This window comes from Pseudonocardia humida (assembly GCF_023898865.1).
In the GTDB taxonomy this organism is placed as follows: domain Bacteria; phylum Actinomycetota; class Actinomycetes; order Mycobacteriales; family Pseudonocardiaceae; genus Pseudonocardia; species Pseudonocardia humida.
Genome location: NZ_JAGSOV010000009.1, coordinates 223,490 through 279,447 on the forward strand (window position 1 = coordinate 223,490; position 55,958 = coordinate 279,447).

Here is a 55,958-nt window from a genome sequence, read left to right on the forward strand (position 1 = left end):
ACTACCGGCTGGTCGAGGGCGACGAGAAGTTCTACTACGACACCACCGGCACCGGGAACAGCCTCAACGTCCGCCACCACGAGTCGCTGCGACTGATCATGGACTCGCTGCGGTACTGGGTGACCGAGATGCACGTCGACGGGTTCCGCTTCGACCTCGCGTCGTCGCTGGCCCGGGAGTTCCACGAGGTCGACCGGCTGGCCGCGTTCTTCGACCTGGTCAACCAGGACCCGGTGGTCTCCCAGGTCAAGCTCATCGCCGAGCCGTGGGACGTCGGCGAAGGCGGCTACCAGGTCGGCGGCTTCCCTCCCCTGTGGACCGAGTGGAACGGCAAGTACCGCGACACGGTGCGCGACTTCTGGCGCGGCGAGCCCGCCAGCCTCGGCGAGTTCGCCTCCCGCTTCACCGGCTCATCGGACCTCTACGAGACCGACAACCGCCGACCCATCGCCTCGATCAACTTCGTCACCGCGCACGACGGCTTCACCCTGCGCGACCTCGTCTCCTACAACGAGAAGCACAACGAGGCCAACGGCGAGGACAACCGCGACGGGGAGAGCCACAACCGCTCGTGGAACTGCGGGGTGGAAGGCGAGACCGACGACCCGGGGATCCGCGAGCTGCGCGAGCGCCAGACCCGCAACATCCTCGCCACCCTGCTGCTGTCCCAGGGCGTGCCGATGATCGCGCACGGCGACGAGCTGGGCCGCACCCAGGGCGGCAACAACAACGTCTACTGCCAGGACAACGAGCTCAGCTGGGTCGACTGGGACGCCGCGGCCGAGCGGGGCACGCTCACCGCCTTCACCGCGCGGCTGGCCCGGCTGCGCGCCGAGCACCCGATCTTCCGCAGGCAGCGGTTCTTCGAGGGCCGCCCCCTCCGCGGCGACGGCATCGACGACATCGCCTGGCTGCGCCCCGACGGTCAACCGATGACCGACCAGGACTGGGACGCCAACCACACCCAGACCCTGGCGATCTACCTCAACGGGCGCGGGATCCCCGACCGCGACGACCTCGGCCTGCAGGTCGTGGACGACTCGTTCCTGCTGCTCGTCAACGCCCACCACGAGCCGCAGACCTTCACCCTGCCCGGCGCCGACTACGGCAAGGACTGGCGGCGAGCCCTCGACACCGCCGACCCGTCCGCCGACGGCAGCGAACACATCGACGGCGTCGCGGTCGACGTGCCGGCGCGCACGATGGTGGTGCTGCAGGGGCAGGGGTAGGCGACGGGTGGCCGCCCGAGCGCGCCACTCGCTCACCCGGGCTGGACGAGAGTGACTCTCGTCCACCTGGCTGGGCGAAAGTGACTCTCGCCCGACAAGGTTGGGCAAGACCATCAAACGCGACCGCACCATCACCGCTCACCGACAACGCGCAGGTTGAAGATCAAGCTGAGACTCGGCCGGTCGCGCGGGATGACCCCCAGCCCGGGTGTTCGGGCGCAGCAATAGGCTTCACGAGTGACACAAGAGGGGCGAACGCGACCGAAAGACCGCCGTGCTTCCATTCTCGCGACCGCTGGCGTGCTGTTCCATCGGCGAGGGTACGTCGGAACGAGCCTGGAGGACATCGCCGCTGAGCTGGGTATCACGGCACCCGCGCTGTATCGTCACTTCCGCGGGAAAGCGGCCCTTTACACCGCCGCGCTCGAATCCAATCTGGTGGAGCTCGAGCGGAGCGTCGCAGCATCCACCTCCGTCGACGAGATCGTTCGGGGATTGGCTCGGGTCGGCGTGGAGCACCCCACCCTGGGTCTGCTGTGGAGCCCTGACCGCCGCCGCCGCCTCGTGGATCCGGATGGCGAGCTGGCTCGCCGCATCTCGGCGGTGGTCGACACGGTCGGTGCGCGCGTTCACGCTGACGCGACCGGTGAACTCGGACGGATACTCGCTCGGGCGGCGCTCGCCGCTGTGTCGAGCACGGGGTTCTACTCATCACCCCTCAGCGCAGAGGAGCAGCGCCGGCAACTCGAAGAGGTCGTGGCTGCCGTTCTCAGCTTCCGGCCCCTCGATCCGCTCGTCACCCTTCCGGTCCACGACGAGGAGCCGGCGCCCCGGTCATGGGCGACGCAGAAGACGGCACTCCTCGATGCGTGCGCGTCGCTGGTGACCCGCCGCGGCGGGTACCACGCTGTCAGCCTGGACGACATCGCCGCGGCAGCCGGTGTGACGGCGGCCACGGTGTACCAACTCTTCGCGGGCAAACCCGACCTCTTCGCGGCCGTTCTGCGCAGGGTCGCGCAGTGGGTGACGGCGATGCTGCAACAGGACTCCGCGCGCGCCACGAGCCCGGACGAAGCCCTACAGCTGACCGTGGCGTCGTCCTTGGAGTTCACCGCACGGCACCCGTCCTGGACGGGAAGCCTGGCGGACGAGTTGCCGAACCTGCCGGACGAGTACCAGGCGGAGATCCTTGCGCTCGTCCAGGACTACCTGGACGAGTGGCTGGCGCTGTGTGTCGCCATCGTGCCGGCGCTGCCCGCGGAGGCGACACGGGTCCGCATGCGCGCCGTCCTCGCCGTCATCGGTGATCGCGCGCTCCAAGCCGCCGACCTGGAGGTGTTCTCGGTGAGCGACACCACCGTGCTGGTGCGGAGGATGCTCAGCACAAGTTAATGATCATCTGCTCTTCCGCCAGACGCGGACCCCTGCTCCTGCACCGTTACGTGCTAAGTTAACGTGAGATCCGGCTCAGTCGCGAAGCTAGCGGAGGCTCACCGATGGTGTTGGTACTGACCGGAGAGGGCGCCGTCGCAGGCGTGGTCGATCGCGGCGCAGTCCGCTTCCGCGGGATCCCGTACGCGGCCGCGCCATACGGTGCACGACGGTTCCTGCCCCCGATGCCCGTCGAACGCTGGGAGGGTGTGCGCGACACGTCCGAGTTCGGGCCCGGGTCGCCCCAGGGGAGATTCGAGGGCGATCCGTTCGACGCCTACTTCAATCCCCACGTGCAGGGCGAGGACTCGCTCACCCTCGACGTCTGGACCCCGGATCCCGCGACGGCGGGACTTCCGGTCATGGTGTGGATCCACGGCGGCGGTTTCATCACCGGCACCGGATCGGCGCCGGCTCACGATGGTCGGACGTTCGCGCGGGACGGGATCGTGCACGTCGGCGTCAACTACCGCCTCGGTGTCGACGGTTTCGCCTTCTTCGGAGACGGCACCGAGAATCTCGGTCTTCGAGACCAGATCGCGGCGCTGGAATGGGTGCGACGCAACATCGAGCACTTCGGCGGCGATCCGTCCAACGTGACGGTGTTCGGACAGTCCGCCGGCGCCGTCGCCATCCTCGAGCTGCTGGCGATGCCCGCCGCGCGTGGCCTCTTCGCCCGCGCTATCGCCATGAGCGGCTCACCGGTCGTTGCGACCGACGCCGCCGGTGCGGCTCGCGTGACCGCCCGGCTCGCCGAGCGGTACGGCGTCGCACCCGAGCGAGAGGCGTTCGCCGGGCTCTCGCTCGAGCGCACGCTGGCCGAGATCATTCCGATGGCGCTCGAATTCGTCGATCCCTCGCAGTGGGGCGTCGATGCGTTCACCGTGTCGCCCTACCGCGGAGTGTGCGGCACCGCGTCGATGCCTGAATCGCCCATGGCGGCCGCACGCACGTCGACCGTGCCACTGATGACCGGAACCGTGCGCAACGAGACGACCGGCTTCCTCGCCGGGCTCGGACTGCTCGAGACCCTGCCCGACGAACGGGCCGAGCAGATGCTCGCGCTGCTGGGCGTGGACGACGACATCCGTCAGGCGTACACCGCGGGGCCTCGCCGCCTACGCACCGGAGCCCAGCTGGTCGAGGCGGCGTGGACGGACTGGTTGTTCCGGGTGCCCACCCTCGAACTCGTCGAGCGCCGGACTGCGCCCACGCACGTCTACGAGTTCCACTGGGAGAGCCCGTCGTTCCCCGAGGGGTTCGGTGCCAACCACGCGCTCGAGGTGCCTTTCATCCGCGACGACCTCGCCGGCCTGGCCGCCGTCGGACCCGCCGGGCTGGCGCTGCTCGGACCCGATGCCCCGCAGCAGCTCGCGACGAGCATGCACGACGCGTTCGCCGCTTTCGCGAAGAACGGCGACCCCGGGTGGGCTCCGTACGGGCCCACCGACCGCACGACCATGGTGTTCGACACCGTGAGCACAGTTCAGAACGATCCTGCCGCGATGGCGCGGAAAGCATGGGAGGGAAAGCGATGACCCAGCCCATGCTCGATACGACCGCTCGCGTACGAGGACTCGGCACGGTGATGGCTGGGTTCTTCGGAGTGCAACTCTTCGTCAACATTGCGAACGGAGGGGTAGCGAACTCACTCGTCCCGAACCTCATCGCCGAACTGGACGAGGCCAACAAGGTCGCGATCTTCGGGCTGACCGGCGCCGTCTCCGCGGTCGCTGCGGTCGTGAGCCAGCCGCTGTGGGGACTGCTGTCCGACCGCACGCGATCCCGCCTGGGACGCCGGGTGCCCTGGATCGTCGGCGGCGTCGTCGGACTCGGGGCCACTCTCCTCGGACTGGCCCTCGGCGGCACCGTCGCGCTCGTCGTCGCGCTCGCCGCGGTCGTCGCGATCTTCTACAGCATGATCACCGGTCCACTCAGCGCGATCATCCCCGACCGCACACCCGTCGCGCGTCGCGGCGTCTTCTCCGCCCTCGGGTCGCTGGGCATCTTCGTCGGCGGCCTGATCGGCATCGTCATCGCCTCCCGGTTCGTGGGCGATCTGACTGTCGGTTTCGTCGTCATGGCGGGGCTCGCCGTCATCGGCGGCATCCCCTTCGCGCTCGCTCTCCGCGATCGCAAGTTCGACACGGTGGCCCCGGTCGCCGAGCGCGTCTCGTGGACGGAGACACTGCGCAGCTTCTTCGTGGACCCGCGTAAGCACCCGGACTTCTTCTGGGCCTTCATCGCGCGGCTCGTTCTCATAGTCGGCTACTGGTCGATCGTCTCGTTCCAGCTGTACATCCTCGACGACTACATCGGCCTCGGACTGGCGCAGGCGAATGAGGTCTTCCCCCTGGTGACGGGTGTCATGAGCCTGGCGATCATCGTGGCGCTCGTGCCGTCGGGGCTCATCTCCGACCGCATCGGCCGACGCAAGCCGTTCGTCGTCGTTGCGTCGATCGTCGTCGCCGTGAGCTGTGTCGTTCCCATCGTCTCGCCGACGATCACCGGCGCACTCGTGTCCATCGCGCTCGGCGGCCTTGGCATCGGGGTGTACCTCGCCGTCGACCAGGCGTTGATGACGCAGGTCCTGCCGAACGCGAGCGATGCGGGCAAGGACCTCGGCGTGCTGAACATCGCCCAAGCGGGCGGACAAGTGCTCGCCCCTCTCGTGGCCAGCCTCGTGATCAGCGTCGCCGGGTATCCCATGCTGTACGGATTCGCAGCCGTCATGGCGGTGCTCGCCGCGCTCGCCATCCTGCCCATCCGGTCCGTTCGCTGACCCCGATCGACGTGGTGTGCTCAGCCGATGAGGCACCCGTTCCCGCACTCCCTGCCCAGAGCTCCGCGGGTGGCCGCCATGGCGCTCAGCTGGATCCGGCAGCGTCGCAAGGGTCGGAGATCGGCAGGCGCGACACTCGCACGCATCCGGTTTGGGGTTGTCGCTGGCGGTGGTCAGGAGTCGGCCGGCGCCTCGACGCCGACGCCGGGGAGGTCGAGTAGTTCGGGTGCGGTGATGGTGACCAGCTGGTGCCGTTCGCGGTCCGCGGCGGTGATCTCGTCGGTGAGGAACTGGTAGCGGGCGGCCAACCGGCGTAGGGCGAGGATCGCCGCATGGGCGGGGTCGTGGCAGGACCCGGTGACGGGCGACGCGGCGCAGGCGCTGACCAGGGCGGGGGTGCGCAGGTGACGCAGGTCCTCGCGCAGGTCGGCGGGTGCGGTCAGCAGCAGGGCCTTGAGCTGGTTGATCGTCTGGGTGCGGGCCTTGACGCGCTGCGGCGGGTGACGCGCAGGATCCGATCGCCTCGACGGCCCCTTCGCGGGTCTTCGGGACCCCGCAACGGGTGGGACTGCCCAGGGTTCGGGGGAGATGGCGGTCCGGTGGGGTCCCGGGGCACCGCGCGCACCGTGTGGCCACGGCGCACACGTCAGGACATGTGCGCGGTGGCCACTGGGTGTGCGCGGTGGGGGCGCAGGGGGCGGGGCGGTACGCAGAAGTGCGTATTGCCCCGCGAACGGCGTATCCCTCTACTCCGCCGATCGCTCCTCCTGGCCCCGTCCTAGGAGGAAGCACCATGGCCCGTTCGCTCAACCCCGCTCTCGACCCGCGGCTGCGCCGGCTCGTGCACGCCCAGGACCAGCCCGCGCGGCTGGACGATCTCACGGCCGCGCAGGTCGTCGCCCGCGACGGTGCCCTGCCGGCCGGCGGGCCGCCGTCGACGCGGGTGCTGGTGCGGTCCGACGGGCCGCCGCTGCCCGGTACGGCGGGCACCACCTGGACGACCGTGGCCGAGGGCATCCACGCCGTGCAGCTGCCGATCTCCGAGCTGGAGGCGTTGGCCGACCAGCCGCAGGTGCAGTTCGTGGAGGCCGCGCGGCTGCTGGGGCCGCTGCTGGCGAGCTCGGTGCCGGAGACCCGGGCCGACCGGCTGCGCACCGCGCAGCCGCCGCGCCCCGCCCTGACCGGGGAGGGGACCGTCGTCGGGATCATCGACTTCGGTCTCGACTTCACCCTGGACGACTTCCGCGCGGCCGACGGCACCACGCGCGTCGCGTTCCTGTGGGACCAGGGGCTCGTACCGCGGGCGGGTGAGTCGGCCCCGGCCGGTTTCCGCCGCGGCGTGGAGTACGACGCCGCGGCCATCGACGCCGCGCTCAAGGCCGACGACCCGTTCTCCGTGGTCCGCCACGACCCCGGTCCGGGCAGCCACGGCACCCACGTCGCGGGCACCGCGGCGGGCAGCGGGTGCTCCGCGGACGCCGATTTCCCCGCCGGCGTCGGGCGGCCCGCTGCCCACCGGGCCGGACCGCAGCCCCAACGAGCTGGAGATCTGGTACTCGCCGCGCGACGAGCTGCACGTCCGGCTGATCGACCCCACCGGTCGGACGACCTCCGTCGTGATGCCGGGGCAGACCGAGCTGCACGACTTCCCGAGCGGCAACAGCGCCTTCCTCGACTCGGAGCGGCTCTCCCCGCTCAACGGCGACTCCCGCATCTTCATCGCCGTCGACCCCGGCACGGCCGCGCGGGTGGCGGGCGGGGTGTGGCGGGTCGAGATCACCGCGGCCCGGGTCCGGTCGGGCCGGTTCGACGCCTGGATCGAGCGCGACGCCCGCGACCCCGCCAACGCCTTCGCCGACCAGTCGTTCTTCGTCGGGTCCGACTTCGACCCGGTGATGACCCTGGGCACCCCGGCCACGAGCAGGCGCGGCATCAGCGTGGCCAACTACGACCACGTGACCGTGGCCCCGAGCTCGTCCAGCAGCCGCGGGCGCACCCGCGACGGGCGCGACAAGCCCGAGGTCGCCGCGCCGGGCACCGGGATCGTGTCCTCGGCGTCGCTGGGCGGGCGCCCCGACGGGCTCGGCGGGGTGCGCCCGGTGCGGACCGAGATGAGCGGGACGAGCATGGCCGCGCCGCACGTGAGCGGCATCGTCGCGCTGCTGCTGCAGCTGGATCCCACGCTGTCCGCGGCGCAGCTGCGCAAGGCGCTGCTGGCCTCGGCGAACCCGCCGGACGGTGTGGTCCCGTTCGACGCGGCGTGGGGCTACGGCCGGGTCGACGCCGTCGAGGCCGCGCGGCTGCTGGGCTGAGGGCCCGCCGTCACGACCGGTACGCGTCGTCCGCGTCGACGTGCACGACGCCGTCCAGCTCGGCGAGCCCACCGAGCCGGGCGGCGGGCAGCTCCACCGCCAGCAGACCGGTCTCCGGGCTCCACGACGACACCGCGCCGCCGAGCCCGGCGACGCGCGCGAGCAGGTCGTCGGGGTCGGCGGTGGGGGCGACGCGGACGAGCGTGCGGACGCGCTCGTCGGCACCCGCGCGCACCAACCGGTGCTTCGCCCGGGGGCTCAGCGTGCGGGGCAACCTCTGCACCATCGCGACCTCCTGCCGAGGACGCCGACGCTACTCGCCGCCGGGTGGTGCGCGCCTGGGCGGCGGGCCCTCGGACGGTGTCGGTCACCACCGGGTCGGCGCTCGCGCAGCCGCCGAGCAGGCCGCTCGCGCCCAGCAGGCCGGCCCCGGCGACCGACGGCGGGGCCTGAAAGGCGATCTCAGCAGCCGTCCGGTGCTCTAGCGTGACCGGGGTGCAACCCACCGACATCGGACGTCTCGTGTCCCTCGCCGACCCGAGGGTCTCCCCCGACGGCTCGCTCGTCGCCTTCACCGTCACCCGCGTCGACCTCGACGCCAACCGCTACCGCAGCGCCGTCTGGCTCGCCGCGACCGACGGTTCGGCGCCACCGCGCCAGCTCACCTCCGGTGAGCGCGGCGACTCCCGACCCGTCTGGTCCCCCGACGGGCGCAGGCTCGCGTTCACCAGCCGGCGCTCCGCCGACTCCGAGGCCGCCACCCTGCACGTGGTGCCGGTCGACGGCCCGGGCGAGACCGTCACCCTGTGCGAGCGACCGGAGGGCATCGAGGATCCCGCCTGGTCACCCGACGGCCGGCACATCGCGTTCGCCTCCCGCGAGCGCACCGGGCGCTACTCCGACGGCGACGACGAGCGGGCGCGGCCGCCCCGGCGCATCGACCGGCTGTGGAGCCGGATCGACGGCACCGGCTGGACGATCGACCGGCCGCGCTCGCTGTTCGTCGTCCCGGCCGACGGGTTCGGCGCCCCGCGGTTGGTGGCCGGCGGCCCGTACGAGTACGGCGAGCCCGTGTGGAGCCCGGACGGCAGCCGGCTGCTGACCGCGGCGCCGCGGGCCAAGGACTGGGACCTCGACCTCATCTCCGAGCTGCACGTCATCGACCTGGGCACGGACGACCCGCCCACCGCGCTGACCTCGACCGGCCGGATCTCGCACGGCTGGCCGTCCTGGAGCCCCGACGGCACCACGATCGCCACGCTCGCCGGCGACGGCAAGCTGCTGCCCACGCACCACCAGGTCGTGCTGACCGACGTGGCCACCGGCGAGCAGCGGGTGCTCACCGCCGAGCTCGACCGCCAGTGCGCGCCGATGCCCGGGGCGCGCGCCCCGATCTGGGACGGCGACCACGTCCTGTTCTCCCTCGAGGACCGCGGCGACGTGCACGTGTACCGGGTCGCCGCGGACGGCTCCGCACCCGCCGAACGGGTGCTCGGCGGCACCCGGACGATCAGCGGCTTCGACCGGGCCGGCGGGGTGCTGGCGTTCGTCGCGGGCACGCCGACCGCGCTGCCGGAGCTGTTCGTGCGCGACGCGGACGGCACCGAGCGCCGGCTCACGGCGGTGGGCGCCGCGTTCCACGACGCCGTCGCGGTGCGGGCGCCGGAGTACTTCCGGGTGCCCTCCCCCGCCGGCGACGGCGAGATGGACGCCTGGCTGGTCACGCCCGCGGACACCGCGCCCGGCGAGCGGATCCCGGTGCTGCTGTCCATCCACGGCGGCCCGATGACCCAGTACACCAACAGCTTCTTCGACGAGTTCCAGCTCTGGACGGCGGCGGGCTACGCCGTCGTCTACTGCAACCCGCACGGCTCGACCGGCCAGACCGACGCCTGGGCGCGGTCGATCCGCCCGCCGGAGGCCCAGGAGGCCCCGGGCACCGGGTGGGGCGGCATCGACGCCGACGACGTGCTGGCCGCGCTCGACGCCGCGCTGGCCCGCGACCCGCAGCTCGACCCCGACCGCGTCGGCGTGCTGGGCGGCTCCTACGGCGGCTACCTGACGAGCTGGCTCATCGGGCACACCGACCGGTTCGCCGCGGCGTGCAGCGAGCGCGCGGTGAACAACACCGAGTCGCTGGAGACCAGCTCCGACGCCGGTGGGCACTTCCGCCACGAGTTCGGCGCCACCCACATCGAGGCCCCGCAGCTCTACCGGCGCATCTCGCCGATCAGCTACGTCCAGGACATCAGCACCCCGGTGCTGATCCTGCACTCCGAGGACGACCTGCGCTGCCACGTCGAGCAGGCCGACCAGCTGTTCGTGGCGCTGCGGCTGCTGGGCAAGCCGGTGGAGTACTGGCGCTTCCCCGAGGAGGGCCACGAGCTGTCCCGCAGCGGTTCGCCGCGCCACCGGGTGCAGCGCGCGGAGATCATCCTCGACTGGTTCGGCCGGCACCTCGGCGGCCGGCGCCCCGCGATCACCTGGGACCACCCCTCGCGCACGCAGTAGCCCGCCCACTCACCGCCGCCCCGCCCCGCCCCGCCCCGCCCCCGCCCCCGCCCATCCGCACAGGGCCCTGCTCTGATGTCAGGAAAGCCACCATCAGGACGTGTGGTGTCCTGATGGTGGCTTTCCTGACACGGGGGCAACGGGCTGGGCGACACGGAGGCCGGGGCGCCGCCGGGGCGATGGGGCGGTCAGGCGCCGATGGCGCTCTGCAGCCAGGAGGTGTCGTTCAGGTCGATCTTCTTGCCGTTGACGGTGACGGTCGGCGTGCCGAACGTGCCCTCGGTCTGCAGGGCCTGGTCGGCGGCGGCCTTCTCGGTCTCGGCGCCGACGGCGGCGGAGTTCGCGCCCCCGGTGACGCAGGTGCCGAAGTCGGGGCCGGCGCCGAGTTCGGTGCCGAACGCGACCAGTTGCTCGTCGGTCAGGCCCGAGCCGCCCTCGGCGGGCTGCTCGGCGAACAGCTTCTCGTGGTAGCCCGGGAAGATGTTCGCCGCGGCCGCGCACAGCGCGGCGTTCGCGGCCCGGGTCGAGTAGCCCTGCGGCTCGGTGAGCCGGTCGAGGATCGCGATCGCGTGGTACTTGACGGTGATCCTGCCCTCGTTGAGCGCGGTCTTGATCTCGTCGCCGTAGCGCGTCTCGAAGCGCTCGCACTGCGGGCAGAGGTAGTCCTCGTAGGTGTCGACGACCACCGGGCCCGACCCGGCGGTGACGACCGCGCCCGACACCGCCACCGGGTAGGAGGCGACGACGTCGGCGGACGAGCTGCTGCGCTGCCAGAAGATGAACCCGCCCACCAGCAGCGCGAACACCACGACGACGGCCACCATGATGATCGCGGTCCGGTTGGGGCCGGTCTTGCGCTCCACCTTGATGCCCGCCGCGGCCAGCTTGCGGGCCGCCTCGTCCTGCTTGCGCCGCTTCTCGTTGCGGGCAGCTCCGCCCATGGTCAGGTCCTCTCCGAGTCGACGAGCCGTGAGTCCAGCGACGCGAGCGTGCGCGGTCGGGCGATCAGCCAGCAGGCGAGCAGCGCGAAGCCGGTGTCGCGCAGCAGTTCCTGCACGTAGGCCGTCTGCCCGGGCTCCACGGTCCCGCCGCCGCCGAAGCAGCCGCAGTCGATGGAGAGCCCGCGCGCCCAGGCCTGCACGACGCCGGCCACGAACACCACGAGCAGCGCCAGCGACAGCACCGCGACGATCCGGGTGCCCACGCCGACCAGCAGCAGCACGCCGAAGGCGATCTCGACCCACGGCAGCAGCGCGGCCACCACCTCGACGCCGACGTCGGGCAGGACGTCGTAGGCGCGGACGGCGACGTAGGTCTGGTCGGGGTCGACGGCCTTGAGCCCGCCGGAGATGAGCCACACCGCGGCGAGACCGAGCCGTGCCAGCGTCCCGATCACATCGAGGGCGCGGCCGGACTTCACGCGTTCAGCGTAGTGGTCCCCGCCGGGGCCCCTCGCCAGGCCCGCCACAGAAGCTCTCGCGGGCCGACTCCTGCTCCAGCACCGCCTCCAGGTCCGACAGCCCGCCCATGCTCGCCACCGCCCGGCTGGTCCGGTTGTCGGCCGCCAGCAGGTCCCGGTGGCGGTGCACCCACGCCCAGTACCCGGCGGTGAACGGGCAGGCGTCGTCCCCGAGGCGCTTGCGCGGGGTCGAAGGCGCAGCCGCCGCAGTGGTCGGACATGCGGTTGATGTAGGCCCCGCCGGAGGAGTACGGCTTGGTCGCCATCCGGCCGCCGTCGGCGTGCTGGCTCATGCCGGTGACGTTGGGCGGCATCACCCACTCGAACCCGTCGACGAACGCCTCCCGGAACCAGTCCGACAGCGCGGCGGGCCGGTACCCGCGCTGGAGGGCGTGGTTGCCCAGCACCATCAGCCGCGGGATGTGGTGGGTCCAGCCGCGGTCGCGGACGCCGGCCAGCGCGTCGCGCAGGCAGGCCGCGGTGACCGCGTCGGCGTCGAGCTCGCGCCACCAGTCGGGCAGCGGGGCGTGCGCAGGGCGTTGCGGTGCCGGTAGGCCCGGCCGAACCGCCAGTACAGCTGCCAGACGTACCCCCGCCAGCCGAGCACCTGGCGCACGAAGCCCTCGGCGGAGGCGATGGGGACGTCGCCGCTGCGGTAGGCGGCCTCGGCCTCGCCGACCACGTCCAGCGGGTGCAGCAGGCCCAGGTTGAGCGGCACGGACAGCAGCGAGTGCGCCATCGCCCAGTCGCCGGCGAGCGGCGCGTCCTCGTGCGGGCCGAAGTGGGCCGGCCGGTGCTCGACGAAGTGCGCGAGCGCCCGGCGGGCCTCGGCCGCGGTCACCGCGAACCAGCGCGGGCCGTCGCGCCCGACGGTGGGCAGGCCCTGCGAGGTGGGCTCGTGCACGACGACCGGGCGCCCGACCCTCTCCAGCGCGTCCCGGTAGCCGTCGGCGCGCAGGTGGATCGCCGGTCGCCGAGCTCGGCGGCCAGGTGGCGCAGGCGGGGCCCGGCACGGTTCCTGCGGGATCGGCTTCGGGCAGACCGTCGAGTACGCCCGGGACAACGCCGACGCGCCCGCGCGGGCGACGTGCGCACATCCCGGGTCCTGCGCCGGCGCCTCGCCGCGGTGCGCGACCGCCTCACCTCGCGGTACGGGGCGCTCGACGCCCCCGCGCTGGACGACGTCGCGGACGCGTTCGTCGCGTTCGGCGCGGCGGTGGCCGTCGTGCCCCCACTTTCACCGCGCGCATCCTGCGCCAGGGTCGGTGCGTCTTCGAGGGCGCGCAAGGAGTGCTCCTCGACGAGTGGCGGGGCTGGCACCCGTTCACCACCTGGTCCTCGACGACCTTCGCGAACGTGGCGGAGCTGTGCGGGGAGAACGGGGACGTCGAGCGCCTCGACGTCGTCCGGACCTCCACCACGCGGCACGGCCCCGGCCCGCTGGTGACCGAGGCGCCGCTCGACCTCCCGGAGGCGCACAACCGCGCAGGCGAGTGGCAGGGCGCGTTCCGGGTGGGGCACTTCGACGCTCCGGCCCGCTCCGCGGCGCTGCGCGTGTGCACGGCCTACGAGGTCGACGGCGAGGTCTGGGACCGCATCGAGCCGGGGCCGGTCCGCGACCTGGACCACCAGCGCGCCCTGACCGACCGCCTGCTGCGGGCCCGGCCCGCCGCCTGCGCCGCCCCGACGACTGGGCCGGCGAGATCGGATCGCTGCTCGGCGCGCCGGTCCGCCTCGAATCGTGGGGCCCCGACCGCGCGCACAAGCGGTTCGTCGCGCGGGCAGGTGGTGCGGCCGCTACCCGCTACGGCCTTCCACGTGCTTCTCGAGGCCCTGGTCCAGGAAGTCGATCATCCAGGTGAAGCTGTCGTCGACGTCGGCGTCGAACTGGAAGTTGCCGCCCGCTTCCAGGGTCGCGAACCCGTGCAGGTTGCTGCGCAGCATCCGCAGGGCGTGGATCTCCTGGTCGGGGGCCAACCGGTACCCGTGCAGCATGGCCGCCCAGGAGGCGAGCACCCGTTCGACGGCCGGGACCAGCGGGTCGTCGGGCCCGTTCGGGCGGGCGGCGTTGCCCGCCGCGTACCGGCCGGGGTGGTCGAGCACGTACCTGCGCATCGCCTGCGCGCCTGCGGCGAGGGCGTCGCGGCCTGCCCGCCCCTGGATGGCGTCGCGGATGGCGTCGGCGACCTCGTTCACGGCCAGCACGGCGATCCGGTGGGCGAGGTCGGCCTGACCGGCGACGTGCTTGTAGAGCGACGGGGTCCGGACCCCGAGCCGTTCGGCCAGCAGACCCATGCTGAGCTGGTCGAACCCCACCTCGTCGGCGAGGGCGGCGCCGGCCGCGGTGACCGCCGCCGGGGTGAGCCCGGCCCTAGGCACGGGCCGCCGTCCGGGCCAGGAACGGCAGGACCACCGCGAGCAGCTCCTCGGGGGTCTGTGCGTGCGGGTAGTGACCGGCCCCGTCGATGACGACCAGCTCGCCCAGCCCGGCCGGCAGCTCGGCGACGATCTTCTCGCCCTCGGCGCGCGGATCGGCCCAGTCGGGGTCGAGACCGCCTTCGACCACCAGTACCGGGCACGTGACGTTGGGCAACTGCGCGCCGGCGTCGGTCGGGGCGGACTTGGCCATGGCCTGCAGGGCCTGCATCCGGCCGGGCTCGCCCATCTTCGCCTCGATGCGGGCCAGTTCGCCGTCCCAGTCGGCCGGCTTGGTCGGGTAGGCCAGGTCGAGGTACTTCTTCCAGCTCGACAGGCTCCCGCGCAGCAGCGTCATCATCAGGTGGGTGGACCCGGCCCGGTGGCGCTTCACCCGCACCATCCCGCCCAGGGAGATCGACTGCTTGCGGGTGAACGGCGCCAGCTCGACGATCCCGCTGACCAGCTCGGGTGCCGTGGCCGCCGCGATCGTCGCCGCGCCGCCGCTGATCGACTGGCCGACGATCACCGCCGGGCCGCCGAGGTGGCGCACGACGGCGACCAGGTCGCCGGCGATGTCGGTGCGGCTGTAGCCGTCCCAGCCGAGGCTGGAGTCGCCGCAGCCGCGGATGTCGACGTTCGCGACCCGGTACCCGGCCGAGACCAGGTCCGGGACGAGGAAGCGGTAGGAGTGCCTGCTGTCGCCCATGCCGTGGGCGAGGACGACGAGGGGGCCGTCGCCGGTCACGTCGTAGGCGATGGTGCCGGCGCCGATGCTGAGGTACTCGGTCATGATGTCCTCCGGAGATGCAGCTAATGTTGTTAGCTAAAAAGCTAACCGAATTAGCCTCAGGCGTCAAATCCGCTCGCCGCGCACCTTCCCGGCCGGGGGCACCTCGCGCTCGACCTCGACGGTCGCGGTCGGCGGGTCGGCCTCCTCCGCCGTGCGGCGCACCAGCGTCTCCGGGGCCCGGATCCAGAACACCAGCGCCACCAGCGCCACCGCCCCGGTGACGGCGAAGGCCGAGGAGTAGCCCGCGCTCTCGGCCAGCGCCCCGGCCACCACCGGACCGATGATCGCGCCCATGTCGGCGGCCATCTGGAAGCCGGCCAGCACCGAGCCGCCGCGCGCCCCGGAGCCGATGACGTCGGCGACCGCGGCGTTCATCGGCGGGTTGACCAGCCCGCTGCCCGCCCCGGCCAGCAGGCTGACGACCAGGAACAGCGGCGCGGAGTCGATCATGCCGAGGCACGCCGTGGTGATCCCGGAGACGGCCAGGCCGACCAGCATCGGGGGGCGGCGACCGATCCGGTCGGCGATCCGGCCCGTCACGGTCAGGGTGGCGGCGTTGCCCACCGCGAAGACGGCCAGCGCCACGCCCGCCCACGACTCCGACCGGCCGAGCACCTCGACCACCAGCAGCGGCACCAGCGCGATCCGCACACCGAACACGGCCCAGCCGTTGGCGAAGCTGGCCACCAGCGCGGCCCGGTAGGCGGAGTGGCCGAAGGCGTCGCGGAACCGCGCGGGCGGGGTCTCCACGCCCAGCTCGACGTGGCCCCGACCGGGGCGCAGCAGCAGCGCCGATGCGCCCACGACCACCAGCAGCACCACGGCGTAGACCAGGAACGCCGCGCGCAGGCTGACCACGAGCAGGGCCCCACCGACCAGCGGCCCGACGATGTTGCCCAGCAGGAACCCGGTGGCCCACAGCCCGGTGGCCCGCCCGCGCATGGTCTCCGGGGCGAACCCGATCAGCATGGACAGCGCCGAGACCGTGAACATCGTCGACCCGATGCCCGCCAGCACCCGCAGCACCAGCAGCTGCCAGTACTCGGCGGCGAAGCCGCACCCCGCGGTCGACAGCGAGAGCACGGCGAGCCCGCCCAGGTACACCGGTAGCTCGCCGTAGCGGGTCACGAACCGCCCGCCGAGCGGGGCGAACACCAGCCGCGACAGCGCGAAGATGCTGACCGCGAGCGAGACGGCGGTGACGCCGACGTCGAAGCTGCGGACGAACACCGGCAGCGTGGGGGCGACGATGCCGAAGCCGATCGCGATCAGGAAGGCGGCGACGACCAGGATCCAGATCTGGCGCGGGAGCCGCTCGCGGACGGGTCCGGGAGCGCGGCGGCCGTCCGCCTCGACCACCGTCGGCCTCCTTCGCATTGCTATCGAAGGACTCTACGGGACCACACGGGGACCTCACGGGCGTGGAACGCGTGGCCCAGCCCACAGCCGTCCGCCCGGTCGGGTCTGCCCGGTCAGGCCCGCTCGGCCAGGTCGGCGAGCTCGGACGGCGAGGCGTTGCCCCCGGTGCACACGACGGCGATCGTGCGCCCGGCGAACTCCCCGGGACTTTCCAGCACCGCGGCCAGCGCGGCCGCCCCGGCGCCCTCGGCCAGGGTGTGCGCGTACCCGGCCAGCAGCCGCCGGGCCTGCGCGATCCGCTCGTCGGGGACGAGGTGGAAGTCGGCGAGGCCGGTGCGCATCAGCGCCTGCGGCAGCGCGAACCCCCGCCCGGTGGCCAGGCCCTCCGCCGCGGTGCGGTCGGGCCGGTGCACGCACTCCCCCGCGCGCCAGGAGTCGTGGGCGGCGGGCGAGGCGCTCGACTGCACGCCGATCACCCGGCACCGCGGCGCCAGCTCCGCGGCCACCAACCCGGCCGCCGCGGCGCCGGTGCCGCTGCCCACCGGGACGACGACGGCGTCCAGGTCGGGACGGGCCTCGAAGACCTCCAGGTAGATCGAGCCGACCCCGGCGATCAGCTCCGGGGTGTCGCCGGGCCCGATGAGCAGCCGCCCCTCCCGCTCCGCGACGTCCTGGGCGCGGGCCTGCGCGCCGGCCAGGTCGGCGCCGTCGAGCAGCACGGTCGCCCCGAGCGCGCGCACCGCCCTGACCTTCGCCGGGTTCGCCGCGGCGGGCATGACGACCGTGCACGAGGCCCCGAACACCGCGCAGGCGTAGGCCACGGACTGCGCGTGGTTGCCCGTCGAGAACGTGACCAGGCCGCGGGCCCGCTCGTCCGGGCCCAGCCCGGCCAGCAGCGTGATCCCGCCGCGCACCTTGAACGCCCCGACCGGCTGCACGTTCTCGTGCTTGACGAGCACGTGGGCGCCGACCACCTCGTCGAGCGCCGGGTAGGACCACATGGGGGTCGGTGGCAGGTGCCCGGCCAGCAGCTCACGGGCGCGCAGGATGTCGGCGAAGGTGACCGTCGGGACCATGCCCCCAGCCTGCGGGCGGATCATCCATCGGTCCAATGCCAGTTCTTCGGCTCACCCATCAACCGCATCGATAGATTGTCGGGGTGCTCGACGTGAACCGCCTGCGGGTCCTGGCCGCGCTGGCGCGGTACGGCTCGATGACCGCCGCCGCCCGCGCCCTGCGCTACACCCAGCCCTCGATCAGCCACCACCTCGCCCGGCTCGAAGCCGAGACCGGCAGCCGGCTGGTCCAGCGGGTGGGCCGCGGCGTCCGGCTCACCGAGGCCGGGCAGGTGCTGGCCGGGCGGGCCGAGGAGATCCTGGCCCGGCTCGACGCCGCCGAGGCCGAGCTCGACGCGCTCACCGGGCTCACCGCGGGCCGGGTCCGGCTGGCCGCCTTCCCGTCCGCGCTGGGCACGTTCGTGCCGGTGGCCGCGGCCGCGTTCGCCGCCGAGCACCCCGGCGTCGAGCTGCGCCTGACCGAGGCCGAACCGCCGGACGCCGTGGCCCTGCTGCGCTCGGGCGAGGTCGACGTCGCGGTGCTGTTCGACCACCCCGGCGCACCCGATGACGACGACGGGCTGCGCCGGGTGCCGCTGCTGACCGACCGGCTGCACCTGGTGACCCCGCCCGGCGTCACCGGCGACGAGCCCGCCGACCACGCCGCCCGGCGCTGGATCACCGGCTGCGAGCGCTGCCGCGCGCACCTCGTCCGCTGCTGCGCCGACGCCGGCTTCACCCCCGACATCGCGTTCACCACCGACGACTACGTGGCCGTGCAGGCGCTGGTCGCGGCCGGGCTGGGCGTCACCGTCCTGCCCGGCCTCGCGCTGGCCGCCAGCCGCGACGCCCGGGTGCGGGTGGCCGCGCTGCCCGGGGAGAGCCGCTCGGTGGTCGCCGCGGTGCACGGAGCCGCCCCCGACCCGCCCCCGACGGCCGCCCTGCTCACCCGGCTCCGCGCCGCGGCCGTCGAGGTCGGATAGGCGCCGGAAGCCGGCGGGCCCAGCCCCGACGACCCCGACCGGAACGGCTCACGCGTCCGGCTTCCGCATGTTGTTGATCTGCTCGCGGAGCTTCTCGACGTCCCAGCGGTACTGACCGCTGGCCAGCGTCAGGTCCGGCGTGATCCAGCCCGCCACCACGTACCGCCGCAACGTGCGCGCTGACATCCCCAGCGCCCGCGCAGCGTCGGGCGTCGACACCAGCGGCTGATCAGGCACCCGGGCACGTGAGCCACCCTGACCTGCGGTTCGCCGGCTAGTACACGGGCGTGCTGATCGAGCTGAGCCGACTCCCGGTGACGATCGCGAACATCGAGGCCGACCACACCCGCACCGCTGACGGCTACTGCGCGGCCCGGGGATGCGCGCGTGGCGGCTACAGGGCGCCGACCATCCCCCACCCCTGCTCCACCCGGACACTGGCGGACTCGGCAGCCCGCATCGCCGCCCACCGGGCCGAGCCCCGTCCGAGCACTGGGTAGCCCTGACCGTCGGCGGGCCCGATCTCGCGCGCGGCGGAATGATCGACCAGCGCCCGCACCTTGTCCCTGGGGTGCCCCCGACCTCAACGACCGCGGTCGGCCTGCGCTCGGAGCGCGGTCCCGTCCTGCTCGCCCTCATGGTGTCCACCGGCCTGATCGCCATCGACGCGACCATCCTCGCGACGGCGGTGCCCTCCATCGTGCGCGACGTGGGCGGGTTCGAGCAGTTCCCGTGGCTGTTCTCGGTGTACCTGCTGGCCCAGGCGGTCTCGGTCTCGGTCTACGCCAAGCTCTCCGACACCTTCGGCCGCAAGCCGGTGATGCTGCTGGGGATCGGGCTGTTCCTGCTGGGCAGCGTGCTGTGCGGGCTGGCCTGGAGCATGCCGGCGCTGATCGCGTTCCGGGCGGTGCAGGGCCTTGGCGCCGGGGCGGTGCAGCCGATGGCGATGACGATCGCCGGCGACATCTACACGGTGGCCGAGCGCGCGAAGACCCAGGGCTACCTGGCCAGCGTCTGGGCCGTCTCCTCGGTCGTGGGCCCGACGCTGGGCGGGGTGTTCTCCCAGCTGGGGATCTGGCGGTGGATCTTCTTCGTGAACGTGCCGCTGTGCCTGCTGGCCGCCGGGCTCATCGCCCGCAACTTCCGCGAGACCGTGCAGCGCCGCGAGCACCGCATCGACTACCTCGGCTCGGTGCTGCTGACCAGCGGCATGACGCTGGTCATCCTGGGCGTGCTGGAGGGCGGCCAGGCCTGGGCCTGGGACTCGCCGGCGAGCATCGCCGTCTTCGCCGGCGGCGCCGCCCTGCTGGCGGCGTTCGCGCTGGCCGAGCGCCGGGCCGCGGAGCCGGTCCTGCCGATGTGGGTGTTCCGCAGGCGCCTGCTGGCGACCACGACGCTGCTCGCGCTCGGCGTGGGCGCGATCCTCATCGGCCTGACGTCCTTCGTGCCGACCTACCTGGAGTACTCGCTCGGGGTGCCGCCGCTGGTGGCCGGCCTGGCCCTGGCCGCGCTGACGCTGGGCTGGCCGCTGAGCGCCAGCCTGTCGGGCCGGCTGTACCTGCGCCTGGGCTTCCGGCCGACGGTGCTCGTCGGCCTCGCGCTGGTCGTCGGGGGCACCGGGTCGCTCGCCCTGCTCGCCCACTCCCCCTCGGTCGCCGCCGTGGCGATCAGCTGCTTCCTGACCGGCGCGGGGATGGGCCTGGTCGCCACCCCGTCGATCATCGCCGCGCAGGCCAGCGTCGAGTGGCACGAGCGCGGCGTCGCCACCGGCACCAACATGTTCGCCCGGTCGCTGGGCAGCGCGCTCGGCGCGGCCGCGCTGGGCGCCGTCGCGAACGGGGTGGTCGCGGCGTCCGGCCGACCGGCCACCGACCCGGCCGTCGCGACGGAGTCCGGCGCCGCGGTGTTCCTCGCGGTGCTGGTCGCCGTGGGCGTCACCGTGGTCGCGGGGGTGCTGATGCCGAAGGTGCGCGCCGCGGCGCCCGCACCCGACACCTCACCGACCGGCTGACGCCGCCCGCGCCCGCAGCACGGCGTGCGCCGCGGCGAGCCGCTCGACGTCGGGACGCGCGCGGGCGTCGCCCGCCACGGCGTCGGCCCAGCCGAGCACCCGGGCCAGCCGGTCGTCGTCGCCCGCCTCGACGACCGGCGGCCGGCCCAGCACCACGACCCCGCTCCCGCCGTCCACGCCGACCAGCGCGCCTTCGGCGACCACGCGTCCGCCCACCCGCACGACCCCGTCCTCGACGACCAGGCCCGCCACCCCGACGACGGCCGGCCTGCCCATCGACCGCGCGACGACGGCGGCGTGGCCGGCCGGTCCGCCGCGCGCCGTGACCACCCCGGCGGCGGCCCCGATGCCGTGCACGTCGAGCGGGGAGGTCTCCGGTCGCACCAGGACGACCGGCCCCTCGACGGCCATCCGGACCGCCCCGTCGGCGCTGGTCGCGACCCGGCCGACCGCCACTCCCGGGCACGCGCCCACGCCGCGGGCGAGCACGTCGACCTCGGCGCCGGGCGCGATGCGCGGCACCCGGGCGTCGCGCAGGTGCCGCGCCGACAACCGCAGCAGCGCCTCGTCCCGCCCGATGACGCCCTCGTCGACGAGGTCGGTGGCCACCCGCACAGCCGCGGCCCCACCGGACCCCTCCCGGCGCACCTGCAGGAACCACAGCGCACCGGACTCCACGGTGAGCTCGACCGAGCAGGCGTCCCGGTGGTGGGCCTCGATCCGCTCCAGCGCGCCGCGCAGCTCCGCCCACGCTCCCGGCTCCCGCACGCGCAGCTCGTCGAGGGGCAGGGTCGCGGCCGCGCCCGCCACGGCGTCGTCGCCCTGCCCGCGGAAGACGACCTCGCCGAACGGGCCCGGCTCCCCGGTCGTGGGGTCGCGGCTGAACGCGACCCCGCCCGCGCTGCGGTCGTCGCGGTTGCCGAAGACCATCGCCTGCACGACGACCGCGGTCCCGAGGTCGTGCGGGATGCCGTGCAGCGTGCGGTAGGTCCGGGCGCGCGGCGAGTCCCAGGAGGCGAACACCGCCCCGACCGCCCGCTCCAGCTGCTCGACGGCGTCGTCCGGGAGATGCGCCACGCCGGCGGCGGCGGAACTGGCCAGGAAGCGCCGCCGCGAGTCGAGCGCGAAGCCGGGGTCCCCGGTCTCGGCGGCCAGCGCGCCCGTCGCCGCGGTGGTGAGCCCGAGGCCCAGGACGGTGCTCATCATCCCGGGCATCGACACCTCGGCCCCGGACCGGACCGACACCGCCAGCGGCGGCACCCCGCCCAGCCGGCGTCCGGTGGCGGCTTCCACCCCGGCGACGGCGGCGACCAGCTCCTCGCGCAACCCGGCGGGCGGGCGCCCGTCGCGGCGGAACGCCCGGCACGCCGCGGTGGTGACGACGAACCCCTCCGGGACGGGCAGGCCGAGGCGCCGCAGGAGCACCAGCCCGCCCGCCTTGGCCCCGATGACCCCGACCGGATCGGCCAGGTCGGCGGCCAGCGGGCGGACCCACCTCACCGCGGGATGCCCAGCGTGACCAGCAGGTCTTCGTGCAGCTGGAACCACACGGTGTGGTAGGCCTCCAGGTCGTCCACGAAGTACTGCCGCTCCCCCGCCCCGACCCGGGCCACGGCGCCGCCCAGGCGGGTCGCGTACCGCCCGAACCGGGGGAGCACCGCCGCCAGCTCCGCGCACACGGCATCGGCCCGCGGCGCGAACTCGTCTAGCAGGCCCAGGACGCGGTCGTCGTAGGCGGCGTCGGCGTGGTCGTTCGGGACGATCGCCCCGTCGACGGAGCGCGTCTGCCACGCGGTGCAGAGCTCGAGCAGCTCCTGGTTCAGCCCCAGGAAGCGGTCGTAGACCCCGGCCACGACCTCCCGGGCGCCCGCGGCGTCCAGCTCGGCGGCGACGCGGGCGGCGTCGGCGGCCTTGCCCGCCGGGGTGATGGTCCATCCACCGAACGGGCCCCTGTCGTGCGTGACCAGCCCGGCGACGGCCAGGTCGATCAGCTCCGACTCGGCGTCGGCCTCGGCGAGGCCGGCCGCCGTCGCGACGCGGCCTGCTTCCGCGGACCCGATGCAGCGCAGCGCATGCAGCACGGCCGATTCAGATGTCATCATCATCTGAATGACCGTAGCATCGTCGGAGTGGAGCCGATCCGGCTCGAAGCGCTGCGACTGCTCACGTTCGCCCGCACCTGCGGCACGCCCCGCGGCGACGCAGGTGGTAGGCCAGCGTCGCGGCGCCGAGCGCCACGCCCCACACCACCCACAGCGCGCTCGGCAGGTTGAGCCCCCAGGAGTCGGCGCTGAACCCGGCGCGCACGTTCATCAACCCGGCCGGGACCAGGACGACCGCGACGATCGCGGCCGGGACGACGGCCAGGGCGGGCGGAACCGGGCGACCGGCGCGGAACCGGACCCAGCGCGGGTAGACCTCCCCCCAGCGCCGCACCAGGCCGTGGGTGAGGACCCCGCCCAGCGCCGAGGCGATCGCGCAGCCGAGCCCGACCTCCAGCATCCCCGGGGTGCCCTGCATCATCCGCAGGAAGTCGTCGCTGATGCCCAGCGGGAAGCCGAGGTACCACGCGATCCGGGTGACCTCGTAGGGCAGCGGCGCGAGGAGGGCCACCACCACCGCCCACCGGCCCCACCGGAGCAGCGCCGCGGGCGACGGGCCCCGCCCGTGGGTCCCGTCGCGGCGGCCGCAGTGCGCGCAGGCCCCCCGGGTCCGGCGCTGGTGGGCGAGGGTGGCCGCGGCCCAGAGCAGCCCGCCGACGAACAGCACGACCAGGTTGGTCCGGTGCCAGTACAGGATGTCGCCCAGGCCGTCCTGGTCGCCCGGAATCCCGGTGAACGCGAAGACGGCCAGCACCGGCGCGAACGCCAGCAGCGCGAGCAGCGAGTAGTCCGGCACGACGAGGGTCAGCCCCGCCGCCACCGTCCAGCCGAACACCAGCACCGCCGTCCGCGGCCACCCGCTCCCGGCCCGCCTCGCCGTCACCAGTCCGACGACGCCGCCGAGCAGGCCGAGCACGGCCATGACCGGCGCGACCACGCCGACCGGCGCCCCTTCGAGCACGGACCCCGAGGCGCGGTCCGGGTCGACCGGGGCGAACGGGAACCCGTCGCCGCCCAGCGACCAGTGCAGCCCGAGGCCGCCGTACGCGAACGACCACACGGCCGCCGCGCGCCCCGACCAGGCAGGCCAGTCCGACATCGCGCGGAACACCCAGGCGGTGCGGACCGCCGGTCGTCGTCGAACCCCTGGAGCGGACATGCCCCGAGCGTCGTCGGCGCCGGACCTCGCCACCCCCCGCCGCGGGGGGACCCGGATCCCCCGGCGGAGGGACCGGGCACGGCCCGTCGACGCGCGGCAGGATGACCGGATGGGGTTGCGGATCATGACCTGGAACCTGTGGTGGCGGTTCGGCCCGCAGTGGCGCGCGCGCCAGGCCGCCATCGCGCACACCCTGCGCGCGGTCGATCCCGACGTCGTCGCCCTGCAGGAGGTGTGGGGCACCGACGCCACGACCCAGGCGCACGAGCTGGCCCGGCCGCCGGGCCTGCACGCCGCGTTCACCCCGACGTCGCTGCCCCCGGCGCCCGTCCCACCGGAGCACCCCGACCAGGACGGGGTCCGGGTCGGTCTGGGCCTGCTCAGCCGGTGGCCGATCACCCGGTGGCGGGCCGTCCCGATGCCGGCCCGGTACCGCGACACCGCCCCGACCACCCTGCTCGCCGAACTGGCCCACCCGGACGGCCCGCTGCGCGTCGCCGTGACCTGCCTGGAGTGGGAGCCGGAGTTCGACGCGGACCGGCACGCGCAGGCCGAGGCCCTGGCCGCGGTGGCGACCGATCCGGCGCTGGACGGCCCGCTGCCGGTGCTGGTGGCCGGCGACCTCAACGCCGCCCCGGACAGCCCGGTGCTCCGGCCGCTGAACGCCGTCCTGACCGACGCCTGGACGGCCGGCGGTGGCGACCCGGCCGCGGTCACCCTCAGCTCGGCGCACCCGCACGCGCCGCTGGAGGCCGCCGAGCTGATCGACCAGCGGATAGACCACGTGCTGGTCCGACCGGGCCGGCCGGGGCAGCGGGTGAGCGTGGGGCGGGCCGAGCTGGCCGGGCACCCGGTCGACGGGCTGGACCCGTCGGACCACCTGGCCGTCGTGTGCGATTTGGAGTGGTCCGCACCGGGCTGATCCGCGCGGCCGGCACGATCGCCGGGCGCGCTCTACCCGGCCCCGCGCACGTGGGCGTCGAGGTTGGCCAGCGTCGAGGCGAAGGCCGCCGCGTGGTCCGCGCTGCTGATGCCGTCGGGGACGTCGGTCGCCGTCACCGTGACGCGGGCGCCGCCGTCGACCGCCTCGACCGCCCACGTCATCGTCATGGTCCCGGTGAACCGCGGGTCGTCGGAGACGAAGTCGACCTCCTCCACGACCCGGTGCGGCGCCTGCACGGCGGCGAACCGGACCTCGGCGACGTCGGTGTTCTCCTCGGACTTGCCCACCACGGAGGTGTCGTCGTAGGTGAGGACCATGCGGTAGCCGCCGCCGGTGCGGGCGTCGAACCACTCGAACCGCCCGGTCATGCCCGTCGGTGGCAGCCACGCGGCGCGGGCGTCGGCGTCGACGAGTGCCGCGAACACCGCCTCCGGCGCGGCGGCGATCACGATGTCGGCGGAGTCGGTGTGGGGCACGGCCGCGACGCTATCGCCCGTCCCCGACAGGACCCGGTCCCGACCGCAACCCGGTGGACCGGGTGGTGTTCGGTCACGAGCTCGTCCCGGCCGTGCGGGCGGTGATCAGCCAGCAGGCGGAGGGGTAGCGCACGCCCCGGCCGGGCCGGTGGTGCGCGGCGACGTCGGCGCGGAGGCGGTCGACGGCCCGGGCGCGGACCCGGGGGTCCTGACCGGCGAGCAGGCCGGCGTGCTGGGCGGTCAGGAAGGCCATGGCGTCCGCGGGATCGGTGCCGAGGTGCATGGGCTCCTCGACGGGCTCGATGCGGATGGCGGTGCAGCCGGCGTCGGTGAGCACGGCGCGGGCCCGGGCGGGATCGGACAGGGAGAGCGGGCCCGGGCGGCCGTCCGCTGGCGGCTGCGGGGTGTCCCGGTCGGGGGTCAGCGCATCGGCGACGCGGTGCATGAACGGGTTGCGCCCGAAACCCTGCCAAACCAGCAGCGCGAAGCGGCCGCCGGGGCGCAGCGCGGCCCCGAGGTTCGCGAACGCCGCCACGGGGTCGTCGAAGAACATCGCGCCGTGCCGGCTGATCACGACGTCCGCCCCGGCCGGGGGGAAGGGGTGGACCTGGGCGTCGGCCCGGGTGAACGCGACCGTGCGGAGGCCCTCGGCAGCCGCGCGGCTGCGGGCGAGGTCGAGCATCCGCGTCGAGAGGTCGACGCCGTGGGCGCTGCCCGTCGGGCCGACGCGGCGGGCGGCGGCCCGGGTGGTGTGCCCGGTGCCGCAGCCGACCTCGAGGACGCGCTCGCCGGGGCTGAGCGCGGCGGCGCGCTCCAGGGCGGGGTCGTAGGCGGCCACGCCCCGGTCGAACCGGTCGGCGTGCTCGGCCCAGAACGCCCCGGTCGCGCCGTCCCACGCCTGCTGCTGAGCGGTGTTCGCCGCCGTCGGGATCTCGGTCATGCCCGGGATCCTGGCGACCGGGGCCGCAGCACCCGGCGATCCTTGCGGGATCTGCAAACCTGGGGCGTGTGGGAGATCGGGACGTCGAACGGGTGGTCGCGGGGGTCGGCGCGCGGCTGCGGGAGCGCCGGCTGGACGCTGGCCTGTCGCTGGCCGACCTGGCCGCCGAGCTCGGGGTCTCGAGCAGCACCGTCTCCCGGCTCGAGACCGGACGCCGGACCCCGACCCTGGATCTGCTGCTGCCGCTGGCCCGGCGCTACCGGGTCACGCTCGACGAGCTCGTCGACGCCCCGGCCACGGCCGACCCCCGCACCCACCCCCGCCCGCGGACGCGCGCGGGGATGACCGCGCTGCCGCTGCACCTCGGGCCGGGCCTGCAGGCGTTCAAGAACACCCTCGCCGCCGGCCCCGCCGACGCGGCCATCCCGCTGCGGTCGCACCCGGGCTACCACTGGCTCTACGTGCTCCGCGGCGCTCTGCGCGTCGTCCTCGGCGGTGCCGACTTCCCGGTGCGCGCCGGGGAGTCGCTGGAGATCACCGACACCCACGTCCCGCACGGCTTCGGCAACGCCGAGCCCGCCCCGGTGGAGTTCATCAGCATCCTCTCCGCGACGCCCACCGCGATCCGCCACCGACGGCCGTCCCCGGAGACGGGGGGTTGATCAGGGGCCGTGAGCAGTCCTGACCGACCACGAACGAAGCGGCGGCGCCACCCGGGGGTGACGCCGCCGCTGCGGTCTCGGTGGAGGTGCCGGGAATCGAACCCGGGTCCTCCGTTGCTTCACTTGGGCTTCTCCGTGCGCAGTCCGCTGTGCCTCTACTCGGATCCACCGGTCACGCGGACGAGCCGGTGTGACGATCCCAGTCGCTGTTCGATGTCCCCGCCCACCCCGCGACCGGGTGGACAGGTGAGACCCCCTAGCTGATGCCGGCGACCGGGTCGGGGATCACACCCGGGCCGACAGACTTCTTACTCGCTCAGGCGGCGAGGGCGAAGTCAGTGCGCTTATCAGCGGCACTTGTTTTTTTGCGACGCATGGTTTTCGAGATCATCGTCGCCTTCCTCGGCACGCTTCCCCAAGATCAACATCCGGAGTCGAAACCGTTCACCCCCTCGACGCCCGCGGTCGGGCGCCCGGTCAGCATAACGCCGAGCGGCCCCGCCTTCATCCCGGATACCGGAAGGATGCGGGGCCGGCGCGGCCCGGGGTCAGCTGCGGCCCAGGATGCGGTCGGCGAAGGTGCGCACCGGGCTCTGGTGCTGCTCGGTGGCCTGCGGGTCGGCCGCCTCGTCGCGGTCGTGACGGGCGGTCGGGTCCGTGGCGCCGGTGGCGCTGCGGTCCTTGGCGCGGACGAACTCGCCGACGGTGCCCCGCCGCTCCGCGGGCTCGTCGGCCGGGGTCGAGCGCTGCAGGGGAACGGCGGCGGGCCCGGTCGTGGGCGCGGGCGCAGTGGGGGTGGGGGTGGGGTCGTCGGCCGCGGGGCGCGGCTTCAGCATGCCCGCGGCGGCACCGCCGACGATCGGCTCGGGGCGCCGGTAGTCGTGGTGGCGCGGGCGCTCGTCGGGCCGGGGGGCATCGTCGCGGGTGTCGTCGTGCGCGCCGTCGCGGGCATCGGTGGCGGCGGGCTGCAGCTCCCGGGCAGGAGCGGGGCCACCGGCGACGGCGGGGTGCTGCTGGTCGGGCTGCGGGGTGTCGAACTCGTGGTCGGGGTCGAGCTCCTCGGCCCTGGCCTGCTGCTCGCGGGCGACCTCGCGGTCGTGGCGGGCCATCGCGGCCAGCTCCTCGGCCTGGGCCTGCTCGGCCTTCGCGCGCTCGGCGCGCTCGCGGGCCTCGGTCTCCAGGCGGGCGGCGCTGGCCGTGCGGGCCTCGGCCTCGCGGCGGGCCTGGGCGGCCTCCAGCCGGCGCTGGCTCGGACTGCGCCTGCGGAAGATCATCACTGCCGCCACGACGATGGCGACCAGCAGCACCAGCACGACTATCGCGACGATTTGCCCGGTGGTCATGGCGGCGGGTACCCGGATGTGTACCCGCTCACACGGCCACCTCGCCGCCGCTCGAGCAGAGCTGCTGTGTTGGATGGTTCGCTCGCGAGCTCGCTCACACTCCGAGCAGAGCCGCCGGGTTGTCGTGCAGGACGGCGCGGGCGAAGCCGGCGCCGAGGCGGTCGTCGGCCGCGGCCCACCCGGCCACCGCGGCCACCTGCTCGGCGTAGGGGTACGGGATGTTCGGGAAGTCCGAGCCGAAGACGACCCGGTCGGCCACGTCGGCCAGCCGCGACGGCCAGTCGGCGGGCAGCGGGGCGATGCGCTCGCTGAACGCCGGCCCGACCATCGTGGTGTCGAGGTGCACGTCCGGGTACCGGTGCACGAGGTCGAGAGCGCCCAGGTAGTCGGGCATCCCGGAGTGCGCCAGCACCACGCGCAGCCGGGGGTGCTGGGCGAGCACCTCGGCGAACACGCCCAGGCCCGTGTACTCGCCGGGGAGCGGGCCGTCCCCGCAGTGCACGACGGCGGGCACGCGCGCGTCGGCCAGCAGGCCCCATGCCGGGCGCAGCAGCGGGTCGCGCGGGTCGAACCCACCCACCTGCACGTGCACCTTCACCACCCGGGCCCCGGCCGAGACCGCGGCGCCCAGGTAGTCGACGACGTCGGGTTCGGGGTAGAGCGTCGCCGTCGGCACCGCGCCCGGCGTGCGCTCGGCGAAGCCGGTGACCCACTCGGTGAGCCAGCGGGCCATGCCGGGCTTGTGCGGGTAGGTCAGCGGCGCGTACGCCCGCACGCCCAGCCCACGCAGCGTCTCGACGCGCTCCGGCTCGGGCGTGCGGTAGTGCACCGGCCACCCGGTGCCGTAGTTCTCCGCGCCCTGGTCGAAGTACGCCCAGACCTTGCGCAGGACCCGTTCGGGCAGGAAGTGCACGTGGACGTCGACGATGCCCGGGACGCCGAGGTCGGCCAGGAACCTGGGCACGTCGACGTCGTCGACCGGCGGCGGCGGGACCACGACCGCGGCCGTCACCGCACCTCCCGCATCCGCCCCTTGGCCGCCCGGCCGAACGCCCGCTGGACGTCGCGGTCGGCGTCGCGGCGGGCCAGGTCCTGGCGCTTGTCGAAGGTGCGCTTGCCGCGGGCCAGCGCCAGCTCGCACTTGACCTTGCCGTTGGCGAAGTACAGCGACAGCGGCACCAGCGTCGCCCCGCCCTCGCGGGTCTTGCCGATCAGCCGCTCGATCTCCTTGCGGTGCAGCAGGAGCTTGCGGGTGCGGCGCGGCTCGTGGTTCGTCCAGCTGCCGTGGGTGTACTCCGGGATGTGCAGCCCGCGCAGCCAGACCTCGCCGTCGTCCACGGTGGCGTACGCGTCGACCAGCGAGGCCCGGCCCAACCGCAGGCTCTTGACCTCGGTGCCGACCAGCGCGACGCCCGCCTCGTAGGTGTCGATCACCGCGTAGTCGTGCCGCGCCCGGCGGTTCTGCGCGATCACCTTGCGGCCCTGCTCCTTCACCTGCCCAGCCTACGCGGACGGGGTCGGCGGAGTCGTCCGCTATGGACGGGCCCGACTACAGGCGCACGTAGAGGCGCAGCGTCGCGTAGCCGGTGACGCTGGCGATGGCCGCGCCGATCATCACCAGGATCGGCGAGACCCAGATGATGTCGGCCACCTCGACCGGCGGCACGACCCCGTTCGAGACGATGCCGCTGAGCAGCTGGTCGATGAACAGGAACTTGCCGACCACCAGTCCGCCGACCGCGATCAGCGCGCCGACCACACCGGTGACCACCGCCTCGATGAGGAACGGCAGCTGTGTGTACCAGCGCGTCGCCCCCACCAGGCGCATCACGCCGACCTCCGTGCGCCGGGTGAACGCCGAGACCTGCACCGTGTTGGAGATCAGCAGCAGCGCGGCGATGGCCTGCACGACGGCCAGCCCGAAGGTGACGTCGCGGACCCCGCCGAGGAAGTCGAACAGCCGGGCCACGACCTCCCGCTGGTCGATCACGTTGCGCACGCCGACCTGCCCGGTCGTGGCCTGGCGCACGGCCTGCGCCCCGGTCTCCTGGTCGTTGAGCCGCACCCGCAGCGTCGAGGGCAGCGACTGCGGGCGGACCAGGTCGGCCAGCGCCTGGCCCTTGAACAGCTGCAGGTAGCGCTCGTAGGCCTGCTGCTGGTTCTCGTAGCGCACCGACTCGACCTGGGGCAGCGCCTCCAACTTCGAGCGCAGCGCGGTGCAGACCGCCTGTGCGCAGTCGGTGTCGGCGGCCGAGACGTCCGAGGTGAGCGCGACCTGCACCTCGACCCGGTCGCTGTAGAGCTGCTCCGTGCGGTCGATCGTGCGCACGGCCAGCAGCCCGGTGCCGACCAGGCCCAGCGAGATCGCGGTGGTCAGCACCATCGCGATCGTCATCGTGACGTTGCGCCGCAGGCCGGTGAAGACCTCGCGGGCGACGAAGTCGGTTCTCACGTCCTACCTCCCGACGCCGTACACGCCGCGGGACTCGTCGCGCACGACCTGACCCATGTCCAGCTCGACCACGCGCCTGCGCATCGAGTCGACGATGGAGTGGTCGTGGGTGGCCATCAGCACGGTCGTCCCGGTGCGGTTGATCCGTTCCAGCAGCAGCATGATGTCCTGGCTGGTGTCCGGGTCCAGGTTCCCGGTGGGCTCGTCGGCCAGCAGCACCAGCGGCCGGTTCACGAACGCGCGGGCGATGGCCACCCGCTGCTGCTCGCCACCGGACAGCTCGTGCGGCATCCGGTCGGCCTTGCCGGCCAGCCCCACCAGGTCGAGCACCTCCGGCACCACCTTGCGGACCGTCGACTGCGACTTCCCGATGACCTCCAGCGCGAACGCCACGTTGCCGCCGACGGTCTTGTTGGTCAGCAGCCGGAAGTCCTGGAAGACGCAGCCGATCCGCTGACGCAGCCGGGGCACCCGGCGCCGCGGCAGCTTGGCCACGTTCAGGTCGGAGACGTAGATGTCGCCCTTGGTGGGGACGTCCTCGCGGAGCAGCAGCCGCAGGAACGTCGACTTGCCCGAGCCCGACGGCCCGATCAGGAAGACGAACTCGCCGCGGTCGATGGTCACCGAGACCCCGTCCAGCGCGGGACGCGTGGAGGTCTTGTAGAGCTTGGTGACATGCTCCAGCCGGATCACGACCGGGGACGATACGGCGACCCGACCCACCCCCGGCACCCGACCCTCCCCAGGCCGGAGGGCCGTCACCGGGCGCGACGAGAGCCACTCCCGTCGCACCGGACGGGGTGAGGACCACTCCCGTTCGCACCGCATGGTGGAGCGAACGCGCCTCCCGCTCAACGAGGTTGGCCGAGCGCGCCACTCGCTCGCCGCCCCGGGACGAGAGCCGCTCTCGGTCAGACGGGCGCGGTTCGGCGGGACCCCAGCACCGCGCACACCGTGTGGCCACCGCGCACACGTCAGGACATGTGCGCGGTGGCGGCTGGGTGTGCGCGGTGGCGAGGGGCGTGCGCGGTGCCGAGCGGTGTGCGCGGTGGGGCGAGGTCGGGCCCACGCACGGCGGCGCGCAGCGCCACTCCTCCCCCGTGGCCCCTGCCGTCACGTCGGCGCGCACGGCAGAGCGCGGCCGACACGACCCCCGCACCCTCCGATGCCAACCGGCTGGCCGACGCTCCCAACCGTGCGAGGGTCGCGGCGGACGTGCTTCGCTGGGCGTGACGACGGGACGGCAGGGGCCGAACCCCTGCTCGATCCGAGGTCGCCCGCCGCGCAGGCGCCGCCGGAGGCGCTCTTCCACCCCGATCTCGATCAGCCCGTCCGCCCGAAGCTGGGCACGCCGCCCGGCAACGTTCCTGCCTACTGAGGGCGTCCGGCGCGCGCCCGCTCCAGGAGAAGAGCGCGTCGGAGGGAGGGTGAAGAGCGCCTCCGGCGGGCCTCGGCTCCAGCAGGGGGGCCGAAGTGCCCCCTGCCGTCGCGTCGTCCCACTCAGGTTGGCATGGCCGTCCCGACCCCCGCCAGCGTGGTACCGGGGTCGGGTTGGCGCGGTGTGGCGGGGGCCGTGCCGGCCATGCACGCTGCGCGTGCCGACGCGACGGCAGGGGGCACTTCTCCGGGGAGTCCGGCGGCAGAGAGGTCAGCGAGGGCCGGCCGGCGGGATTCCTGGGCACCGCGCGCACCGTGTGGCCACCGCGCACATGTCATGACGTGTGCGCCGTAGCCAGTAGATGCGCGCGGTGGCGACTGGGTGTGCGTGGTCATCGCGAAGCGGGCGCAGGCCCCGGCCCGCCCGAGCGAGCGGCGCGCTCGCCCAACCTCGCCGCGCGAGCGCGCCACTCGCTCACAGCGGCGCCCACGACGAGCGGAGGTTCGGGCACCGCGCGCACCATGTGGCCACCGCGCACACGTTGGGAGGTGTGCGCCGTGGCCAGTGGGTGCGCGCGGTGCTGGGCGGTGTGCGCGGTGGTGGGCCTCCCGGGAGACCGCACCGACCGGCACGAGGCCGGACCCGTTCGCCTAGAGCCGGGGCGTCGGCAGGATGCCGCGGGCGATCGCGGCGGTGACGGCGGCGGTGCGGTCGCTGACCTGCAGTTTCTCGAACACCCGGAGCAGGTGGCTCTTCACCGTGGCCTCGCCGATGCGCAGCTCGCGGGCGATCTCGGGGTTGGAGAGCCCGCGCGCGACGGCGCGCAGCACGTCGTGCTCGCGGGGGGTGAGGGTCGGTGGCGCCGGGCGGCGCACCGCGCCGGCCAGGGTGGCGGCGGCGGCGGGGGCGAGGACCGTCTCCCCGCGGGCCGCCGCTCGGACGCCCTCGACGAGGCCCGCCCGCGGCGTGTCCTTCAGCAGGTAGCCGCTGGCGCCCGCCTCCACGGCGCGCAGGACGTCGCCGTCGTGGTCGTAGGTGGTCAGCACGACGACCCGGGTCGAGCAGGCGGCCAGGACGTCGGCGGTGGCCGCGACGCCGTCCCGGCCGGGCATCCGCAGGTCCATCAGCACCAGGTCGGGACGGGTGGCGGCGGCCGTCGCGGCCGCCGAGGCGGCGTCGCCGCACTCCCCGACGACCTCGATGTCCGGTTCGGCGTCGAGCAGGCTGCGCAGGCCCTCCCGGACGACGGGGTGGTCGTCGACCAGCATCACCCGGATCATCCGAGCCGGACCTCCACGCACGTCCCCCCGCCCGGTTCGCTGCGCAGGTCGAGCGCGCCGCCGAGCTCGCCGACCCGCGCCCGCATCCCGGTCAGGCCGAAACCGGACCGGCGCGCGGCGGCCGGGTCGAAGCCGCGGCCGTCGTCGCTGATCCGCACCACGGCCGAGGCCGGGTCGAAGATCAGTTCGAGGTCGAGCCGGGAGGCGCCGGCGTGCTTGCGGACGTTGGCCATCGCCTCCTGGCTCACCCGCATCAGCACGATGTCGTGGCCGGGCGGGAGCGCCCGCTCGGCGCCCTCCACCCGCATCCGCGCCTCGATCCCCAGCTCGTCGCCGACCCGCTCGACCAGCCGGTTCAGCGCGGCCGGCAGCGTCGCCGCGTCCAGCTGCGGGGACGACAGCGCGGCCACCAGCGCCCTGGCCTCGCCCAGGTTCTCCCGCGCCGTCCGCTCCACCAGGGCGACCTTCGGGTCGTCCGGGTCCATCCCCTGGGCCAGCAGCAGGATGCTGCTGAACCCCTGGGCCAGCGTGTCGTGGATCTCCCGGGCCAGCCGCTCGCGCTCGGCCAGCGCGCCCAGGTCGCGGCTGGCCGCGGCGAGCTCCGCCCGGGTGCGCTCCAGCTCGTCGAGCAGCGCGGCGCGCTCCGAGCTCTGGGCGACGATGCGGGTGATCCAGGAGCCGAGGAACAGCGATGCGACCAGCATCCCGCCCAGCCAGGCGACCACGAGCGGGACCTCCCCGGTCCCGAGGGCCGCGGGCACCATCCGCACCGCCCCGATCCCGACGATCGCCAGCGTGGTCACCAGCAGCGCCCACCGGACCGGCAGCAGCCGCCAGAAGTGCGGGAACAGCAGGAAGAACAGCACCGCGCCGATCGGGGTCAGCGCGAACATCGCCAGCACCAGCGGTGTGGCGCCGGCGACGTAGGCGACCCCCGGCCGCGTCGCGCGCGACCGGTGCAGCGCCCGGGCCCCGGTCAGCGCGTACCAGAGCGCCACCGCCACCAGCAGGCCCAGCGCGACCCACTCCCGGGCCAGGACCAGCAGCACGGCCGTCACCGCGGCGAACAGCGCCGCGAAGGCCTGCCACCCCCAGTCCATCTCCTCCCAGACGTGGCGCTCCACGGGGACAGCCTGCCGCAGGCCGCACCGGCCGCCTCCACCGGTCGGTGGAGGCGGCGCCCCGTCGACGGGCGGTGCCGCGCGGCGGCCGCGACAGCCGATCATGTCGCGGTGGACGGCGACCCGGCTCCCCGGCCGGTCCGCGCCGTCCGCTGGTGTCCCCGCGGTCGGCCCGACCGCGCGGGCAGCAGCACACGGTAGGTGCGCCGCGGGGCGTCGTGGGCCCCGCGCCGCACCGGAGCCGCCTGGAGGGGTCGGGGTGGGCGGCGGCGCTACGGCGTCGCCGCCCATTCGCGACCCGTGATGCGCTCGTAGGCCTGCACGTAGCGGGCCCGGGTGGCCGCGACGACCTCGGCGGGCACCTCCGGCCCGGGCGGGGTGCGGTCCCAGTCCAGCCCGGCCGACCACTCCCGCACGAACTGCTTGTCGTAGGCGTGCTGCGCCCGGCCCGGCGACCAGTCGTCGGCAGGCCAGAAGCGGGACGAGTCCGAGGTGAGCACCTCGTCGCCCAGCACGATGCGGCCCTCGGCGTCGGTGCCGAACTCCAACTTGGTGTCCGCGACCAGGATGCCGCCGGCCGCCGCCACCTCGGCGCCGCGCGCGTAGACGGCCAGGGTGAGCTCGCGCAGCCGCTCCGCGGTGCCCGCCCCGACGAGCGCCACGACGTCGTCGAAGGTCATGAACTCGTCGTGCTCGCCGACCGGGGCCTTGGTGGTCGGGGTGAAGATCGGCGCGGGCAGCCGGGAGCCCTCGACGAGCCCGGGCGGCAGCGCGATGCCCGACACCGTGCCGCGCGCGCGGTACTCCTGCAGGCCCATCCCGGCCAGGTAGCCGCGGGCGATGCACTCGACGGGCAGCATCCGCAGCCGCCGGCAGCGGATCGCCCGGCCGGCGAACTCGTCGGGGACGTCGGTGGCCGAGACGACGTGGTTGGGCACCACGTCGGCGAGGCGCTCGAACCACCACAGCGACAGCTGGGTGAGCAGCGCGCCCTTGTCCGGGATCGGGGTGGGCAGCACGACGTCGTAGATGGAGATGCGGTCGGAGGCGACCAGCAGCAGGTCGTCGCCGTCGACGTACAGGTCGCGGACCTTGCCCGAGTGCAGCAGCTTCACAGGATCGACCCCGGCGCGTAGGCGGCGGCCTCGGGACGGGCGGCGATGAGCGCGTCGACGCGGGCCACGACCTCGGCGACCTGGGTGGTGGCCGCGCCGGTGAACCGCAGCGGGTCGGCGAGCAGGCCGTCGAGGGTGCCGGGGGGCAGCGCGAGCCGTTCGTCGCCGGCGAGGCGGGCCAGCAGGTCGTTCTCGGCCTGGCCCTTCTCCCGCATCGCCAGCGCCACCGCCACCGCGTGCTCCTTGATCACCTCGTGCGCCGTCTCCCGGCCGACCCCGGCGCGCACCGCGGCCATCAGCACGGCGGTGGTGGCCAGGAACGGCAGGTAGCGGTCGAGTTCGCGGGCGACGACCGCGGGGTAGGCGCCGAACTCGTCGAGCACCGTCAGCGCGGTCTCGAACAGCCCGTCCAGGGCGAAGAACGCGTCGGGCAGCGCGACCCGGCGGACGACGGAGTCGGACACGTCGCCCTCGTTCCACTGCGCGCCGGCCAGCTCCCCGACCATCCCCGCGTAGCCGCGCAGCAGCACCATCATCCCGTTGATCCGCTCGGTGGAGCGGCTGTTCATCTTGTGCGGCATCGCCGACGACCCGACCTGCCCCGGCCGGAACCCCTCGGTGGCCAGCTCGAACCCGGCCATCAGCCGGATCGTCGTGGCCAGCGACGACGGCCCCGCCGCCAGTTGCACCAGCGCGGTGAGCACGTCGTAGTCCAGCGAGCGCGGGTACACCTGCCCGACGCTGGTCAGCGCGGCGTCGAAGCCGAGGTGCGCGGCCACCCGCCGCTCCAGGTCGGCCAGCAGGGCCGGGTCGCCCAGCAGGTCGAGCATGTCCTGCGCGGTGCCCATCGGCCCCTTGATGCCGCGCAGCGGGTAGCGCGCCCGCAACTGCTCCAGCCTCTCGTGCGCCACCAGCATCTCGTCGGCCGCGCTGGCGAACCGCTTGCCCAGCGTCGTCGCCTGCGCGGCCACGTTGTGGCTGCGCCCCGCCATCACCAGCTCGGCGTGCTCCCCGGCCCGGCGGGCCAACCGGGCCAGCACCGCCAGCGACCGGTCGCGCACGTGCTCCAGCGACAGCCGGATCTGCAGCTGCTCGACGTTCTCGGTCAGGTCGCGGCTGGTCATGCCCTTGTGGACGTGCTCGTGCCCGGCCAGCGCGCAGAACTCCTCGATCCGCGCCTTGACGTCGTGGCGGGTGACCCGCTCCCGCGCCGCGATCGAGGCCAGGTCGACCTGCTCGACGACCCGCTCGTAGTCCTCGACGACGCCGTCGGGCACGTCGACGCCCAGCTCCCGCTGGGCCCGCAGCACCGCGATCCACAGCCGCCGCTCCAGCACGACCTTGCGCTCGGGCGACCAGAGCTCCACGAGCTCCGGACTCGCGTACCGCGCCGCCAGCACGTTCGGGATCACGCCGCCAACCCTAATCCGCCCACGTCGCAGACTCCGCGTACCCGGCGCAGGAGCCCGGGGGTCTGCGCCGGGTACGCAAGCTCTGCGACGTCGTTCAGGTTTGGGCGAGGGCGTGGCGGAGGCGAGCGGCGACCAGGGCCGAAGTCCGCGAGGTCGCGCCACGTCCAGCGGACGACCCGCAGGCCTTCGACCCGGAGAGCGTCCTCGCGCACCTTCTCGGCGAAGACCGCGTCGCCCGGCTCCTCGCCCGGCGCAGCGCGCGCAGCTCGCGTTCGGTCACCCCGTCGGCCATCAGATCGGCCCGGAGGTACAGCCCCTCCCCCATCGGCCCCACGGGCCCACCCTGCCCACCACGCGCACGTCGCGGGCCCGAACCGCACAACTCGTCCCACGTCGCAGGGTTTCCCCACCCGCGCAGAGCCCTGGGGGTCTGCGCCGGGTGGGGTGACTCCGCGAGGAGGGTCACAGGAGGCGCAGGAGGGCGTCGCGGGCGGCGGCGCGGGGGTCGGGGTCGGCCTCGATCAGGGCGCTGATCACGGCGCCGTCGACCAGGGAGACCAGGTCGCGGATGGCCTCGGCGGACATCGGGTGGCCGGAGCGGCGGAGGATCTCGGCCAGCAGGGCGTCGAGCTCGGCGCGCAGCTCGCGCATCAGCGGGGCCAGGTAGGGGCGCCGGCCCGCGCCCACCAGCCGCTCGTAGCGCAGCAGCACCGCGTCCAGGCCTCCGTCGCGCGACTCGGGGCCGAGCAGCTGGTCCAGCACGAGCTCCACCAGCTCGGGGCGGGCGGCCCGGGTCTCGGCGAGCTGGGCCAGCTGGACGCGGCCCTCGTCGAGCTCGTCGCGGCTGGTGCGCTCGGCGGCCGCGGTGACCAGGTCGTCGAGGGAGGCGAAGTAGTAGGTGGTGGAGGCCAGGGGCAGGCCGGCGCGCTCGGCCACCGCCCGGTGCCGCACGGCGTCGAACCCGCCGGCGCGCAGCAGCGCGGCGGCCGCGGTCACCAGCTCCTGCCTGCGCCGCTCACCCTTGCTCGTGGCCACGTCGACCAGTCTCCCCGCCGGTCAGAGGAGCGGGGCGAGGTGGTCCACGAGGTCCTGCAGCCGGTCGGCGTACGGGGCCGGGCCGGGGCCGTCGGGGGTGGCGGACACCAGGACGGTGCCGCCCGAGGCGGTCGGGGCCGCGAGCTCGGTCGGGGCGGGCGCGCTGTCGGCGACGGTGCCCGGCGGCAGGTACGCCACGGACAGCACGCCGGGCGCGCCGCCCGGGTCGACCTGCAGCGCCAGGTAGCGGTGGGTTCCCGGCAGGCAGACGTCGGTGGTGGCCGCGGGCGGGGCGCCGGCCGCGTCGGGCAGCACCTCCTCGACGAGCGCGCGCAGGCCGGCGTCCTGGCGGTCGGCGCAGGCGCCGTCGCCCGGCCCGAGCGGCGGGGCGGCCGCCGGAGCGGGGGGCGCCGGGGCGGAGTCCGCGGAGCCGGGGCCCTCGGACTCCAGGTCGTCGGCGGCGTAGGGCGCGGACAGCTCGGCCGACCCCGCCCTGCCGCCGGACGCGTCGCGGGCGGACTCGGGGGCCGGGGCGGCGGCGGAGGTCGACTGCTCGGCCGAGCCGGGCAGGACGATCGCGGCGCCGAGGCCGGCGAGCCCGATGACGGCGGCCGCGGCGACCGCGGCCGAGCGGCGCCGGGCGGTGATCCGCCGGGACGCGGCCACCACGTCGTCGTGGCCGAAGGCCGGTGGGGGCGCGTCGGGGTCGGACGCGGCGTCGCGGAACAGCGCGGCCAGGCGCTCGTCGTCGGTCATCGGGTCCTCCCTCCCCTCATCCGGCCGGTCGCAGGTCGTCGAGCGCGTCGCCGAGCGCGGTGCGCAGCGCGGCCAGCCCGGCCGCGGTCTGGCTCTTGACCGTGCCCTCCGAGCAGCTCAGCGCGGCGGCCGTGGCCGGGACGTCGAGCCCCTCCAGGAACCGCAGCACCAGCACGGCCCGCTGCCGGGGCGGCACCGACCGCAGCCCGCCGACGAGCACGTGCCGGGTGGCGACGGCGTCGGCGGCGCCGGGCACCGCGCGGCGGTCGTCGGGCTCGGCGGTGGCCCGCTCGCGCCGCCACGGCCGGCGCGACTCGTCCACCACCGCCCGGACGAGCGTGCGCCGCATCCAGGCGTCCAGGGCGGCCTTGTCCCGGATCCGGCGCCAGTGCCGGTGCAGCGCGACGAACGCCGCCTGGACGTGGTCGTCCGCGCGGTGCCAGTCGCCGCACAGCAGGTAGGCCGTGCGGCGCAGCGCGTCGCGGCGGGTGCGGAAGAACTCCTCGAAGGAGATCTCGGACACGTCGCCGGACCCGTCGCCGTCGGGCTCGCCGCCCACTCGTCGTCCTCCTCCCCCTCGCACGCACAGACGTGCGGTCCGGTCGCCGCGGTTGTACGACCCGCCGGGATTCCCTCGATCGGGCCAACGTCGTGACCGTCTCGTGACCCAGGGGAGACCCCACCGTCGCCTACTGGTTGAATCGGGTGTCGTGCGACCCACCACTCGCTCCCGCCGCGCGTCGGCAGGTGACGCCCCGATCGACCTCCGTTCGGACACCGTCACCCAGCCGACCAAGCAGATGCGCGCCGCCATGGCGGCCGCCGAGGTGGGCGACGACGTCCTCGACCGCGACCCGACGATGCGCAGGCTCGAGGAGCGCGTCGCCGACATGCTCGGCACCGCGGACGCACTCTGGACCCCGAGCGGCACGATGGGCAACATCATCGCGCTGATGCACCACCTCGGCCGGGGCGACGCGTTCCTGGCCCCGGCGGGCGCGCACGTGCTCGACGCCGAGCTGGGCACGGCGGCGTGGCTGGCCGGGGGCATGCCCCGCCCGCTGGAGCACGACGCGGGCCCGGGCAAGGTCTCCCCGGCGGCGGTCCGCCGGGCGGCGGGCGCCCCCGGGCCGTACTTCACGCTGCGCACCACCCTGCTGTGCCTGGAGAACACCCACAACGCCGCAGGCGGCACGGTCACCGCACCGGACGAGCACGCCTCGCTGGCCGCGGCGGCCCGCGCGGCCCGGCTCAAGGTCCACCTCGACGGCGCCCGGCTGTGGCACGCCGCGGTCGCGCTCGGGGTGCCGCCGCGCACGCTCACCGTCGGCGCCGACACGGTCCAGGTGTGCCTGAGCAAGGGCCTCGGCGCGCCGGTGGGGTCGGTGGTCGCCGGGTCGGAGGAGTTCGTCGAGAACGCCCGGCGGCTGCGCAAGATGCTCGGCGGCGGGGTCCGCCAGGGCGGGGTGCTGGCCGCGGCGGGACTGCTCGCCCTCGACCGGGTCGACCGCCTCGCCGAGGACCACGAGCGCGCCCGCGCGCTCGCCGCGGGCCTGCGGGAGCGCGGCTGGCAGGTGGGGGTCCCGGCGACCAACATCGTGCTCGTCTCGGTGGCCGACCTGCCCGGCACGCTGCACCGGCTGGAGAGCGCCGGGGTGCGGGCCACCCCGATGTCCGGCCAGGTCCGCTTCGTCACCCACGCCGACCTCACCGACACCGACATCACCGCGGCGCTGGAGCGCATCGGCCCGGTGGAGACGACCAACGGCGTGCCCGAGCCGCGCGCCCGGTTCAGGAGGGACGCCGGTCACGCTCCAGCGCGTCCAGCCGGGCGCTGACCCGGCGCAGCTCGTCGAGCACCTCCGACAGCTGGGCGTCGGTCCGGTCGGCCTCGACCTCCACCGCCTTCTCGACCTGCTGGCCCGCCTGGCGCAGGTTCTCCACGAACCAGCTGGCGATCGACGCCGTCACCACGCCGAGCAGCGCGATCCCGGCGACCATCAGCGCCGCGGCGACGAACCGGCCTTCGGTCGTGACCGGGTAGCGGTCGCCGTAGCCGACGGTGGACAGCGTGGTGATGGTCCACCAGATCGCCTCGCCGAAGGTGGTCAGCGTGGCGTCCGGCGCCGCGCGCTCGGCGTCCAGCACGGCCAGCGACGCGACGAAGGAGATCAGCGCCACCGTCCCGGCGACGTAGATCGCGACCCGGCCGCGGGCGTCGTCGCGCAGTTGGCGGTTGAGCACGCCGATCGCGGTGAACACGCGCAGCGCGCGCAACGGGCGGAACATCGGCAGCAGCAGGACCGCCAGTTCCAGCAGGTGCCGGCGGACGTAGCGCAGCCGCTGCCGGGCCAGCGCCAGGCGCACCAGGTAGTCGATACCGAAGACCACCCAGGTGACGGTGATGACGACCTCCAGCGCCGCCCGGTCGTCCGCCCCGAGCGAGGTGTCGAGCACCTCCCAGGCGTAGGCCGCCAGGAACACGACGGCGAGGCCGGTCAACCACCAGTCGACGCGGCGGTCCCAGGCCGCGATCCGCGGCTCGTCGTCGGACACCGTGACCATGAACGGGACTGTAGGTCCTACTCGGCGCCGTCCTTGTCCCGCTGCGGCGGTCGGTAGTCCTGGCGTGCCTTGCGGATCTGCTCCCGCACGTCCTCCTCGACCCACCGGGCCCGGCCGCTGACCGTCTCCGAGGCCGGCGTGATGAGCCCCTCGCGGCGGTAGCGCTGCAAGGTCCGGGCGGTGATGCCCAGCGCTCGGGCCAGCTCACCGGTGCACGACGGACCGGTCCCGCACCCCTGCCCCTCCGGCAGGACGCGCTGCGGGCGCTCCTGGTCCAGGCCCGGGCGCGGTCGCTGCTCGACGGCGGGCCGGTGCCCCCGCTCGACGCGCCGGCCCCGCTCCACGTGCCCTGGATCTGAGCGGACGCCGATCGGGGCCGTCCGGACTAGCCCAGCCACCCGCCGAGGCGGCGCAGCGCCTCCTCGACGTCGGCGGTGGCTCCGGCGAACGACAGCCGGATCCAGCGCCCGCCGTCGACGGGGTCGAAGTCGGCCCCGGGGGCGACCGCGAGCCCGGTGTCGGCGAGGAGCCGGTAGGTGAGGTCCATCGAGTCGCGGGTGAGGTGCGAGACGTCGGCGTAGACGTAGAACGCGCCGTCGGCCGGGGCCAGGGTCCCCAGGCCCAGCCGGGGCAGGCCGTCGAGCAGCAGGGCGCGGTTGGCGGCGTAGCGGGAGACGTGCGAGTCGGCCTCGGCGTAGGACCGCGGGTCGAACGCCCCGAGCGCGGCCAGCTGGGGCAGCGCGGGCGGGCAGACCGTGAAGTTGCCCGCCAGGCAGTCGACCGCGCGCAGCAGTCGCGGCGGCACCAGCAGCCAGCCCAGCCGCCAGCCGGTCATCGAGAAGTACTTGCTGAACGAGTTGACCACGATCGCCTCGCGCGACGTGCTCCACGCCGACGACGTCGCGGGCGCGCCGTCGTAGGAGATGCCGTGGTAGATCTCGTCGCTGATCAGCTGGATGCCGGTCCGCTCGCAGTACTCGGCGAGCGCGGCCAGCTCGGCGGGGTCGAGGACGGTGCCGGTGGGGTTGGCCGGGCTGGCCACCACGAGCCCGCGCACCGGCTCGTCGAGCGCCTCGAGCATCTCCACGGTGGGCTGGTAGCGCGTCTGCGGCCCGCACGGCAGCTCGACGACCTCGCAGCCCAGCGCGGAGAGGATGTTGCGGTAGCAGGGGTAGCCGGGGCGGGCCATGGCCACCCGGTCGCCCGCGTCGAAGGCGGCCAGGAAGGCCAGCAGGAACCCGCCCGACGACCCGGTGGTCACCACGACCTGCCCGTCGGGGACGTCGAGGTCGTAGGTGCGGGCGTAGTGGCCGGCGATGGCCGCGCGCAGCTCCGGGATGCCCAGCGCGACGGTGTAGCCGAGGACCTGCTCGGCCAGCGCGATCGTGGCGGCCTCGCGCACCGCGAGCGGGGCCGGGGTGGACGGCTGGCCCGCGGACAGGTTGACCAGGTCGGCGTGGGTGCGCTGGCGCTCGCCCGCGGCGGCCCACACGTCCATCACGTGGAACGGCGGGATCATCGCCCGGGCGGCCGCGCCCGACAGGGTGGGGTGGGTCGTCACCCCCCGAGCGTAGAGACGCGCGGGCGCCGGTGGCCCGTCCGTCAACCGGGGCCTTGCGCCCGGCGGGCCCGCAGCCGCTCGCCCGCCCGGTAGAGCTCGACGAGCAGCGGGCGCAGCGACGCGCCCTCCGGGGTGAGCCGGTAGCTGCCGCGGGTGGGGAAGCCGCGCTGCTCGCGCCGCTCGACCAGGCCCCGCGCGCGCAGCCCGGCCAGCCGCTCGGCCAGCACCTTGTCGCTGATGGCCGGCAGCCCGGCGCGCAGCTCGCCGAACGAGCGCGGACCGTGCATGAGGTCGCGCAGCATGGCCGAGACCCGCGCCGAGCCCGACCCGCACCGCGTGCTGGCGCTCTGGGTCGCCTACGGCGGGAGACCTTCCAGCGGATCGGGCCGATCATGGCCGTGGTCCGGGACGCGGCGGTGACCGATCCGGAGATGGCCGCGCAGTGGGCCACCAACGCGGAGCAGCGGGCCACCGCGTTCCGGGTGCTGGTGGAGCAGCTCGCCGAGCGCGGCGCGCTGCGCGTGCCGGTCGGGGAGGGCGTCGACATCGTCTGCGCGGTGCACGGCCCCGAGCTGTACGGCGTCCTCACCGCCCGCGGCTGGACGGCCGAGCGGTGGGAGCGGTTCGTGGTCGAGACGCCGGACCAGGCCCTGCTGGCGTAGCCGGCGACCCGGGCCCGGTCAGGGACGGTCGAACTCCCCGGCGTGCACGCCCTTGACGAACGCGTCCCACTCGGCGGCCGTGTAGACGTGCACCTGACCCTCGGGGTTGCTGCCGTCGCGCAGGGCGACACCGCCGTCGGGCAGCAGGGCCACCTCGACGGAGCCCTCGTCCTCGTCGGCGCTCATGCTGCTGCGCAGCCACTCGACGTCGTCGGGGACGGGGATCTGCGGGATCGACACCTCGCCCCGCTCGGCCAGCAGCGCGATGTCGGTGCGGTGGTGCGAGCCGGGCAGGTGCACCTCGGCGAGCCTGCGGTAGGCGTCGGCGCGGGCGGCGGCCAGGTCGTCGCCGGTGCCGACCACGGACAGCACCCGCCCGCCCGCGGAGACCACGGCGCCGTCGTCGCGGCGGCGGGTGCCGGCGTGCAGGACGCCGTCGCGCTCGGCCCCGGTGATGACGTCGCCCAGGCGCGGGGTGGCGGGGTAGCCCTCGGCCGCGAGGACGACGACCACCGCGGCGCCGTCGGCCCACTCGGGGGCGGGCTGCTCGGCCAGGGTGCCGGTGGCGGTGGCGTGCAGGAGCCGGGCCAGCGGGCTGCGCAGCAGGGCCAGCACGACCTGGGTCTCCGGGTCGCCGAACCGGCAGTTGAACTCGATCACAGCGGGCCCGGTGGCGGTCAGCACGAGGCCGGCGTAGAGCAGGCCGCTGAACGGGGTGCCGCGGGCGACCAGCTCGCGGGCGACCGGGGCGACGATCCGGCGGACCAGGTCGTCGGCGAGGCCCGGCGCGGCCCACGGCAGCGGCGCGTAGGCGCCCATGCCGCCGGTGTTGGGTCCGGCGTCGCCGTCGCCGACGCGCTTGAAGTCCTGCGCGGGCAGCAGCGGGACCACGGTCTCGCCGTCGACCAGGCAGAACAGCGACACCTCCGGGCCGGCCAGGTACGACTCCAGCAGCACCGGGTGGCCGCCGTCGAGCAGGGTCATCGCGTGCGCGCGGGCCACGTCGACGTCCGGGCTGACGACCACGCCCTTGCCCGCGGCCAGCCCGTCGTCCTTGACGACGTAGGGCGGGGCGAACCGGTTGAGCGCGGCGTCGAGGTTGGCCGGGTTGTCGACCACCACCGACTCTGCGCTGGGCACCCCGGCCGCGGCCATCACGTCCTTGGCAAAGCTCTTCGAACCCTCGATGCGGGCGGCCTCGCGGCCGGGCCCGAAGCAGGCGACGCCGGCCGCGCGGACCGCGTCGGCCACGCCGCGCACCAGCGGCACCTCCGGGCCGATGACGACCAGGTCGGCCTTCCACTGCACGGCGAGGCGGGCGACGGCGTCACCGTCGCCGACGTCGACACCGAGCTGCTCGGCGGCACCGGAGGTCCCGGCGTTGCCGGGAGCGCACGCCACCGCGGTGACGTCCGGGTCGGCCGCCAGAGCCAGCACGATGGCGTGCTCCCGGGCTCCGGACCCGATGACGAGGACGCGCACGGCGAGCAGCTTAGTGGCCTCCCCCGCCCGCCCCCGCGGCGCGGCATCCCCCGCTGTCGTTCACCCGGTGGCCGCACTCGCGTCGACGGTGCGTGTTCCCCGGATCGCTCGTCCGGGGGAGGGTGGGGGCATGGTCCGTGTCCTGCGCAGAGCCGCGCCGGCGGCGGTCGCCGCCCTCATCGCCACCGTCCTGTCCACCGCCGTCCCGGCGGCCGCCGCGGCCGCCGAACCCGCCGCCGGGAGCGGGGCGACCGAGCGCCCCCTGGTGATCGGCCACCGCGGGGCATCGGGCTACCGGCCCGAGCACACGCTGGCGTCCTACGAGCTCGCCGCCCGGATGGGCGCGGACTTCATCGAGCCCGACCTCGTCGTCACCGCCGACGGGGTGCTGGTCACCCGGCACGAGCCGGAGATCGGCGGCACCACCGACGTCGCCGCGCACCCCGAGTTCGCCGCCCGCCGGACCACGAAGACGGTCGACGGCACCGCGCTGACCGGCTGGTTCGCCGAGGACTTCACCCTGGCCGAGCTGAAGACGCTGCGCGCGGTTGAGCGGATCCCGGACGTCCGCCAGCAGAACACGATCTACGACGGCCGGTTCGAGGTGCCGACCTTCGACGAGGTGCTGGCGCTGCGGGAGCGGCTCTCGGCCGAGCTCGGCCGGGAGATCGGGATCTACCCGGAGACCAAGCACCCGACCTACTTCGCCGCGCTCGGCCTGCCGCTGGAGCCGCGGCTGGTGGCGGCGCTGGACGGGGCCGGGCTCAACCGCTCCGACGCGCCGGTGTTCGTGCAGTCGTTCGAGACGGCCAACCTGCGCGAGCTGTCCGGCGAGCTGGAGGTGCCGCTCGTGCAACTGCTGTCGGCCACCGGGGCACCGGCCGACCTCGTCGCCGCCGGCGACCCGCGGACCTACGCCGACCTCGTCACCGACGCGGGCCTAGCCGACATCGCGACCTACGCCGCGGGCATCGGCCCGGACAAGAACCAGGTGATCGCCCGCGACCCGGACGGCACGCTCGGCGCGCCCACCGGCCTGGTCGAGCGGGCGCACGCGGCGGACCTGCTGGTGCACCCGTACACGTTCCGCAACGAGAACCAGTTCCTGCCGGCCGAGCTGCGCTCGGGCCCCGACCCGGCCGCCTACGGCGACGCGTTCGGCGAGTACGCGGCGTTCTTCGCGGCCGGCGTCGACGGCGTGTTCGCCGACAACCCGGACACCGCCGTCGCCGCCCGGGCCGCGGGGTAGCGCGGAATAGCCGCTCACGTGCGGCGGTTCACGCCATCACGTGAACTGCCGTGCACGACCGCTACACGACACGGGCGTCCTCGTAGCACCACCGCCAGGCCTCGCCGGGCTCGAAGGAGCGCATGACCGGGTGCCCGGTCTGCTCGTAGTGGTGCGTGGCGTGCTTGGGCGGGCTGGAGTCGCAGCAGGCGACGTGCCCGCAGCTCAGGCACATCCGCAGGTGGGACCAGACGTCGTAGCCGGCGGCGGCGCAGTCGGAGCAGGCCTCGGCGTCGGGGCGGGGCTCGGTCCAGGTGCGGCTGTCGAACGCGGTCGTGTGTGTGCAGCTCATCGTGGTCCATCGTCCCACCTGATCGAGCGCCGCGGCGCGGTCAGCGACACCGAGGAGCGTGCGTGCACACGGAGCTGACCCTGCTCGCCCTGGTCGTGGGCGCCATCGCGATCACCTGGGTCTGCCGCCGGTTCGACGTCTCGGCGCCGCTGGTGCTGGTCGTCGCCGGGATCGGGGCGTCGTTCCTGCCCGGCGTGGGCACGATCGGCATCGACCCGCCGGTCGTGCTGCTGGTCGTGCTGGTGCCGCTGCTGTACTCGGCGGCGCTGGGCTCGTCCTACCACGGGATCCGGGCCAACCGGCGGCCCATCGGCCTGCTCGCCGTCGGGCTGGTGGCGTTCACCGCGCTGGTCGTCGGCCTGGCGGCGTGGTGGACGGTGCCGGAGCTGACCCTGGCCGCGGCGCTCGTGCTGGGGGCCGTGGTGGCCCCGCCGGACGCCGTGTCCGCGCTCGCCGTCGGGCGCAGGCTGGGGCTGCCGCGCCGCACGATGACCATCCTGGGCGGCGAGAGCCTGGTCAACGACGCCACCGCGCTGACCCTGTTCCAGGTGTTCGTGGCGGTCGCCATCGGCGCCCAGCTGGGGGCCTGGGACCTCAGCACCGGCGTCCCGCTGTTCGACGCCACCGAGATGTTCGTGGTCGCCGCGGCGGGTGGGACGGCGATCGGGCTGGCCGCGGGCTGGCTGGTGCACTGGGTGCGGCGCCGGCTCGACGACCCGACGATCGAGGCCGCGGTGGGGCTCATCGTGCCGTTCGGCGTGTACATCGCCGCCGAGGAGGCGCACGCCTCCGGCGTGCTCGCGGTGGTGGTGGCCGGGCTGTACCTGGGCCACCACGCCGGCGAGGGCGGCTACGCCAGCCGGCTGCAGGAGGCCGCGGTGTGGCGGGCCAGCGACACGGTCCTCGAGTCGGTGGTGTTCGCGCTGATCGGGCTGCAGCTGACCACGGTGCTGGCCGAGGTGGGCGAGGTCGGCCCGCTGCTGGTGGCCGGGGTGGCGGTCACGCTGGCCGCGGTGCTGGCCCGGATCGTGTGGGTGTTCCCGACCACCTACCTGCCGCGGGTGCTGTTCCGCGGCATCCGCGAGCGCGAGCCGCACCCCCGCTGGCAGCTCCCGGCCGTGGTGTCCTGGGTCGGGATGCGCGGCGTGGTGACGCTGGCCGCCGCGTTCGCCGTACCGCCCGAGGTGCCCGGCCGCGACCAGATCCTGTTCCTGGCCTTCTTCGTCACCGTCACCACGCTGCTGCTGCACGGGCTGACGCTGCCCTGGGTGATCCGCAGGCTGGGCGTGCGGGAGAGCGGCGGCCAGGCCGAGGTGCTGGCCGAGGCCCAGGCCCAGCACGACGCCCTCCAGGCCTCGATCAGCCGGCTCGACGAGCTCACCGAGGACGCGAACACCACCGTGCGGCACACCGCCGAGAAGCTGCGCCGGTTCTCCCAGCTCAACGCGAACTCCGTGTGGGAGCAGCTGGGCCGCTCCGACTCCGAGGCCGGGGAGGGCCCCGGCGCGGCCTACCGGCGACTGCGCCGGGAGATGATCGACGCCGAGCGGGCCGCGTTCGTCGAGCAGCGCGACGCGGGCGACATCGACGACGAGATCCTGCGCCGGGTCCTGCGCCGCAGGGACTTCGAGGAGGCCATGCTCGACCGCGACGAGTCCTGACCGTCAGTCGGGCAGGAAGTCGGCGAGCAGGCGGGTGGTCTCGGCCGGGCGCTCCTCGTGCGGGAAGTGCCCGGTGGCGGGCAGCACGTCCAGGCGGTGCTTGTGGCCCACCCACTCCTGCGACGCCGCCGCCGTCGACACCAGCACGCACGGGTCGACCTCGCCGTGCACGGCGAGCACCGGCACCTCGGCGGCGCGGGCCACCGCCGCCGCGAACCGCCTGCCCTCGGCGCGCAGCTGCGAGCGCACCGCCCAGCGGTAGTACTCGGCCGAGCAGTGGGCCACCCCGGAGATCCGGACGGCCTGCCGGTAGCGGGGCATCGCGTCGGCGAAGTCGGCGCTGCCGGCCCACTCCGGACCGGCCCAGGCCCGCATGATCCGCTCCGCGCCCGCCCCCTCGTCGGCGACGAGGGCCCGCTCCGGCAGCCGCGGCACCTGCATCCGCAGCGCGTACCGGGCCGTGGCCCGGCCCTGGCCGCGGGGCCCGCGCAGCACCGCCCGCCGCACGGCCAGCGGGTGCGGCGCGCCGAGCACCGTCAGCGACCGCACCAGCCGCGGGTGCAGCGCGGCCACCGTCCAGCCGATCAGCCCGCCCCAGCCGTGCCCGACCACGTGAGCGCGCGGCTCCCCCAGCGCCCGGACGAGGCCGGCGACGTCACCGGCGAGGGTCCACAGGTCGTAGCCGCGGGGCGGCTTGTCCGAGTCGCCGTAGCCGCGCAGGTCGACGGCCGCGACCCGGTAGCCGTGCCCGGCCAGCGCCGGCAGCTGGTGCCGCCACGCCCACCACAGCTGCGGGAACCCGTGCAGCAGCACGACCAGCGGGCGACCGCCGTCGCACTCGGCGACGTGCAGCCGGATGCCGTTGGCCGAGACGCCGTGGTGGGTCCACGGCCCGGGCCACCGGACCGAGGACGGGTCGGGGCCGGGCCGGCGCACCCGTCAGCGGTGGGTGCGGTCGAGCTCGGGGCGGACGGGCTCGTCGTCGGACCGGCCGCGCTGCGAGAGCACCGCAGCCGACTCCTTGAGCGTGCTGATGGTCCGCTCCGGCTTGCGGATCTTCTTCACCCGCCGGTAGCCGATGAACCCGGCCAGCCCGGCGATCAGCAGCATCAGCACGAACACGATGCCGAACCCGCCGGGGCGGCCCACCCACAGCGCCAGCAGCTCGGCCAGGGTGAAGAACAGGAAGAACAGGCTGAACAGCACGACCGTCAGCGCGACGATGAAGAAGACGCTGCCCTGCAGGCCCTTCTTCACCTCGGCGGTGATCTCCGTCCTGGCCAGCTCCACCTCGGCGCGGACGAGCGTGGAGACGTGCTTGGTCGCCTCGCCGACCAGCGCGCCGATCGACTTCTCGTCGCTGCCCGGCACCGGCTCGGCCGAGAGCGGGATCGACGGGAGCACGGGTGGGACGTCCGCCCTGTGGGAGCTGCTCGGCGTGGCCACCGCGGTCCTCCTGGGGTGCGTGGTGCGGGTGTTTCCGTTGATCACACGGGTTGATCTCACGGCCATCCTTCCACGCACGGCCGGTCGACGCCGCCGCGAGGCGCGGCGCGGTCGGGTTCGTGACCGGGACGTCATCAGGCCGAGCGCACCGGCGACCCGCCGGCGCCCGATCGCCCGCGGTACGAACGGCCGGTCAGTCGTCCGGGCGGGACCGCAGCCGCTTGACCTGACCGCGGCGGGTCTTGGCGTCGAGCCTGCGGCGCTTGGCGCCCGCCGACGGCTTGGTCGGGCGGCGCTTGGGCGGGCCGGCCGCGATCGCGCCGCGCAGCACCGCGGCCAGCCGCTCGCGGGCGGCCTCCCGGTTGCGCAGCTGGCTGCGGTTCTCACTCGCCACGATGGTGAGCACGCCGTCGGTGAGCCGGTTGGCCAGCCTGGTCAGGGCGCGGTCGCGCAGCGGCTCGGGCAGCGACGGCGTGCGGGCCAGGTCGAACGACAGCTCGACGCGCGAGTCGGTGGTGTTCACGCCCTGCCCGCCCGGGCCGGAGGCGCGCGAGAACCGCCAGTGCAGCTCGCGCTCGGGCAGCACCAGCGCATCCCGTACCGGGAGATCGCCGTCGGACACCCCTAGAGGATGCCCGACGACGCCCCGGTCAGTCCTCCGACTTGCTGCTGTCCTTGAGGCCCGCGGAGATCAGGTCCATCACCGAGGAGTCGGCCAGCGTGGTGACGTCGCCGACCTCCCGGTTCTCCGCCACGTCGCGCAGCAGCCTGCGCATGATCTTCCCGGAGCGGGTCTTGGGCAGCTCCTCGACGACCATGATCTGGCGGGGCTTGGCGATCGGGCCGATCTCGGCCGACACGTGGTCGCGCAGCGCCTTGATCGCCTCCTCGCCGCCGTCCTTCGCCGCGTTGCCGCGCAGGATGACGAACGCCACGATCCCCTGGCCGGTGGTCGGGTCGGACGCGCCGACCACCGCGGCCTCGGCCACCGTCGGATGGCTGACCAGCGCCGACTCCACCTCGGTCGTGGAGATGCGGTGCCCGGAGACGTTCATGACGTCGTCCACCCGGCCGAGCAGCCAGATGGCGCCGTCGTCGTCGTACTTGGCGCCGTCGCCGGCGAAGTAGTAGCCCTGCTCGGCGAAGCGCGACCAGTAGGTCTCGCGGAAGCGCTGCTCGTCGCCCCAGATGCCGCGCAGCATCGCCGGCCACGGCTTGTCCAGCACCAGGTAGCCGCCACCACCCGGCCCGACGGGCTGGGCCTCCTCGGTGACGACCTCGGCGCTGATGCCCGGCAGGGTGCGCATCGCCGAGCCGGGCTTGGTCGCGGTCACCCCGGGCAGCGGCGAGATCATGATCGCCCCCGTCTCGGTCTGCCACCAGGTGTCGACGATGGGGCAGTTGCCCTTCCCGATGTTCTCCCGGTACCACATCCAGGCCTCGGGGTTGATCGGCTCACCCACGCTGCCCAGCACCCGCAGCGAGGACAGGTCGTACTTCTCCGGGATCTCCTTGCCCCACTTCATGAACGTGCGGATCAACGTGGGCGCGGTGTAGTAGATGGAGACGCCGTACTTCTGGATGATCTCCCAGTGCCGGCCCTCGTGCGGGGTGTTCGGGGTGCCCTCGTACATCACCGAGGTCGCCCGGTTGGCCAGCGGCCCGTAGACGATGTAGCTGTGCCCGGTCACCCAGCCGATGTCGGCGGTGCACCAGTAGACGCTCTCGCCGGGCTTGTGGTCGAACACCGCGTGGTGGGTGTAGGCGGTCTGGGTGAGGAACCCGCCGGAGGTGTGCAGGATGCCCTTCGGCTTCCCCGTGGTGCCCGACGTGTAGAGGATGAACAGCGGCTGCTCGGCGTCGAACGACCGGGCCTCGTGCTGGTCGGACTGCTTGTCGACGACGTCGTGCCACCACAGGTCGCGGCCCTCGGTCCAGGGCACCTCGGTCTCGGTGCGCTTGACCACCAGCACGTGCTCGATCGAGGACGTCTCGGCGACGGCCTTGTCGGTGTTCTCCTTCATCGGCGCCGGCTTGCCGCGCCGGAACTGGCCGTCGGAGGTGATCAGCAGCTTGGCGTCGGCGTCCTCGATGCGGGCCTTGAGCGCGCCCGGGGAGAACCCGCCGAACACCACGCTGTGCGCCGCGCCGAGGCGCGCGCAGGCCAGCATGGAGATGGCCGCCTCGGGGATCATCGGCAGCTGGATGGCGACCCGGTCGCCCGCCTGCACCCCCAGCTCGGTCAGCGCGTTGGCGGCCTTGCAGACCTCCCGCTGCAGGTCGGCGTAGGTGATCGTGCGGGTGTCGCCGGGCTCGCCCTCCCAGTGGAAGGCGACCTGCTCGCCGTACCCGTCGGCGACGTGCCGGTCGACGCAGTTGTAGGCCACGTTCAGCTCGCCGCCGACGAACCACTTGGCGAACGGGGCGTCCCAGTCCAGGACGCGGTCCCACCGCTTGGTCCAGTGCAGCCGGTCGGCCTGCTCGGCCCAGAACGCCTCGCGGTCGGCCGCGGCCCGGTCGTAGGCCTCGGCCTTCACGTTGGCCTGCGCGGCGAACGCCTCGCTGGGGGCGAAGCTGCGGCTCTCGGTGGCGAGGTTGCTCAGTGTCGGTTCGGCGGCCATGCGAAACCCTCCTGGTCCTGGGCGCGATAGCGGGCCCCGGTGCCCGCGGAGTCGCCCGGCTCCTCGTGCGTCTGGGGGCGACGCTAGTGGCCGGGGCGGCCCAGCGCACCGTCGGTACGGCCAGGTCCGGACGGCGCGTCCGGCGGACAACGAGCGATCGACCAGCGGCGGACGGGCGGTTCCCCCGGTCAGGAAGGCCACCTTCCTGAACCCCCGAGTTCAGGAGGGTGGCCTTCCCGAACCACCGGCGCCCGCGCCTGCGGCCGACGGCACCGCGGGGATCGGGGCGGGTGGCAGCATGTCGGGGTGAGTACCGCCCGCACCCGCGACCCGCTCGCCCCGCTGCTCGACCTGCCCGGCGTCGCCGACGCCGTCACCCGGGCGCGGGACGCCGTCGTCGAGGTGCACAACCACCCGGTCAACCGGCGGGGCTGGCCGGCGAGCGCCGCCGAGGCGAGCGTGCGCGCGGCCCGCGCCTCGGCGGCCCTGGACGGGGCGGCGCTGGGCTCCGGGGACGCCGTCGCCGACCCGCTGCTGGCCGGGGCGCTGCGCGCGGCGGAGGAGACCGGGCGGCTGCTGGGCGCGTGGCGCACCGCGCCGCTGCAGGCGGTGGCCCGGCTGCACGTGGTGGCCGCGGCCGACCTGGTGCCGCCCGACCGGCACGCCGACGAGCTCGGCCGCCCCCGGCCCGACCGGGCCGTCGGGGCCCGGATGGGGCTGCTGGCCGACCTGGTGGCCGGGGGCACCTCGGTGCCGGCCCCGGTGCTGGTGGCCGTGGTGCACGGCGAGCTGCTCGCACTCGCCCCATTCGCGACGGCCGATGGGGTCGTCGCCCGGGCGGCGGCCCGGCTGGCCGCGGTGGCCGCGGGGCTGGACCCGAAGGGCCTGGCCGTGCCCGAGGTCGGCCACCTGCGCCACGCGGCGCAGTATCGGGAGGCGGCGGCGGGGTTCGCCGCGGGCACCGAGGACGGGGTCGCGGCCTGGCTGCGGCACTGCTGCGCGCAGTGGGAGGCGGGCGCCGCGGAGGGCCTGTCGATCGCGAACGCGCGTCAGTAGCACCGGAGGGCGCGCACAGAAACGGGCGGCGCACCCGCGTGGGATGCACCGCCCGTCGTCGCGCGAACGCCGGGCTTCCAGGCGTGCACTACGTGTCGTGGAATGGCCTCGGCGGCCGGTGGTCCGGGTCCGCAGGCCCACGACGACATGCCTCCCGCGGCGTGCTGTGCGTGGAGTGGCCCGTCGGTCGCGCACGGAGCCCGCTCGGGGTGGACGGGTGCTTCTCTGCCGCACCGCCCCTGGCCTCACGAGGTCCGTGGCCCCTTTCTAGTACGTGACCCCAGCCACAGCAAGACCTCCGCTCGGGTGCACCGGTTCAGCTACCGAGAGTGCCGATCACCCTCCGGAGCGGCTCATCCGGCGGTGCCCGTACCAGCCGGCCGCGAGCAGGCCCACCGCACCGGCCGCGGCCGCCGCCACCGTCGTGCGGCCCGGCGGACCCAGCTTCGGGCGCAGCGCCACCGGGTGCGCGAAGGTCAGCACGGGCCAGCCCCGGCGCACGGCCTCCCGGCGCAGCGCCCGGTCCGGGTTGACGACCGTCGGGTGGCCGACGGCCTCGAGCAGCGGCAGGTCGGTGATCGAGTCGGAGTAGGCCCGGCAGTCGGCGAGCCGGTAGCCGCGCTCCGCGGCGATCCGGCGCGCGGACTCCGCCTTCTCCGCGCCGTAGCAGTAGTACTCGACGGCGCCGGTGTAACGGCCGTCGACGACGGTCATCCGGGTCGCGATGGCGCTGTCGGCGCCCACCATCGCCGCGATCGGCTGGACGACCTCCTCGCCCGACGCGGACAGCACGATGACCTCGTCGCCGTTCGCCCGGTGCTCGGCGATCAGCTCGGTGGCCTCGGCGTAGACCATCGGCTGGACGATGTCCAGCAGCGTCTCGGCCACGATCGACCGGACCTGCGCCACGTCCCATCCGGTGCACAGCGCGGTGATCCGCCTGCGCAGCAGGTCCATGGTGTTGGCGTCGGCGCCGGAGAGCACCAGCAGCAACTGCGCGTAGCCGCTGCGCAGCGCGGCGCGCCTGCTGATCAGCCCCTGGCGGCGGAACGGCCGGCTGAAGGCGAGCGCGCTGGACCCCGCGATGATCGTCTTGTCGAGGTCGAAGAAGGCCGCGGCGCGACCGGTCGCCTGGCGGACGGGGGACGGGGAGTACGGGCCGGACACAGTCGGCGAGCCTGCCAGAACGCCCCCGCGATCGAGCGCGGCCCCGCCGGGCCATCCGGAGCGCAGAACCTGCGTCGAGAGGCGGGCGTTATGGCCAGGTTAGGGATACAGTTGTGCTGTCCGGACACGTCCGGGCGCTGGTTCAGCTCGACCCCCCGGAGCTGAACCGATGACGGCCCCCGCCAATCCCCCCTGGCGGGGGCCGTCCCATCCGCCGATCGGCAGCGCGCCGCTGCCCGTCCGGGCGAAGCCCGGCTACCGGCCGTCACGGAATGCGGTATCCGGGTCGGGTCCTCCGGTGTCCGCGGACCCGACGGTCCGATGTCGACAGTGGGTCCGGCGCCGCCGAGGGGGTCACGGTCGGTCCGAGCGCGCCCTGATCGGGGCGGTTCTCCTCGGGGAGCGGCTGGGGCACCGGCGGGCGAGCCGCCGCGGTGGTGGCCACCGGGGTCATCGCGCTGGCCGCCCCCACCCAGCCTATTTGAGACCACCGACATCGTCGCTGCTCAGCGGGGTTCCGCTGGCGGTTGTCCACATCGACCCCAGGTTGTCCACAGGTTGGGGATCCGTCCGTGGAAGAGCGCTTCCCCGACGCACTCTGGTCGCCGGCACCCCGACGCGGGGAGCCCGACGAGAGGAGGCGGACATGGCGCGGACGGCGAGCGAACGGCGCGGGCTGGTCATGGTGTCGGACCCGGACCTGCTGGACGCGATCCTGCGGCTGGCCGCGGCGGCCGGCTGCGAGCTGCACCGCAGCGTCGACGCGACCCAGGCCCGCACCACGTGGGCGCAGGCACCGCTGGTGCTGCTCGACGGCGCGGCGGCCCGCCACTGCGCCGGGGCCGGGCTGCCCCGCAGGCCCGGGGTCGTGGTCGCGGTCCGCGGTGAGCCCCCGCCCACCGTGTGGCGCGAGGCGGTGACGGTGGGCGCCGAGCACGTCGTCAGCCTGCCCCAGGCGGAGTCCTGGCTGGTGGGCGCGCTCACCGAGGCCGCGGAGGGCCGGCCGGGCCGGGGCCCGGTGCTGGCCGTCGTCGGTGGCCGCGGCGGCGCGGGGGCGTCGGTGCTTGCCGCGGCGGTCGCGGTCGTCGCCGTCCGCGACGGCGGGCGGGCCCTCCTGGTCGACTGCGACCCGCTCGGCGGCGGGCTCGACCTCCTGCTCGGCGCCGAGGACCTCGACGGGCTGCGCTGGCCGGAGATCGAGCTGGGCGGCGGGCGGGTGCCGGCCACCGCGCTGCACGCGGCCCTGCCCGCGCCGTCCGTCCCGCGCGGCGGCGGTGGCCGGCTCGGCGTGCTCTCCTGCGCCCGGGCCGAGAGCGGGCCCTCGCCCGTTGCCGTGTCCTCGGTCGTCGAGGCGGGCCGCCGCGCCGGCGAGACGGTCGTCTGCGACCTGCCCCGCCACCCCACCGACGCCGCCGTCGCCGCGCACACCGCGGCCGACCTCACCGTGCTCGTCGTGCCGGCCGACGTCCGCTCGGCCGCCGCGGGCGCCCGGGTCGCCGCCGTCCTGGCCGAGCACGGCCGGGCCCCGGGCCTGGTGGTCCGCGGGCCGGCTCCCGGGGGCCTGGAGGCCGCCGAGATCGGCCGCGCGCTGGGCCTGCCCGTGCTGGCCACCATGCGGCCCGAGTCCGGGCTGGCCCGCGCGC

At 74.7% G+C, this 55,958-nt stretch carries 56 protein-coding genes, 1 other RNA gene and 2 pseudogenes (2 of these 59 running past the window's edge); 17 read left to right on the plus strand and 42 right to left on the minus strand.

Features of this window, described 5'->3' with window-relative positions; all coding sequences use genetic code 11:
• The 4 genes from glgX to KDL28_RS03700 all read left to right on the plus strand — a co-directional run.
• Positions 1-1,229, plus strand: partial view of a glycogen debranching protein GlgX gene (gene glgX / locus KDL28_RS03685; RefSeq protein ID WP_252435747.1) — the 3' portion only. It extends 874 nt beyond the left edge of the window; only the last 1,229 of its 2,103 coding nucleotides appear in the window; the start codon falls outside the window, past its left edge; the stop codon is at positions 1,227-1,229.
• Positions 1,230-1,466: 237 nt separating this feature from the next.
• Positions 1,467-2,621 (plus strand): TetR/AcrR family transcriptional regulator, encoded by a 1,155-nt coding sequence (locus tag KDL28_RS03690; RefSeq protein WP_252435748.1) that lies wholly within the window; start codon positions 1,467-1,469, stop codon positions 2,619-2,621.
• A 104-nt stretch (positions 2,622-2,725) separates the two neighbouring features.
• The gene (locus KDL28_RS03695; protein ID WP_252435749.1) at positions 2,726-4,198 is read left to right on the plus strand and encodes a carboxylesterase/lipase family protein; all 1,473 of its coding nucleotides are present in this window, start codon (positions 2,726-2,728) and stop codon (positions 4,196-4,198) included.
• Entirely contained in the window at positions 4,195-5,442 is a 1,248-nt protein-coding gene (locus KDL28_RS03700) for an MFS transporter (RefSeq protein WP_252435750.1), read from the plus strand. Before KDL28_RS03695 ends, KDL28_RS03700 begins: the two co-directional genes overlap by 4 nt.
• A gap of 173 nt (positions 5,443-5,615) precedes the next feature.
• Here the strand turns inward: KDL28_RS03700 and KDL28_RS40220 are convergent, their stop codons facing one another.
• Together KDL28_RS40220 and KDL28_RS03705 are read right to left on the minus strand one after the other, a co-directional pair.
• Positions 5,616-5,750: a hypothetical protein gene (locus KDL28_RS40220; RefSeq protein WP_256500706.1), complete on the minus strand. Its 135-nt coding sequence runs from the start codon at positions 5,748-5,750 to the stop codon at positions 5,616-5,618.
• 470 nt (positions 5,751-6,220) lie between these two features.
• Positions 6,221-6,871, minus strand: a complete 651-nt coding sequence (locus KDL28_RS03705) for a hypothetical protein (protein WP_252435751.1) — start codon at positions 6,869-6,871, stop codon at positions 6,221-6,223.
• A 190-nt stretch (positions 6,872-7,061) separates the two neighbouring features.
• Between KDL28_RS03705 and KDL28_RS03710 the strand changes: the two genes are divergently transcribed.
• On the plus strand, positions 7,062-7,754 hold the full coding sequence (locus KDL28_RS03710; RefSeq protein WP_252435752.1) for a S8 family serine peptidase: 693 nt from the start codon (positions 7,062-7,064) through the stop codon (positions 7,752-7,754).
• 10 nt (positions 7,755-7,764) lie between these two features.
• On the opposite strand, the gene KDL28_RS03715 is transcribed toward KDL28_RS03710, so the two are convergent.
• A complete protein-coding gene (locus tag KDL28_RS03715; protein WP_252435753.1) occupies positions 7,765-8,040 on the minus strand; it encodes a hypothetical protein in 276 nt (91 codons plus the stop codon).
• Positions 8,041-8,249: 209 nt separating this feature from the next.
• Between KDL28_RS03715 and KDL28_RS41315 the strand changes: the two genes are divergently transcribed.
• Positions 8,250-10,265 carry a S9 family peptidase gene (locus KDL28_RS41315; RefSeq protein ID WP_252435754.1) on the plus strand — a complete coding sequence of 672 codons (2,016 nt, stop codon included), beginning with the start codon at positions 8,250-8,252 and terminating at the stop codon, positions 10,263-10,265.
• 188 nt (positions 10,266-10,453) lie between these two features.
• Here KDL28_RS41315 and KDL28_RS03725 read toward each other — a convergent pair whose 3' ends face one another.
• The 4 genes from KDL28_RS03725 to KDL28_RS03740 all read right to left on the minus strand — a co-directional run bounded on the left by KDL28_RS03725 (position 10,454) and on the right by KDL28_RS03740 (position 12,628).
• Positions 10,454-11,206 carry a DsbA family protein gene (locus KDL28_RS03725; RefSeq protein WP_252435755.1) on the minus strand — a complete coding sequence of 251 codons (753 nt, stop codon included), beginning with the start codon at positions 11,204-11,206 and terminating at the stop codon, positions 10,454-10,456.
• A gap of 2 nt (positions 11,207-11,208) precedes the next feature.
• A complete protein-coding gene (locus tag KDL28_RS03730) occupies positions 11,209-11,685 on the minus strand; it encodes a MauE/DoxX family redox-associated membrane protein (RefSeq protein WP_252435756.1) in 477 nt (158 codons plus the stop codon).
• A gap of 4 nt (positions 11,686-11,689) precedes the next feature.
• Positions 11,690-11,854 (minus strand): hypothetical protein, encoded by a 165-nt coding sequence (locus tag KDL28_RS03735; RefSeq protein WP_252435757.1) that lies wholly within the window; start codon positions 11,852-11,854, stop codon positions 11,690-11,692.
• Positions 11,855-12,133: 279 nt separating this feature from the next.
• Positions 12,134-12,628: a cryptochrome/photolyase family protein gene (locus KDL28_RS03740; protein WP_252435758.1), complete on the minus strand. Its 495-nt coding sequence runs from the start codon at positions 12,626-12,628 to the stop codon at positions 12,134-12,136.
• A gap of 86 nt (positions 12,629-12,714) precedes the next feature.
• On the opposite strand from KDL28_RS03740, the pseudogene KDL28_RS42035 reads away from it, so the two are divergent.
• A pseudogene (locus KDL28_RS42035) lies at positions 12,715-13,275 on the plus strand (adenylosuccinate synthetase); the annotation flags it as partial.
• A 246-nt stretch (positions 13,276-13,521) separates the two neighbouring features.
• Here KDL28_RS42035 and KDL28_RS03745 read toward each other — a convergent pair.
• The 4 genes from KDL28_RS03745 to KDL28_RS03760 all read right to left on the minus strand — a co-directional run bounded on the left by KDL28_RS03745 (position 13,522) and on the right by KDL28_RS03760 (position 17,367).
• Positions 13,522-14,103, minus strand: coding sequence for a TetR-like C-terminal domain-containing protein (locus tag KDL28_RS03745; protein WP_252435759.1), 582 nt, complete (start codon positions 14,101-14,103; stop codon positions 13,522-13,524).
• The gene (locus KDL28_RS03750) at positions 14,096-14,932 is read right to left on the minus strand and encodes an alpha/beta fold hydrolase (RefSeq protein ID WP_252435760.1); all 837 of its coding nucleotides are present in this window, start codon (positions 14,930-14,932) and stop codon (positions 14,096-14,098) included. The genes KDL28_RS03745 and KDL28_RS03750 overlap by 8 nt, the downstream gene beginning before the upstream one ends.
• 63 nt (positions 14,933-14,995) lie before the next feature.
• Positions 14,996-16,291 (minus strand): MFS transporter, encoded by a 1,296-nt coding sequence (locus KDL28_RS03755; RefSeq protein ID WP_252435761.1) that lies wholly within the window; start codon positions 16,289-16,291, stop codon positions 14,996-14,998.
• Positions 16,292-16,404: 113 nt separating this feature from the next.
• On the minus strand, positions 16,405-17,367 hold the full coding sequence (locus tag KDL28_RS03760) for a threonine ammonia-lyase (protein WP_252435762.1): 963 nt from the start codon (positions 17,365-17,367) through the stop codon (positions 16,405-16,407).
• Positions 17,368-17,450: 83 nt separating this feature from the next.
• Here KDL28_RS03760 and KDL28_RS03765 point away from each other — a divergent pair, with 83 nt between their 5' ends.
• Positions 17,451-18,329 carry a LysR family transcriptional regulator gene (locus KDL28_RS03765; protein ID WP_252435763.1) on the plus strand — a complete coding sequence of 293 codons (879 nt, stop codon included), beginning with the start codon at positions 17,451-17,453 and terminating at the stop codon, positions 18,327-18,329.
• A gap of 48 nt (positions 18,330-18,377) precedes the next feature.
• Here KDL28_RS03765 and KDL28_RS03770 read toward each other — a convergent pair whose 3' ends face one another.
• A complete protein-coding gene (locus tag KDL28_RS03770) occupies positions 18,378-18,566 on the minus strand; it encodes a MerR family transcriptional regulator (protein WP_252435764.1) in 189 nt (62 codons plus the stop codon).
• A 334-nt stretch (positions 18,567-18,900) separates the two neighbouring features.
• Between KDL28_RS03770 and KDL28_RS03775 the strand changes: the two genes are divergently transcribed.
• Positions 18,901-20,340, plus strand: coding sequence for an MFS transporter (locus tag KDL28_RS03775; RefSeq protein ID WP_252435765.1), 1,440 nt, complete (start codon positions 18,901-18,903; stop codon positions 20,338-20,340).
• On the opposite strand, the gene KDL28_RS03780 is transcribed toward KDL28_RS03775, so the two are convergent.
• The 3 genes from KDL28_RS03780 to KDL28_RS03790 all read right to left on the minus strand — a co-directional run bounded on the left by KDL28_RS03780 (position 20,326) and on the right by KDL28_RS03790 (position 23,601).
• A complete protein-coding gene (locus KDL28_RS03780; RefSeq protein WP_252435766.1) occupies positions 20,326-21,840 on the minus strand; it encodes a PEP/pyruvate-binding domain-containing protein in 1,515 nt (504 codons plus the stop codon). The two genes, KDL28_RS03775 and KDL28_RS03780, sit on opposite strands and share 15 nt — an antisense overlap.
• Complete coding sequence (locus tag KDL28_RS03785) at positions 21,837-22,439, minus strand: transcriptional regulator (RefSeq protein ID WP_252435767.1); 603 nt, start codon at positions 22,437-22,439, stop codon at positions 21,837-21,839. Before KDL28_RS03785 ends, KDL28_RS03780 begins: the two co-directional genes overlap by 4 nt.
• A 64-nt stretch (positions 22,440-22,503) precedes the next feature.
• Positions 22,504-23,601: a hypothetical protein gene (locus KDL28_RS03790; protein ID WP_252435768.1), complete on the minus strand. Its 1,098-nt coding sequence runs from the start codon at positions 23,599-23,601 to the stop codon at positions 22,504-22,506.
• Between the two features lie 109 nt (positions 23,602-23,710).
• Here KDL28_RS03790 and KDL28_RS03795 point away from each other — a divergent pair, with 109 nt between their 5' ends.
• A complete protein-coding gene (locus KDL28_RS03795; protein WP_252435769.1) occupies positions 23,711-24,523 on the plus strand; it encodes an endonuclease/exonuclease/phosphatase family protein in 813 nt (270 codons plus the stop codon).
• A 32-nt stretch (positions 24,524-24,555) separates the two neighbouring features.
• Here the strand turns inward: KDL28_RS03795 and KDL28_RS03800 are convergent, their stop codons facing one another.
• Both KDL28_RS03800 and KDL28_RS03805 read right to left on the minus strand, forming a co-directional pair.
• Positions 24,556-25,020: an SRPBCC domain-containing protein gene (locus KDL28_RS03800; RefSeq protein ID WP_252435770.1), complete on the minus strand. Its 465-nt coding sequence runs from the start codon at positions 25,018-25,020 to the stop codon at positions 24,556-24,558.
• A gap of 73 nt (positions 25,021-25,093) precedes the next feature.
• Entirely contained in the window at positions 25,094-25,960 is an 867-nt protein-coding gene (locus KDL28_RS03805) for a class I SAM-dependent methyltransferase (RefSeq protein WP_252435771.1), read from the minus strand.
• Positions 25,961-26,028: 68 nt separating this feature from the next.
• Between KDL28_RS03805 and KDL28_RS03810 the strand changes: the two genes are divergently transcribed.
• The gene (locus KDL28_RS03810; protein WP_252435772.1) at positions 26,029-26,622 is read left to right on the plus strand and encodes a helix-turn-helix domain-containing protein; all 594 of its coding nucleotides are present in this window, start codon (positions 26,029-26,031) and stop codon (positions 26,620-26,622) included.
• A gap of 78 nt (positions 26,623-26,700) precedes the next feature.
• On the opposite strand, the gene ssrA is transcribed toward KDL28_RS03810, so the two are convergent.
• The 13 genes from ssrA to KDL28_RS03875 form a co-directional block, all read right to left on the minus strand.
• Positions 26,701-27,074, minus strand: a transfer-messenger RNA (tmRNA) gene (gene ssrA / locus KDL28_RS03815).
• A 96-nt stretch (positions 27,075-27,170) separates the two neighbouring features.
• Entirely contained in the window at positions 27,171-27,965 is a 795-nt protein-coding gene (locus KDL28_RS03820) for a hypothetical protein (protein ID WP_252435773.1), read from the minus strand.
• A gap of 94 nt (positions 27,966-28,059) precedes the next feature.
• Positions 28,060-28,977 (minus strand): amidohydrolase family protein, encoded by a 918-nt coding sequence (locus KDL28_RS03825; protein ID WP_252435774.1) that lies wholly within the window; start codon positions 28,975-28,977, stop codon positions 28,060-28,062.
• The gene (gene smpB, locus KDL28_RS03830) at positions 28,974-29,459 is read right to left on the minus strand and encodes an SsrA-binding protein SmpB (protein ID WP_252435775.1); all 486 of its coding nucleotides are present in this window, start codon (positions 29,457-29,459) and stop codon (positions 28,974-28,976) included. The genes KDL28_RS03825 and smpB overlap by 4 nt, the downstream gene beginning before the upstream one ends.
• Positions 29,460-29,514: 55 nt before the next feature.
• Complete coding sequence (gene ftsX / locus KDL28_RS03835; RefSeq protein ID WP_252435776.1) at positions 29,515-30,417, minus strand: permease-like cell division protein FtsX; 903 nt, start codon at positions 30,415-30,417, stop codon at positions 29,515-29,517.
• Positions 30,418-30,420: 3 nt separating this feature from the next.
• On the minus strand, positions 30,421-31,110 hold the full coding sequence (ftsE, locus tag KDL28_RS03840) for a cell division ATP-binding protein FtsE (protein ID WP_252435777.1): 690 nt from the start codon (positions 31,108-31,110) through the stop codon (positions 30,421-30,423).
• Between the two features lie 1,335 nt (positions 31,111-32,445).
• Complete coding sequence (locus KDL28_RS03845) at positions 32,446-33,075, minus strand: response regulator (RefSeq protein WP_252435778.1); 630 nt, start codon at positions 33,073-33,075, stop codon at positions 32,446-32,448.
• Positions 33,072-34,199, minus strand: a complete 1,128-nt coding sequence (locus KDL28_RS41320; protein WP_252435779.1) for a sensor histidine kinase — start codon at positions 34,197-34,199, stop codon at positions 33,072-33,074. The genes KDL28_RS03845 and KDL28_RS41320 overlap by 4 nt, the downstream gene beginning before the upstream one ends.
• Before the next feature lie 269 nt (positions 34,200-34,468).
• A complete protein-coding gene (locus tag KDL28_RS03855) occupies positions 34,469-35,311 on the minus strand; it encodes a phosphoribosylaminoimidazolesuccinocarboxamide synthase (RefSeq protein WP_252435780.1) in 843 nt (280 codons plus the stop codon).
• Complete coding sequence (purB, locus tag KDL28_RS03860) at positions 35,308-36,723, minus strand: adenylosuccinate lyase (protein ID WP_252435781.1); 1,416 nt, start codon at positions 36,721-36,723, stop codon at positions 35,308-35,310. Before purB ends, KDL28_RS03855 begins: the two co-directional genes overlap by 4 nt.
• 462 nt (positions 36,724-37,185) lie before the next feature.
• Positions 37,186-37,767: a TetR/AcrR family transcriptional regulator gene (locus KDL28_RS03865; protein WP_252435878.1), complete on the minus strand. Its 582-nt coding sequence runs from the start codon at positions 37,765-37,767 to the stop codon at positions 37,186-37,188.
• Positions 37,768-37,779: 12 nt separating this feature from the next.
• Positions 37,780-38,514, minus strand: coding sequence for a hypothetical protein (locus KDL28_RS03870; protein WP_252435782.1), 735 nt, complete (start codon positions 38,512-38,514; stop codon positions 37,780-37,782).
• A 16-nt stretch (positions 38,515-38,530) separates the two neighbouring features.
• A complete protein-coding gene (locus KDL28_RS03875) occupies positions 38,531-39,073 on the minus strand; it encodes a SigE family RNA polymerase sigma factor (RefSeq protein ID WP_252435783.1) in 543 nt (180 codons plus the stop codon).
• A gap of 151 nt (positions 39,074-39,224) precedes the next feature.
• Between KDL28_RS03875 and KDL28_RS03880 the strand changes: the two genes are divergently transcribed.
• The gene (locus KDL28_RS03880; RefSeq protein WP_308215917.1) at positions 39,225-40,352 is read left to right on the plus strand and encodes a threonine aldolase family protein; all 1,128 of its coding nucleotides are present in this window, start codon (positions 39,225-39,227) and stop codon (positions 40,350-40,352) included.
• Here the strand turns inward: KDL28_RS03880 and KDL28_RS40235 are convergent.
• The 4 genes from KDL28_RS40235 to KDL28_RS03900 all read right to left on the minus strand — a co-directional run bounded on the left by KDL28_RS40235 (position 40,306) and on the right by KDL28_RS03900 (position 42,942).
• Positions 40,306-41,079, minus strand: coding sequence for a potassium channel family protein (locus KDL28_RS40235; protein WP_305882176.1), 774 nt, complete (start codon positions 41,077-41,079; stop codon positions 40,306-40,308). The two genes, KDL28_RS03880 and KDL28_RS40235, sit on opposite strands and share 47 nt — an antisense overlap.
• Before the next feature lie 17 nt (positions 41,080-41,096).
• Entirely contained in the window at positions 41,097-41,423 is a 327-nt protein-coding gene (locus KDL28_RS03890; RefSeq protein WP_252435784.1) for a MerR family DNA-binding transcriptional regulator, read from the minus strand.
• Positions 41,424-41,464: 41 nt separating this feature from the next.
• Positions 41,465-42,598: a pyridoxal phosphate-dependent aminotransferase gene (locus KDL28_RS03895; protein WP_252435880.1), complete on the minus strand. Its 1,134-nt coding sequence runs from the start codon at positions 42,596-42,598 to the stop codon at positions 41,465-41,467.
• 83 nt (positions 42,599-42,681) lie between these two features.
• Positions 42,682-42,942: a winged helix-turn-helix transcriptional regulator gene (locus KDL28_RS03900; RefSeq protein ID WP_252435785.1), complete on the minus strand. Its 261-nt coding sequence runs from the start codon at positions 42,940-42,942 to the stop codon at positions 42,682-42,684.
• 90 nt (positions 42,943-43,032) lie between these two features.
• Between KDL28_RS03900 and KDL28_RS03905 the strand changes: the two genes are divergently transcribed.
• The gene (locus tag KDL28_RS03905; protein ID WP_252435786.1) at positions 43,033-43,302 is read left to right on the plus strand and encodes a hypothetical protein; all 270 of its coding nucleotides are present in this window, start codon (positions 43,033-43,035) and stop codon (positions 43,300-43,302) included.
• A gap of 18 nt (positions 43,303-43,320) precedes the next feature.
• On the opposite strand, the gene KDL28_RS03910 is transcribed toward KDL28_RS03905, so the two are convergent.
• Positions 43,321-43,542 carry a DUF397 domain-containing protein gene (locus KDL28_RS03910; protein ID WP_308215921.1) on the minus strand — a complete coding sequence of 74 codons (222 nt, stop codon included), beginning with the start codon at positions 43,540-43,542 and terminating at the stop codon, positions 43,321-43,323.
• A pseudogene (purD, locus tag KDL28_RS03915) lies at positions 43,531-44,784 on the minus strand (phosphoribosylamine--glycine ligase); the annotation flags it as partial. The gene KDL28_RS03910 and the pseudogene purD, both read right to left, overlap by 12 nt.
• A 130-nt stretch (positions 44,785-44,914) precedes the next feature.
• Here purD and KDL28_RS03920 point away from each other — a divergent pair.
• A complete protein-coding gene (locus KDL28_RS03920; protein ID WP_252435787.1) occupies positions 44,915-46,033 on the plus strand; it encodes a glycerophosphodiester phosphodiesterase in 1,119 nt (372 codons plus the stop codon).
• Positions 46,034-46,094: 61 nt separating this feature from the next.
• Here the strand turns inward: KDL28_RS03920 and KDL28_RS03925 are convergent, their stop codons facing one another.
• Complete coding sequence (locus KDL28_RS03925) at positions 46,095-46,364, minus strand: UBP-type zinc finger domain-containing protein (protein WP_252435788.1); 270 nt, start codon at positions 46,362-46,364, stop codon at positions 46,095-46,097.
• 62 nt (positions 46,365-46,426) lie between these two features.
• On the opposite strand from KDL28_RS03925, the gene KDL28_RS03930 reads away from it, so the two are divergent.
• Positions 46,427-48,025, plus strand: coding sequence for a Na+/H+ antiporter (locus KDL28_RS03930; protein WP_252435789.1), 1,599 nt, complete (start codon positions 46,427-46,429; stop codon positions 48,023-48,025).
• A gap of 3 nt (positions 48,026-48,028) precedes the next feature.
• Here KDL28_RS03930 and KDL28_RS03935 read toward each other — a convergent pair whose 3' ends face one another.
• The 4 genes from KDL28_RS03935 to acs form a co-directional block, all read right to left on the minus strand.
• Positions 48,029-48,961 (minus strand): alpha/beta fold hydrolase, encoded by a 933-nt coding sequence (locus tag KDL28_RS03935; protein ID WP_252435790.1) that lies wholly within the window; start codon positions 48,959-48,961, stop codon positions 48,029-48,031.
• Between the two features lie 3 nt (positions 48,962-48,964).
• Positions 48,965-49,429: a phage holin family protein gene (locus KDL28_RS03940; protein WP_252435791.1), complete on the minus strand. Its 465-nt coding sequence runs from the start codon at positions 49,427-49,429 to the stop codon at positions 48,965-48,967.
• A 235-nt stretch (positions 49,430-49,664) separates the two neighbouring features.
• Positions 49,665-50,093, minus strand: a complete 429-nt coding sequence (gene arfB / locus KDL28_RS03945) for an alternative ribosome rescue aminoacyl-tRNA hydrolase ArfB (RefSeq protein WP_252435792.1) — start codon at positions 50,091-50,093, stop codon at positions 49,665-49,667.
• 28 nt (positions 50,094-50,121) lie between these two features.
• Complete coding sequence (acs, locus tag KDL28_RS03950; protein WP_252435793.1) at positions 50,122-52,092, minus strand: acetate--CoA ligase; 1,971 nt, start codon at positions 52,090-52,092, stop codon at positions 50,122-50,124.
• 306 nt (positions 52,093-52,398) lie between these two features.
• On the opposite strand from acs, the gene KDL28_RS03955 reads away from it, so the two are divergent.
• Entirely contained in the window at positions 52,399-53,148 is a 750-nt protein-coding gene (locus tag KDL28_RS03955; RefSeq protein WP_252435794.1) for an oxidoreductase, read from the plus strand.
• Positions 53,149-53,484: 336 nt separating this feature from the next.
• Here the strand turns inward: KDL28_RS03955 and KDL28_RS03960 are convergent, their stop codons facing one another.
• Positions 53,485-54,315, minus strand: coding sequence for an HAD family hydrolase (locus KDL28_RS03960; protein ID WP_252435795.1), 831 nt, complete (start codon positions 54,313-54,315; stop codon positions 53,485-53,487).
• Between the two features lie 646 nt (positions 54,316-54,961).
• Here KDL28_RS03960 and ssd point away from each other — a divergent pair.
• On the plus strand, positions 54,962-55,958 hold the 5' portion of the coding sequence (gene ssd / locus KDL28_RS03965) for a septum site-determining protein Ssd (RefSeq protein ID WP_305882177.1). Its footprint extends 101 nt past the window's final position; only the first 997 of its 1,098 coding nucleotides appear in the window; its start codon is at positions 54,962-54,964; the stop codon falls past the right edge of the window.

Bases quoted from the DNA above. Each gene is read 5' to 3' on its own strand.
- KDL28_RS03695 (WP_252435749.1), top strand. From the start codon at position 2,726: ATGGTGTTGGTACTGACCGGAGAGGGCGCCGTCGCAGGCGTGGTCGAT.
- KDL28_RS03700 (WP_252435750.1), top strand. From the start codon at position 4,195: ATGACCCAGCCCATGCTCGATACGACCGCTCGCGTACGAGGACTCGGC.
- KDL28_RS03710 (WP_252435752.1), top strand. From the start codon at position 7,062: ATGCCGGGGCAGACCGAGCTGCACGACTTCCCGAGCGGCAACAGCGCC.
- KDL28_RS03715 (WP_252435753.1), bottom strand. From the start codon at position 8,040: ATGGTGCAGAGGTTGCCCCGCACGCTGAGCCCCCGGGCGAAGCACCGG.
- KDL28_RS03725 (WP_252435755.1), bottom strand. From the start codon at position 11,206: ATGGGCGGAGCTGCCCGCAACGAGAAGCGGCGCAAGCAGGACGAGGCG.
- KDL28_RS03750 (WP_252435760.1), bottom strand. From the start codon at position 14,932: ATGACCGAGTACCTCAGCATCGGCGCCGGCACCATCGCCTACGACGTG.
- KDL28_RS03760 (WP_252435762.1), bottom strand. From the start codon at position 17,367: ATGGTCCCGACGGTCACCTTCGCCGACATCCTGCGCGCCCGTGAGCTG.
- KDL28_RS03785 (WP_252435767.1), bottom strand. From the start codon at position 22,439: ATGACATCTGAATCGGCCGTGCTGCATGCGCTGCGCTGCATCGGGTCC.
- KDL28_RS03790 (WP_252435768.1), bottom strand. From the start codon at position 23,601: ATGTCCGCTCCAGGGGTTCGACGACGACCGGCGGTCCGCACCGCCTGG.
- KDL28_RS03795 (WP_252435769.1), top strand. From the start codon at position 23,711: ATGGGGTTGCGGATCATGACCTGGAACCTGTGGTGGCGGTTCGGCCCG.
- KDL28_RS03805 (WP_252435771.1), bottom strand. From the start codon at position 25,960: ATGACCGAGATCCCGACGGCGGCGAACACCGCTCAGCAGCAGGCGTGG.
- KDL28_RS03820 (WP_252435773.1), bottom strand. From the start codon at position 27,965: ATGACCACCGGGCAAATCGTCGCGATAGTCGTGCTGGTGCTGCTGGTC.
- KDL28_RS03845 (WP_252435778.1), bottom strand. From the start codon at position 33,075: ATGATCCGGGTGATGCTGGTCGACGACCACCCCGTCGTCCGGGAGGGC.
- KDL28_RS03870 (WP_252435782.1), bottom strand. From the start codon at position 38,514: ATGACCGACGACGAGCGCCTGGCCGCGCTGTTCCGCGACGCCGCGTCC.
- KDL28_RS40235 (WP_305882176.1), bottom strand. From the start codon at position 41,079: ATGGTCACGGTGTCCGACGACGAGCCGCGGATCGCGGCCTGGGACCGC.
- KDL28_RS03895 (WP_252435880.1), bottom strand. From the start codon at position 42,598: ATGATCCCGCCGTTCCACGTGATGGACGTGTGGGCCGCCGCGGGCGAG.
- KDL28_RS03900 (WP_252435785.1), bottom strand. From the start codon at position 42,942: ATGCTGCGCGACCTCATGCACGGTCCGCGCTCGTTCGGCGAGCTGCGC.
- KDL28_RS03905 (WP_252435786.1), top strand. From the start codon at position 43,033: ATGGCCGTGGTCCGGGACGCGGCGGTGACCGATCCGGAGATGGCCGCG.
- KDL28_RS03920 (WP_252435787.1), top strand. From the start codon at position 44,915: ATGGTCCGTGTCCTGCGCAGAGCCGCGCCGGCGGCGGTCGCCGCCCTC.
- KDL28_RS03925 (WP_252435788.1), bottom strand. From the start codon at position 46,364: ATGAGCTGCACACACACGACCGCGTTCGACAGCCGCACCTGGACCGAG.
- acs (WP_252435793.1), bottom strand. From the start codon at position 52,092: ATGGCCGCCGAACCGACACTGAGCAACCTCGCCACCGAGAGCCGCAGC.